We start from the raw sequence: 54,465 nt of genomic DNA, 5'->3' as shown, positions 1-54,465 counted from the left end.
GTATCCAGCTTCGTCGTGTGAGTCTGGTTCGGCGTCGTCGCACTCAACCGCATGCCTGTCGTCAATCACCCCGAGAGCCCGATGAGCCGCCCACCCCTGCTTGTTGTCGTCCTCGCGGCCGGTCAAGGCACGCGAATGAAGTCGGCGCTGCCGAAAGTGCTGCACAAGGTCGGCGGCCGCTCGATGCTGGGGCACGTGCTGGCGCTCGCTCAGGGGATCGGCGCGAATGCGCTTTCGGTCGTCGTGGGACCCGGCATGGAGGCCGTGCGGGCCGAGGCTCTCGCGCAGGCGCCGGGGGCGAAGATCCACCTGCAGGAACAGCAGCGCGGTACTGCGGATGCCGTGCTGGCAGCGCGTGACGCTCTAAAGGCGCACAACGGCGACGTGCTGGTACTTTATGCGGACACGCCCCTGCTGACAGCGGACGCGCTCGAGCGGTTGCGAGCTCGCCTCGATGACGGCGCGGGAATTTGCGTGCTCGGCTTCGAGGCCGGCGATCCGATGGGATATGGCAGGCTGCTCACCGAAGGCTCAGGCTTCCTCAGCGCCATTCGCGAAGAGAAGGACGCAAGCCCGGCAGAACGTGCCGTGCGCCTCTGCAATTCGGGTGTCATGGCGTTCCGGCTGCCCGATCTGCTCGGCGTGCTGTCACGCATCGGCAATGCCAACGCCAAGGGCGAGTACTACCTCACGGACGTCGTGGAGATCGCGCGTGCCGGCGGCACGCGTGCCGCCGTCGTCACCGGCGCTGAAGAGGACGTGCTGGGCGTCAACTCGCGCGATCAGCTTGCCGTCGCCGAGTCGATCTTCCAGAGGCGCGCGCGCCTCGCCGTGATGCGCGAGGGAACGACGTTGATTGCACCCGAAACGGTTTGGCTGTCGTTCGACACCAAGCTTGGGCGCGACGTCGTCATCGAACCGAATGTCTTCTTTGGTCCGGGCGTCACCGTCGAGGACGGCACCGAGATCAAGGCAAACTGTCACTTCGAGCGGGCCCGGATCGGGAAGAACGCGCGCGTCGGCCCGTTCGCACGCCTGCGTCCCGGCGCCGACCTCGGCGCCAATGTGCACGTCGGCAACTTCGTCGAGGTGAAGAATTCGACGCTGGGTGTCGGCGCCAAGGCCAATCATCTGTCGTACATCGGCGACGGCACCGTGGGGGCGGGCGCCAACATCGGCGCCGGGACCATCTTCTGCAACTACGACGGCTTCCTCAAGCATCGCACCGAGATCGGCGACGGCGCGTTCGTGGGCTCGAACACCTCGCTCGTGGCGCCGGTCAAGATCGGGGAGGGGGCATATATCGGCTCGGGCAGCGTGATCACGAAGAACGTCGCGCCGGGCGCCCTGGCCCTGGGACGGTCGGCCCAAGAGGAGCGGCCGGGATGGGCGGCCAAGTTCCGCACTATGATGGCCAAGCGGAAGGCAAAGCCCGGTTAGGCATTATGCAAGCAATCCGGCGGCGAGTAACCGTTGTCGCAGAAACAATCTGTGATTTGAGCGACATATTAAGCAAACGCTAGCAGTATGATAGCGCGCTAGCTTGAAGGATTCGCATCGTATGTGCGGCATCGTCGGAATTATCGGACAGAAAGCGGTGGCCACCGATTTGGTCGACGCGCTGCGCCGGCTCGAATATCGCGGCTATGACTCGGCCGGCATCGCCACGGTCGAAAACGGACATCTCGAGCGCCGCCGCGCTGAGGGCAAGCTGCGCAACCTGGAAGGGCGGCTGCTGCAGGAGCCGCTCAGGGGACACACCGGTATCGGTCATACGCGCTGGGCGACGCACGGCCGTCCGACCGAGCGCAACGCGCATCCGCACATGAACAGCCAGGTCTCGGTCGTGCACAACGGCATCATCGAGAACTTCCGCGAGCTCAAGGCCGAGCTCGGCGCCAAGGGCTACGTCTTCGAAAGCGACACCGATACCGAAGCGATCGTGCACGTCGTCACCGATGAGCTCGCCAAGGGCCTTACGCCCGAGAAGGCCGTAAGCCAGGCGCTGGGCCGTCTGCACGGCGCGTTTGCGCTCGCCATCATCTTTGCCGGTCACGACGATCTCATGATCGCTGCGCGGCAGGGCTCGCCCCTCGCCATCGGGCACGGTACGGGCGAGATGTACCTGGGCTCGGATGCCATCGCGCTGGCACCGTTCACCGATGCGATCACCTACCTCGACGAGGGCGACTGGGCAGTGCTCCGCCGTGACGGCGTCGAGATTTTCGACCGCAGCGGTAAGCACGTCGAGCGACCGCAGATCAAGTCGGTGGCCTCGTCGCTGCTGGTCGACAAGGGCAATCATCGCCACTTCATGGCGAAGGAGATCCACGAGCAGCCCGAGGTCATCAGCCACACGCTCGCCAACTATATCGACATGGCTGAGGCGACGGTCACCGTGCCCGATCTCGGTATCGATCCCGAGGCGCTGCAGCGCGTGACGATGTCGGCCTGCGGCACCGCCTACTACGCCGGCCTCGTCGGCAAGTACTGGATCGAGCGCTACGCGCGGCTTCCAGTCGAGATCGACGTCGCCTCGGAGATGCGCTACCGCGAGCCGCCGCTGTCACAAGGCGGCTTGTCGTTGTTCGTGTCGCAGTCGGGCGAGACCGCCGACACGTTGGCAGTGCTGCGCCATGCCAAGGCGGAGCAGCAGCGGATCGCCGCGGTGGTCAACGTGCGCACCTCCTCGATCGCGCGCGAGTCCGACGTGGTGCTGCCGACGTTGGCGGGACCGGAAATCGGCGTCGCTTCGACCAAGGCTTTTACCTGCCAGCTCTCCGTCCTCGCCTGCCTCGCACTTGGTCTGGCGCGGGCGCGCGGCGAGTTGACCCGCGAGGAAGAGCACGACCTCGTGCAGGCCCTGATCGAGGTGCCGCGCCACATCTCGACCATTCTGCGCAACGAGGAGCAGTTCGAGGCAATCGCCTCCATGCTTTCGAAGGCGCGTGACGTGCTCTACCTCGGGCGCGGCACGAGCTACCCGTTGGCGCTGGAAGGTGCCCTGAAGCTCAAAGAGATCTCCTACATCCACGCCGAAGGCTATGCTGCCGGCGAGCTGAAGCATGGACCAATCGCGCTCATCGACGAGAACGTGCCGGTGATCGTCGTCGCACCGCGGGACGAACTGTTCGAGAAGACCGTCTCCAATATGCAGGAGGTGGCTACCCGCGGCGGCCAGATCATCCTCATCTCGGATGCGGCCCCCGAGGCGGTGGGCTGCAAGGTCGCCGCCCACATCGCCATGCCGACTGCGTGCGAGTTCACCAATCCGCTGCTTTATGCCGTGCCGGTGCAACTCCTCGCCTACCATACGGCGGTAATCATGGGCACCGACGTTGACCAGCCGCGCAACCTCGCCAAGTCGGTCACCGTCGAATAAGGGGACAAGGGGCGCTCGAGCCGGCCCCGGATTTGCCTCTATAGTGCGGTTGGCTTACCGTCCCGCCGGGATTTGGTGGTGGCTCAACGGGTTCGGATCGGACGATGGGGGACTTTCTGCGCAATCTGACGCTGTTGCTGGCAGTGGCTGCATTTGCCGCGCCGGCCGTGGCGTTCGACGGTCCCACCCAGAAAACCGGCGCGAAGAAATCGACGGCTGCCGAAAAGCAGCAGAAGGAGAAGGAAGCCTCGCCTGAGGCTGCCGCCGACGAAAAGGGCAAAACCGCCGCGCTTGTTCAGCAGACGTTCGATGGCGGCATCAAAGCTTATGGATCGGGCAAGTTCGAAGAGGCGCAGCGCGCTTTCGATGCGGCCGTCCGCGGCGGCCTGCCGAGTGCCCAGATGCCTCGGCTGCTCTACTATCGCGGCCTCACCTTCCGCAAACAAGGCAAGCCCGGCTACGCCGTCTCCGATCTGACGAGCGCGCTGTGGCTCAAGGGCGGCCTATCGGAGGCGGAGCGCGCCGACGCGATCAAGACGCGCGCGCTCGCCTACAACGAGTCGGGAGTCAGCGACGTGCCGCCGGTGCCGCAATCAGCGTACGCCGAAGCGCCGAAAATTCAGAGCAGCAGCCCCGCGCCCACGCAGACAGCGATGGCCGGTGGCGGTAGCTCGGCAGCGCCAGCTTCAGACGCACCCGCCGCACCGACACCGTCCTCGTCCTCGAGCGGCGGCATTGGAGGGTTCTTCTCGAACTTGTTCGGCGGCGGCTCGTCGAGCGAGGAAAAGCCGGCCGAGCCCCCGACGAGCACCGCATCGATCGGCGGCGACAACGCTCCGCCCCCTGATCCCGCCGCGAGCGGCTGGGGCGCCGCGACCGAGGTCGTCGCCCATGGGTCTGCGCCGAATGGGGCCGTGCCGAAACGCGCGCCCGAGATCGCCGCTCCGTTCGTCACCCAGGTCGCCTCCGTCGATCAGCAGCCGTCCGCCCCCGCGCCGCCGGCGGACCGCGTGTCGGCGCCGTCCGGCAAGTTCCGCCTGCAGGTTGCCGCCGTGCGCTCGCGTTCGGAGGCCGAGGCGCTGGCCGGCCTGCTCGTCGGCCGGCATGGTGGCGAACTCGGTGGCCGCCACCCGGAGGTCGACGAGTCTGTCATCGGCAGCATGGGCACATTCTACCGTGTGCGGCTCGGGCCTTACGCGAGTGCCCAGGAGCCTGAGCAACTGTGTGCGGCGCTGCGCTCGGACGGCTTCGACTGCCTGGTCCTGGGGCAATAGCACCACAGCGCGACCGTCTGCCGAAGCTTTAGCGGGTAGCGATCTATCCTGCGCCCTTACGCCGGCGATCAAACCGTGGGAAAGTCCGGCAAGCTCGACCGGCGGACAGTGCCGCGCGAGGCGACCTCGTTGGCCAGGATCCGAGCGGATTATCGATGAGCCCAGCCGATCCCCGCAGCAAAGGCCCTCAGGAAGCGTCGGCTGAGCTGCGCGCCGGCTTGCGCAGACTGGTGCGCGAGGATCCCTCCACCGCCGGGTGGCACATCGGCGCGCGGTTGCGCAACTACTTCCTCACCGGCTTGGTCATCGTCGGCCCCGTGACCATCACGCTCTATTTCGCCTGGTGGTTCATCAACGTCACCGACGCGTGGATCAAGCCGTTCGTGCCCGCGGCCTACCTTCCCGACACCTACCTGCCGTTTCCCATTCCGGGCTTCGGGCTCGTCGTCGGTATCATTGCCCTGACGCTCATCGGGGCACTCGCCGCCAACCTGTTGGGCCGCACGCTCATCTCGTTTGGTGAGCAGATGCTCGGGGGCATGCCGATCGTCCGCAACGTCTACAGCGCGCTGAAGCAGATCTTCGAATCCGTCGTCAGCGCCACCGGGCCCAACCAGGCGTTCCAGAAGGTCGGATTGATCGAGTTTCCCTCTAAGGGCCTTTGGTCGATCGTGTTCGTCACCGGGGAGACGACGGGCGAGGTCGGCGCCATGATGCCCGGTGGCGAGGAAGACCTGCTGACCGTGTTCATGCCGACGGGGATCGTGCCGCCGACCGGCTTCGTCTGCTTCCTGCCGCGCCGCAATGTCGTGTTCCTCGATATGAACATCGAGGACGCGGCGAAGGTGATCATCTCGGCCGGCATGGTGACGCCGGAGAGTCAGGCCAAGCTGCGCGACCTCGCCGAGCAGGCGCGCCGCAAGCCGAAGATCACCACGGGCCCCGCCGCGTAGATCAAGCGGCGCGGAACAGGCGCACGGCCTCGTCGCATTCGAAGATGTAGAGCAGCGTGCGCAGCGCCTGGCCGCGCGGGCTCGCCAGCATCGGATCGGCGGCGAGCAGCAGCCGTGCATCGTCGCGCGCCGCCGTCAGCAGCGCCTCGAAGCCCGGCACCTCGGCGACCCGAAATCCCGGCGCACCGCTCTGGCGGGCCCCCAAGACCTCGCCGCCGCCGCGCAATTCCAGGTCCTTCTCGGCGATGAGGAACCCGTCCTCGGTCTCTTCCATCATTTCGAGGCGCGCCTTCGCCGTCTCGCCGAGCGGCGCCTTGTAGAGCAGCATGCAATAGCTCTCGCGCGTTCCGCGGCCGACGCGGCCGCGGAGCTGATGCAGCTGAGCGAGCCCGAAGCGCTCGGCGTGCTCGATGACCATGATGTTGGCGTTGGGGACGTTGACGCCGACCTCGATCACCGTCGTCGCGACGAGGATCTTGAGCTGCCCGGAGGAGAACGCCTCCATGGCTGCGTCCTTCGCCTTGTCCTGCATGCCGCCGTGCAGGAGGCCGACGTTCTCCTTGCCGAATAGCTGTACGAGATGGGCGTGGCGCTCCTCGGCGGCGGCGAGCTCCGACACCTCCGAGCTCTCGATCAGCGGGCAGACCCAATAGACCTGGGCGCCGTCGGCGAGCTGCGTGCGCAGGCGCTCGACCAGCTTCTCCATCTTGCCGGTCGGGATCTTCTTGGTGACGATCGGTTTGCGGCCCGGCGGCTTTTCGGTGAGCCGCGAGACGTCGAGGTCGCCGTAGTGCGTCATCACCAGCGTGCGCGGGATGGGCGTGGCGGTCATGACCAGCACGTCGGTGCCGCTGCCGTTGCCCTTCGACTGCAGTTGCAGGCGCTGGTGCACGCCGAAGCGGTGCTGCTCGTCGATGACGGCAAAGGCGAGATCGCGGAAGACGACGTCGGCCTGGAACAAAGCGTGCGTGCCGATGATGATGTCGATATCGCCGCTGGCGAGCCGGTCGAGAATGTCCTTGCGGCCGCGGCCCTTCTCGCGCCCGGTGAGCAGTCCGACGCGCAGCCCGGCCTTGTCGGCAAGCGGACCGATCGTTTCCAGATGCTGGCGGGCGAGCACTTCGGTGGGCGCCATCAGCGCCGCCTGCCCGCCGGCTTCCACGGCAATGGCCATCGCGAGGAGGGCAACGACGGTCTTGCCGGAGCCGACGTCGCCCTGCAGCAGCCGGAGCATGCGGCGTGGCGCACCCATATCGGCTTCGATCTCGCGCATCGCTTCGCGCTGGGCGTTGGTGAGCGCGAACGGGAGGGCGTCGGCGAGCTTGGCGCGCAGGCTGCCGTCACCCTTCACGATGCGCCCGGGTCGCGACTTGAAGTTCTGTCGAACCAGCGCCAGCGCGATCTGGCCGGCGAGGAGCTCGTCGTAGGCAAGCCGCTGCCACGGTGCGCCTCCTGCCGATACGTCGGCGCCATCCGTCGGCTTATGAAGACGCTGCAGCGCGTCGCTGAAGTCCGGCCAGGCGCGCGCCTTGATCCAGGTGGCCTCCTGCCACTCCGGCACGGGACGCAGGCGCTCGAGAGCCTGCCGCGTCGCCTTCTGCACGATCTTGCCCGACAGGCCAGCGGTGAGCGGGTAAACCGGCTCCAGCATCGGCAGGTCGCCGCGCGCCTCGGGCGGTACGATGTAGTCCGGGTGCGACATCTGCAGTTTGTCGGAATAGCGCTCGACGCGTCCCGAGACGTAGCGCTCCTCGCCGACGGGCAATTGCCGCTCGATGAACTTGCGCTCGGCGTGGAAGAACACGAGGTCGAGCTTGCCCGTGTCGTCCTCCACCTGGACCTTGTAGGGCGCCCGATTGTTACCCCGCGGCGGCGGCTTGTGCTTCAGGACGCGCACCTTGAGGGTGGCGATGCTGCCCGGCACGGCCTCGGCGATGGCGGGTTCGGCCCGGCGGTCGACAACGCCGGTCGGCAGATGCCACAGCAGGTCGAGCACGCGCGGTTCGGTGATCCCGGCAGGCAGGTTGACGCATTTCCGCATCAGCAGGATGAGCCGCGGACCTATCCCGGTCAAAGACTGCAGCGATGCGAAGAGGGGCGTCAGCTCGATGGGCCGCATGGGCGTTAGTGTCCCGAGTCCGGAGTTCGCCGGTGGGGGCCGCTGGGCTGTGTAGCGAACTCCGGACTCATAAGGGACACTACAAGCGACTGCTTGCCAGTGTGATTCAGATCGAGAAGTTCGCTCTCGACCATCTCGCAAATGATGGCGAACTTCTCGATCATCGCACTGGCTGGCCTCGACAGATCAGCGGGGAGGGCGCGGGAAAAGTGTCGCGCCAGACTGAGGACGTGGGCTCCTTCCGCCCTTTGCGCGATGCGGAACGAGCGCTATATCAACGTCCCGAACCCTACAAGCGTGGCGGTCGGTCTGCGCCGCGTCAAGCCTCGCGCGCGGGTTATCCAAGAAAGCGGTACATGATGCAGGACGACCTGGAGACGCGGCGCCGACGCGCAGCCTATCGCGCAGCGCACCGCGGCACCAAGGAGATGGACATTGTCCTCGGCCGCTATGCCGAGGCCCGCCTTGCATCTATGTCGCCGACGGAGCTTGCGGTTTTCGAGCGCTTGCTGGCGCTTCCTGATCCGTTGCTCAACCAGTGGTTCACCCAGGGCTCGGTTGTCGACGCGGGCGAATTTGCGGGGCTTATCGACGGACTGCGCGCGCATCATGGGCTGTCACAGTTGGCGGCCGGCGAGGGATTTGAGACGAAATGACGGCGCCTAAGGGCAACGAGGATCACACGGCGCGCATCATCGCGGGCGTCCCCGAAGGGCTCGACGCGCTGGTGCTCGCGCAGCTCGTCAACGAGGCCGGCTCCGATAAGGCGCCAGGCACAGTGCTGCATGTGGCGCGCGACGATCGCCGGCTGGAGGCGCTCGAGCAGGCGCTGTCGTTCTTCGCGCCCAACGTGCGCGTCGTCACCTTTCCGGCCTGGGACACGGTGCCCTACGACCGCATTGGTCCGCATTCTGACATCGTCGCCAGGCGCATGGCGACGCTCGCCAAGCTGTCGCTAGGCACGCGCAAGCATCCGACTGTGGTGCTGACCACCGTCAACGCCATCGTGCAGTGCGTGCCGTCGCGCGCCTTCATCAAACGCACGACCAAGGCGCTGGCGCCGGGGCAGCGCATCGACATGGCGCGCCTGACGCAGCGGCTGGCGCTGATGGGCTACACGCGTTCCGGCACGGTGATGGAGCCGGGCGAGTACGCGGTGCGCGGCGGTATCCTCGATCTCTATCCGCCGGGGCGCTCGAGCCCGGTGCGGCTCGATTTCTTCGGCGACACGCTGGAGACGGTGAAGGCCTTCGACGTCCAGACGCAGCGCACGACCAAGCCGGTGCAGAAGCTCGCCCTCATGCCGGTGAGCGAGGTGGCGTTCGGCGAGGAGGCGGAGAAGCTCTTCCGCGCCCGCTACGTCGAGTTGTTCGGTGGCAACACGGTCGACGACCCGCTCTACGCGGCGGTGAGCGCCGGGCATCGCTATCCAGGGCAGGAGCACTGGCTGCCGCTGTTCCACGATCATATGGAGACGCTGTTCGACTATCTGCCCGGCGTGCCGGTGAGCTTCGACCATCGGGCCGATGAATCGGCGAAGAGCCGCTTCGAGCAGATTGCCGAGCACTACGAGGCGCGCCGCGAAGCGTTGGAGGAGCTGAAGTTCGGCGGACCGCCCTACAAGCCCGTGCCGCCCGACCGCATGTACCTCGACCAAAAGGCGCTGGCGGCGGAGGTCGAAAAGCATCGCTCCTACAAGCTGACGCCATTCGAGGAAGCCGAGGCACCGAACGTCCGCTCCTGGCGCGGACGCGGCGGCCGTACATTCGCTGCCGAGCGCCAGCAGGGCGACGTCAACGTGTTCGACGCGGTCGTCGGCCACATCCGCCGCATCCAGGGCGAGGCGCGGCGCGTCATCGTCGCGGCGTGGACCCCGGGCGCGCGCGAGCGACTGGCGACGCTGCTTTCGGACCACGGTCTCAAGGACGTGCAGCGCGTCGAGTCCTACGCCGAGGCGCTGGCGCTGCCGGGCACGGCGACGGGCCTGGGTGTGCTTGGCCTGGAGCAGGGCTTCGAGACGCCCGAGCTGGCCGTCATCGGCGAGCAGGACATTCTCGGCGATCGCCTGGTTCGGCCGCGCCGCAAGCAGCGCTCCGCGGTCGACGTGCTCACCGAGGCGACGAGCCTGTCAGTCGGCGATCTCGTCGTGCATGCCGACCACGGCATCGGCCGCTTTGCCGGGTTGAAGACCATCACGGTGCTCAACGCCCCGCATGACTGCCTCGAGCTGCACTACGCCGGCGGCGACAAGCTGTTCCTGCCCGTCGAGAACATCGAGCTTCTGTCGCGCTACGGCGCCGACGAGAGCGACGCGCAACTCGACAAGCTCGGCGGCGCCGCCTGGCAATCGCGCAAGGCGAAGCTCAAGAAGCGGCTACGCGAGATCGCATCGGAGCTGATCAAGATCGCCGCCCTGCGCCTGTTGAAGGAAGCGCCTGCCATTGCCGCGCCGGATGGCGCCTTCGACGAATTCGTCGCCCGGTTCCCGTACGAGGAGACCGAGGATCAGGAGACGAGCATCGAAGCCGTTCTGGGCGATCTCTCCGCCGGGCGTCCGATGGATCGTCTGGTGTGCGGCGACGTCGGCTTCGGCAAGACCGAGGTGGCGCTGCGCGCGGCGTTCGTCGGGGCGATGAACGGGCTGCAGGTTGCGGTCGTGGTGCCAACGACCCTGCTCGCCCGCCAGCACTTCAAGACGTTCACCGATCGCTTCCAAGGTCTTCCCGTCCACATTGCGCAGGCTTCGCGCCTCGTCGGCGCCAAGGGCCTCACGGACGTGAAGGAAGGGCTCAAAAGCGGCTCGGTCGATATCGTCATCGGCACGCACGCGCTGCTGAGCAAGTCGATCGAATTCAAGCGGCTCGGGCTACTGATCATCGACGAGGAGCAGCACTTCGGCGTCGGCCACAAGGAGCGGCTGAAAAAGCTGAAGGAGGACGTGCACGTCCTTACTCTGTCGGCGACGCCCATTCCGCGCACGTTGCAGCTGGCGCTCACCGGCGTGCGCGAGCTGTCGCTCATCACGACGCCGCCCGTCGACCGGCTCGCCGTGCGCACCTACATCTCGCCGTTCGATCCGATGATCGTCCGCGACGCGCTGCGGCGCGAGCGCTATCGGGGCGGGCAGAGCTTCTACGTGGCCCCGCGCATCTCCGACCTCGACGACATCGCCGAGTTCCTGCGCGAAGCCGTGCCGGAGCTGACGTTCGCCCGCGCCACCGGTCAGCTGTCGCCCGGCGAGCTGGAGGACGTGATGACGGCCTTCTACGACGGCAAGTACGATGTGCTGCTGTCGACGGCCATCGTCGAATCCGGCCTCGACCTGCCGAATGCCAACACGCTGATCGTGCACCGCGCCGACATGTTCGGCCTGGCGCAGCTCTATCAGCTCCGCGGCCGCGTCGGCCGATCGAAGGCGCGCGCCTACGCCTATATCACCATACCTATCGGCAAGGCGCTCACCGAGGCCGCCGACAAGCGGCTCAAGGTCCTGCAGTCGCTCGACACGCTCGGCGCCGGCTTCTCGCTCGCCTCGCACGATCTCGACATCCGCGGCGCCGGCAACCTGCTCGGCGAGGAGCAGTCGGGCCACATCCGCGAGGTTGGCTTCGAGCTCTACCAGTCCATGCTGGAGGAGGCGGTCGCGTCAATGAAGGGCGGCGACCTGGAGGACACGACCGAGCAGTGGAGCCCGACGATCTCGCTCGGTACCTCGGTGCTCATTCCGGAGAGCTACGTCGCCGACCTGCAACTCCGCCTCGGCCTCTATCGCCGCCTGTCGACGCTCGAGACGCGCGAGGAGATCGACGGGTTTGCCGCCGAGCTCGTCGACCGCTTCGGTCAGCTGCCGGAGGAGGTCGAGCATCTGCTCGATGTCATGGAGATCAAGGCGCTGTGCCGGCAGGCGGGGGTGTCGCAGGTGGATGCCGGCCCGCGCGGTGCGGTCGTCGGCTTCTATCGGAACTCGTTCGCCAACCCGGAAGGATTGGTGCAGTTCGTGCAGGCTTCGCGCGGCATCATCAAGGTGCAGCCCGACCAGAAGCTCGTGTTCCGCGCCGAGTGGGATTTGCCCGCCGACCGCCTCAAGGGCGTGCGCGGGTTCATCGGCCAGCTTGCCGGAGTTGCGAGTAAGGCGAAGAAGGCGGCGTGAGAGAATCGTCGGCGCTGTCGGGCCCAGTCTAGTCCCTGTACGGCGTACACCATGCCTTATAGGCTTCCCGAGTGATTCTGGTTCTTGCGTGATCCATCGGGGAGGATACGCATGAGAATTCGCGGCGCGACAGCCATCGCAACGGCGCTCGTCCTGTTTACATCATCAGCGCGCGCGGATGGCACGCTGCCGTTCAGCGGCACCTACATCGGCCTCAATGCCGGCGCCGCGTGGGGCTCGTCGGGCTACTCGACAAATCCAGGCTGTGTGCCCGATAACGCCAATGGGGTGTTCTGCGAGCAACCACCCGATCCCTCCGCAGCGAACGGCACTGCTGTCGCCGCGAGCGGTACCGGGGACCTGTCATCTTCGGGGTTCACCGGCGGCGTTCAAGGCGGCTACAACTGGCAAAACGGCAATGTCGTCTACGGCGGTGAAGGAGATTTCGGCGCGTTCGATCTGAGCGCGTCGGCAAGCCCAACGGGTCTCTTTCCCTCTGTGTTCGCTGGCACGAGCTATGTGCTGGGCGAGAGCATGTCGACGAGCTGGCTGGCTACCCTGCGCGGACGCCTCGGCTACACGGTGCTGCCGGACCTCTTGCTGTATGCCACCGGCGGTCTGGCTCTCACCGACTTCACTTTTTCCAGCAGCTATAGCGACAACGCCAACAACGGAATTGTCTTCGGCGGCACGGGCTTCGGGGAGGGCAGCGAGGTCAAGGTCGGCTGGGTAGTGGGCGGTGGCGGCGAGTGGCTACTCGACGGACGCTGGTCGATCAAGGCCGAGTACCTCTATCTCGACTTCGGCTCGATGAACGTCGCCGTGCCGACGAGCAACTCGCCGGCCTTCACGCAGACCATGTTCGTCGAGGCCGATCTGTCGGCCCAGGTCGCGCGTGTCGGTATCAACTACAGACCCTGAAGGTCACGTCGCCTTGCGCTTGAAGAAGGCGCGCGAGGGCGTGGGGCGGCGTCCCGCACGCTCTTCCGGCGTCGACGGCTCGATCAGTTTGATCGCCTGCCAGAAGATGATCGGGAAGATGACGACGAGAAACAGGCCGATGCCCATCAGGTCTTTCATCTCGGCGCTGAAGCCGCGGTAGAGAACGAGAAAGCCGGAGCCGATGCCGCCGGCGGTCAGCAGTGTGATCATGATCGCCTGCAGGTGGTGCGAGACGACGTACCAGAGACCGACGACGGCCAGCAGCGCGGTGACGGCGATGGCGGTCATGACGCCGGGGTGTGCGCCCAGATACTGAATGAGCTCGTCAAGCATGCCTTGCCTCCGCGTTCGCACGATGCCCTGAAGGTGCGCAAAATCCCGGTCGCTGCACCTTGATGCCATTAGCACTCAATTTTACGGCATGAGCAGCGCGACGGCGGAAAAAGCCCCGCCGCGGCTCAGAAGCCACAGGCTAGTGTCCCGATTCCGAAGTTCGCCAGAGATCGCTGCTTGGACACTAGAGTCATGGATTTTCTAGTGTGATTCAGATCGAGAAATTCGCCCGATACCCCGCCGCTGATGGTAGCGAATTTCTCGATCATCACGCTAGGCTGTGGACAAACCATCCGGCAAGCGCAGGGCCGAGCGCATTAATTTGCCATTGGCGGTGCGCGGCAGGGCGTCAACGAACATGATCGAACGCGGGCACTTGTAGGCGGCGAGCCGCTCGGCGGCAAAGCGCTCGATCTCGCCGGCGTCGCGCGCTGCGCCCGCATGCGCGACGATAAAGGCGGCGATGACGCTGACATCGGCGCGCACTTTGACCTCGGCGCAGGCCACTTCGGCGACCGAAGGGTGCTCGCTCAGCGCGGCCTCGACCTCCAGAGGCGACACGCGGTAGCCGAGGGCTTTCATGAGGTCGTTGGCGCGTCCGCGATGGAACACGTAGCCGTCCGCGTCGACGGCCGCGAGGTCGCCGCCGACGAACCACTCGCCGCGATAGACGGCCGCTTCCTCGTCCGGCCGCTGCCAATAGCCGAGCATGAGGCCGGGGTCGGAGCGATGCACTGCGAGCAATCCTTCCTCGCCGGAGGGAAGGGGCTGGTCGCCGCCCTCTACCGGAAGAACGGCGATGCGGCGGCCAGGCTGGGCCTTGCCCACGGCGCCGGTGCGGCGCGGGACGGCAGGGCCGGATGAGACGTAGGTCGATATCTCGCTCATGCCGAGCGCTTCATAGAGAGGGCGACCGGTGCACGCCTCCCACTCCTCGAACAATCCCGGGGGCGGGCTCTCGCCGGCCATCAGACCGTGCCGCAGCACGCCGAAATCGTCGCGCGAGGGCGCGGCGTACTTGAGCATCTGGCGATAGATTCCGGGCACGCCGGCGAACAGCGTAGCGCCGGTCCGCGCGATGAGGCGCGGCCACAGCGCCGGGTCCTTTTCACCCGTGTAGATGATCGCCGTGGCGCCGTTCGCCCAGGGATCGGTCAGCCCCGTGCCGAGCGTGAAGGTCCAGTTGAACGCGCCCGCATGCAGCATGCGGTCATCCGGCGTGAGACCGTACCAGCCTTGATACATCGGCCGGCGCCCGAAGGCGGAACGCTGCGCGTGCAGCACGCCTTTCGGCCTAGCGGTCGTGCCGGACGTATAGATGAGGAAGGCCGGATCGTCGGCGGCCGTGTCGGCATACCCAGCCCGCGGTGCCTCGCGCAGCATGCGGGCGATGTCGTCGGTATCGAAGACGCGCACGCCCGAGGGGACGCTGCTCAAGCCGAACTCGCCGCCGAGCGCGATCGCTTCCGCACCGCTGTCCAGCAACAGGAACTGCGCTTCCACTTCGGTAAGTTGCGCCGAGGTGGGCAGCGGCACGAAGCCGCCGGCGATGGCGCCGAAGAACAGAAGGGCGTAGGCGCTGGTGTTGTCGAGGCGGATAAGGATGCGCGCACCCGGTTGCAAGCCGCTCGCCCGCAAGCCTCCGGCAATCCGCAGGATCGCATCCTCGACATCGGCAAACGACCACATCTCCGCGGGCGTGCCATCGGCATCGGCAGTGACCAGCAGCGCAGGATGCTGCGGGCGCAATGCCGCCGCGCGGCCGATGGCGTAGGCCGCCATGTTGAAGCGACGAGGGAGCTGGTCGATGGCGCCTGTCATTGGCCGGCCATCCACCAGCTGTCGACGTTGTAGCCGAAGAGTGGCGTCGTCTCGGGGTGCTGCAGCCGCGTCCAGTAGGCCACCCACTGCTTGGGTATGAAGAACAGCGGGATGACGTAGTCGCCCGAGAGGAGCACGCGATCGAGCGCGCGGACGGCGGAGACGAAATCGTCCTCCGTTTTTGCCGCCAGCATCGCCTGGATCATGGCGTCGGCCGCCGGATTCTCGACGCCGGCGAAGTTATAGGTGCCCTGGACTTTTGCTGATTGCGTCGACCAGCGGAAGAGCTGCTCGTTGCCAGGCGACAGCGACGACGTCCAAGCGTTCTGGATCATGTCGTAGTCGTAGCTGGTGAGCCGCTGCTGATATTGCGCGCCATCGACGACGCGCAGCTTCACCTTGATGCCGAGCCGCTCGACGTCGCGCGCGAAGGACAAAAGCAGTCCCTCCTGCGAGGTCGACGAAGCCAGGATCTCGAATTCCAATTGCCGGCCGTTCTCTGCGTTGACCAGCTTGCCGCCGCGCAGCTCGTAGCCCGCCTCCTGCAGCAGGCGGAACGCCTTCTCCTGGTTGTCGCGACCGCGCCCCGATCCGTCCGTCGAGGGGAAACGATAGGTTCCCTCCATGAACTGTGGCTTCACCGCGTCGGGAAACGGCGCGAGGATCTGGCGCTCGCGCGCGTCCGCCGGACGTCCCGTGGAGGCGAGGATCGAGCGCTCGAAGTAGCTCTGCGTGCGGCTGTAGAGGCCGGCATAGAGCGTGCGGTTGATCCATTCGAAATCGAACAGATAGATGAGGGCTTCGCGCACGCGTGCATCCTTGAACACCGCGCGCCGCGTATTAAACACCAGCCCAGTCATGCCGGCGGGCAAGCCGATCGTGAACTCGCGCTTGACGGCGCGCCCGTCGCGGATGGCCGGGAAGTCGTAACCGTTCGCCCAGCGCCGCGGATCCTCCTCCGGCCAAAGGTCGATTTGACCCGCCTTGAAGGCGTCGAACATCACCGAGCCTTCGCGGAAGTAGTCGAAGCGTATCTCGTCGAAGTTGAAGCGGCCGCGGTTCACCGGGAGGTCGCGGCCCCAATAGTTAGGATCGCGCACGAAGGTGATCGAGCGGCCGGCGTCGATCTTCCCGACCTTGTAGGGTCCCGAGCCGATTGGCGCCTCGAGCGTCGTGTTCTCGTAGGTGGCGGGATTGATGGCGTGCTTGGGCAACACCGGCAGCAGGCCGAGGATGAGCGGGATCTCACGGTCGCCCGCTGCATCGAAGGCAAAGCGCACCACGCGGTCCGAGAGGCGCTCGGTCTTCGCGACCTTGGCGAAGTAGGTGCGGTGGTTCGGTCGCCCTTTTTCCTTCAGCAGCTGGAGAGAGAAGATCACGTCGTCGGCGGTGATCGGCGTGCCGTCGGAGAAGCGCGCGTTGGGATTGAGATGAAATGTGATCGACGAGCGGTCCGCGGGAACGTCCACCCTTTCGGCCACCAAGCCATACAGCGTGAACGGCTCATCGAGACCGCGCGCCATCAGGCTTTCGATAGTGAAGTCGCGAATGCCGTTGGCGGCGACGCCTTTGATGATGAGCGGGTTGAGGTTGTCGAAGGATCCGAAGGCGCCGAGGATGAGCCGTCCCCCCTTCGGCGCATCGGGATTTACGTAGGAGAAGTGAGTGAAATCCGGCGGCTGCTTCGGTTCACCATAGAGGGCGATGCCGTGCACGGGCTCGGCCCGTGCCGGTACGAGAGTACCCAGCAACGCAACAGTAACGGCGACGATGAACCTGGAAATCATTCAGGATTCCGGGCAGCGGCAGCTTGCGGGGAATATGAGCAGTTGCAGCCTATTACCACAGCGTGATCGCTCTACCAGAACATCCCGCAATTGCGCCCTCCCGGCACCCGCCGTTGCGGCTTTGCCACGATGTGCGAAATGGATTACTTGATCGCGCCCGCCGGAATTCCACGGCCACGGGATTGCCGTAATCCGGGCCTTACTGCCGCAGCGATGAGCGCCGAGGGGCGTCATGGGGCGCGCAATTCGTGCTCGCCCAGCGAGGGGTGAGCTGGGCGGACCAGCTCTCTAAGAAAGGTTTGTATTCCATGACAAATAACGTTGCGCACCTCCTGGACAAGGGGCGGAGCGCCCGTGGGGTCGCGGCCGTGTGCGCCGCTCTCGGGTTGGCCGCCATGATCGCTGGTACGCCAGCACTCGCGCAGGATCCGGCAGCTAAGGCGCCTGCCGCTGCTCCCGCTGCCAAGGCTCCCGCGGCCGGCGCTCCGGCTGCCAAAGGCGCCCCTGCAGCGGCCGCTGGCAATAAGAGCGCGTGGGTGAAGCTTTGCGAGAAGGCGCCGTTCAATACCAAGGACAAGGACGGCAAAGAGGTCAAGAACGAGAAGAACATTTGCCTCACCCATCATGAGCGCCTCGACGGCAACACCGGCATGGTGATGGTCTCGGCGGCGATCCGTGAGATCGAAGGCATCGACAAGAAGAGCATGATGGTGATGGTGCCGCTGGGTATGGCGCTGCCCCCCGGCCTGCGCGCCGCTGTGTACACGAAGGAACAGTGGGCCGCCGCCGCCAAGAACGAGAAGATCGACGAGAAGGCGCTGAAGCCGCTCGCGCTGAAGTACTCGCTCTGCCACGCCGCCGGTTGCACGGCCGAGGTTGAAGCGACGGCCGAGCTCATCGAATCGATGAAGACCGGTGGTGGCATCATGGTCATCGCCATGAATGCCGGCGCTCAGCCGATTGGTTTCCCGGTTCCGCTCGACGGTTTCACCGAGGCCTTCGGTGGCAAGCCGGTCGACAATAAAGAATACGCCAAGGCGCGCGGTCAGCTGATGGCCCAGATCCGCGAGCGTCAGCAGGCGGCTCTCGAGAAGTACAAAGCTGAGCAGATGAAGAACCTGCCTCCGCCGCCCGCGGATGCAGCTGCTCCGGCCGCTGCTCCGGCGGCGAAGAAGTAAGCTCCGCCATCGAGCACGATCGATTAGAAAGCCGCCCGGCCGACAAGCCGGGCGGCTTTCTTATGAGCGTCGCGCTGTCAGTGGGATTGCAGGAAGAGCGCCCTATAGCCGCCGTTCTCATCCTCGGTGAACAGCTCGGAGAGCTGGGGATGGCGCAACGGCTGTCCGGTCTCGTCAGGCAGCAAGTTCTGCTCGGAGACGTAGGCGATGTACTCGGTCTCTGCGTTCTCGGCCAGCAGGTGGTAGAACGGCTGCTGCTTGTGCGGCCGGATGTCCTCGGGAATCGACTCCCACCATTCCTCGGTGTTGTCGAACACCGGATCGATGTCGAAGACGACACCGCGAAACGGGTAGAAGCGGTGGCGCACGACCTGCCCCACCGAATACTTCGCTTGCCTTACCGTGCCCATTTTTCGCGCGTCCGTCCCACCCCGCGCCCTATTCCACGGGAGCCGGCCATAACTGTCAATCGAAGCCGCGCAAGTCGGTTCACGACGTGCGATCCGGACCACCCAGCGACCTAAAGACCGTAGGCGGCAGCCTTCTGCGGATCCTTGGTGGCAACCAGGCGGGCGAGGTCGACAATGACCTTGGCCTGCTTCCAGGTGGCGTCGTCCTGCATCTTGCCGTCGATCATCACCGCGCCGGTGCCGTCCGGCATGGCGTCGAGGATGCGCTTGGCGAAGGCGACTTCCTTCTCGTCGGGCGAGAAGACGCGCTTGGCGATGTCGATCTGCGACGGATGCAGCGACCAGGCGCCGAGGCACCCCTGCAGGAACGCATTGCGGAACTGCGCCTCGCAGGCGGCGGCGTCGGAAAAGTCGCCGAACGGCCCGTAGAAGGGCTTCAGGCCGTAGGCGAGGCACGCGTCGACCATCTTGCCGACGGTGTAGTGCCAGAGGTCCTGCTGAAAAAATGGGCGGCTCGCGGCGCCATTGCCATCGGCCAGCACGCCGTAGTCGGGATGGCCGCCGCCGACGCGCGTCGTCTTCATGCCACGCGAGGCAGCGAGGTCGGCCGGGCCGAGGCTCATGCCGTGCATGCGCGGCGACGCCGCGGCGATGGCTTCCACGTTGTTGACGCCTTCGGCCGTCTCGAGGATGGCGTGGATCAGAATGGGCTTCTTGATGGCGTGCTTGGCCTCGAGCTGGGCGAGGAGCTGGTCGAGATAGTGAATATCCCACGGCCCCTCGACCTTCGGCAGCATGATGACGTCGAGCTTGTTGCCCGCCGCGGCGACGATCTCGCGCACGTCGTCGAGCATCCACGGGCTGTTCAGGCAGTTGATGCGCGTCCAAAGGCCGGTCGTGCCGAAGTCGGTCTCGCGCGCCATGACGATGAACCCGGCGCGGGCCGCTTCCTTCTGGTCCGCCGGTATAGCGTCCTCGAGATTGCCGAGCACGACGTCGACTTGTCCGGCGATGTCCTTGATCTTGGCGCGTATTTTCTCGTTGTGCGGCGGTATGAAGTGGATCATGCGCTCAAGCCGTACCGGCAGCGCGCGATAGGGTTCGGGAGCGCCGATGGCGAGCGGGGAATAGAACTTTGCAGGCGTGCGGCTGCTGGCCATCGCGTCGGGCTCCATGTTGCGGCGCGGCGCACTCTATTGGGCCGCCGTCACCTGTCAACGCGGAGCGGAGTAGCAGCCTCCCGCCGCAATCGTCGCGAAACGCGTCCGGCGAGGGCTAGGTTTTCGCCGGCTCGAGGGCGGCAACAATGGCCTTGAGATTGGAGACAAAGAGCTTGGCGCGCGTGGCCGGCAGCGCCTCCACAAGGGCCTGCTCGATACGGCCGACAATGGGTTCGGATGCTTCCAGAACCTTCTGCCCAGCTTCGGTGAGCGTAATGGCGTAAGCGCGCGCATCGTGCCGCGTGCGCCGCCGCTTCAGGAGCCCTTTGCGGATTAGTAGCTGCACGACCTGGGAGACGGTCGAGCGGTCGATCCCCGTGGCGTTGATGATGTCCTGCTGGCTCAATCCCTCGCGTTCCGCCGCCGCGACGAGCACCGTGTACTGAGTGGTGGTTACGTCGAGGCCGTTCATGTGCGTCTGGAACAGCTCGCCGGCGCACTGATGGACCCGGTGGAGCAGGTGCAGAGTGGAGAAGTTCACGGTTAACATACCTTTCCGGGCGATATGACGGATATGCACGCTTAGATTGCAACCGGCACCGTCCTGAAGTTCGGTAGACGGACTAAAGTGCCCCAGATTCCATGCGCGTGCTTGACCGAGCCGGCACAATCGGTTGACCGTGCGGGCAGCCCCGCCGAGGCAACGCATGTCCATTGCTTTCTCTACGGAGCATCTACACCAGCATGACCGCGTGCCCTACTGGGTCGACGTGGCCACGGAGGCGTTCTTCAAGCACCAGTTCAGTGCAAAGAACGGAGACTTTGCCGGGTCTCTCACCGGGGATTGGCTGGACAACCTCTATCTATCCCGTTGCGAGTGCACGCCTTGCGAAGTCACGCGCACGCGCCGCGAGGCTGCCCGCGACGACATCGACGACCTGATCCTGGGGGTCAGAGTAGATGGGCGCTCGACGATATCCCAGGATGGCCGCGACCATTCGATCGGCAAGGGAACGCTATATCTGCAGGACGTGAGCAAGCCCCTCGATATTGAGTTCCTCAGTCAGTCGACGACGATCTTCGTCAGCATCCCTCGCAAGGTTCTGCAGGCGCGCGTCGGCCAGGCGGTGACGAGCGGCGTCGTATTGCCGGACCATCCCATCGCCGGTCTGGCGGCCGAATTCATCGCGATGCTGAGCGAGAGGGCCAGCTTGTTGGACGATCGGCTGAAGCCCCGCTTAGCCGAGCAGGCGCTTGACCTCATCGCCCTGACGCTGACGGTCGGCGATGCCAGCCCGACCCTGTCTTCGCCGCGTTCAACGACGCTCATCCGCCTCAAATCGATGATCGATGCGCGCATCAACGACCCGGTCCTGCGGCCGGCGGACGTGGCGGCCGCTGCCGGCATCAGCGTGCGCTACGCCAACGCGCTTCTGGCCGAGGAGAATACCTCCGTCGAGCGCTACATCCTGCACCGGCGTCTCGAGCATTGCCGCCGTGCACTCGAAGATCCGCTGCAGGCGCATCGGATGATCGGCGACATCGCCTTTAGTTGGGGTTTTTCCGATCTGTCGCACTTCAGCCGCCGGTTTCGTGCTCGGTTCGGCATGACGCCCGGCGAGTTGCGACGCAACAGCCAGCCGCAGAACGCCCCGTGACGGCGCGGCGCAACGGCGCGGCTCCCGCTTCTTACGGTTCGGTAATGAGACGGAAAACTCCTCGCAATACCGGAAGCGTATGTTTCGAGCGCAACTGAAAGATTCGCTATGCGCATTCTTGTCGTCGAGGACGATACCGAGACGTCCTCCTACATAACCCAAGGATTCCACGAGGAAGGCCACCTCGTCGAGACCCTGTCCGACGGCCGAGACGGCCTCTCGCAAGCCATGAGCGAGGCTTACGACATTCTCATTGTCGACCGCATGTTGCCCGGCCTCGATGGCCTCTCGCTCGTGCGCGCGTTGCGGGCAGTCGGCAGCAAGGTCCCCGTGCTCTTTCTGACCTCACTCGGCGGCGTCGACGACAGGGTCGACGGACTGAACGTCGGTGGCGACGACTATCTCGTGAAGCCATTTGCATTCACCGAGCTTTTGGCGCGGGTCAATGCACTCGCCCGTCGCCCCCACATGAAGGAGGCCGACACCGTTCTGCGCGTGGGCGATCTGGAGATGGATCTCATCGCGCGGACCGTGAAACGCGGCGGCGGCAACATCGAGCTGCAACCCCGCGAGTTCCGTTTGTTGGAAGTGCTCATGCGCAACAAGGGACGCGTGCTGACCCGCACCATGCTGCTGGAGCGCGTGTGGAGCTTTCACTTCGAACCGCGCACCAGCATCGTCGAGACGCACATCTCGCGCTTGCGGACCAAGATCGACCGGCCCTTCGGCAAAGATCTGATCCACACCATCCGCGGCTCGGGCTACACCATGCATGATCAGCCATGATCTTCTGAAGCGGACGCCGGTGCGTCTTGCCGGCGCGTTCGCACTGCTGTTTGCCCTGACCGTCATTGCTCTGGTCGGCGTGCTCTATTTCACGCTCGTCTCCGAGATGAACCTCGCGATCCGCCAGCACGTCGAGGAGATCACCGACGCCTTGCAGGCGATCGACCGGCAGCAGGGTTTCGACAACCTCGCGAGCGTGGTGGCGGAGGAAGCCGCTTCGGTCCGCGACTTCGACAGCATCTTCATGCTGCGCGCCGACGACGGCTCGTTTCGCGCGGGTAACGTGCAAAATGTTCAGCCGTTCACGGGCTGGGGGGAACTCGATCGCGCGTGGCTGCCCGAGGTCGCCGACAAAGGCGACCCCGACGATCGCTTCTATGCCAAGTGGAGCCCCGTGTCGGGCGGCCACATCCTTGTCGGCGGCAGCGATCGGCAGATTCGGCAGGCGCGACGGCTTCTTGGCCACGGGCTAGGTTGGGCGCTCCTCTCGACAATCCTGCTCGCCGCCGGCTCCGCCGTTTTCCTGGCCCGGCGCGCGCAGCAGAAGATCGACATGTTCGCGACCACGCTGTCGAAGGTCAGTCGGGGCCAAATCGGCGAGCGCGTTCCCGTCACCGCCTCGCACGACGACCTCGACCACGTAGCGACGCAGATCAACGCTACGTTGGCGCACCTTCAGAAGCTGATCGAGAACGTCAACCAGGCGTCGTCCGACATAGCCCACGACCTCAAGAAGCCGATCGGCCGGCTCCGCCGACGGCTCGAGCAGGCGCTACGCAGCGCTGACGATGTCGGGAGCTTCCGGGTGCAGGTGGGAGACGCACTGGGAGAGCTGGACTCTATCGTCGAGACATTCGAGGCGTTGTTGCGCATCACGCAGATCGAGGCGGGTGCGAGGCGGTCGCGCTTCCGCGACGTGGAACTCGGCGGATTGCTTGCCGATATCGCCGACATCTATGAGCCGGTCGTCGAGGAGTCGGGGGGAAACCTCGTCAGCACGTTGAATGGGATTCGCGCGCCGATCACGGGCGATCGCGAGCTGTTGACGCAGCTCTTCGCCAACCTCATCGAAAACGCGATCCGCCATGCGCCTGAAGGAACGCGCATCGACATCGGGCTCACAGCGGTGGCGGATCGCTACGTGGCCAACGTTACGGACCAGGGGCCGGGCATTCCCGCGGACGAACGCGGGAACGTGTTTCGCAGGCTCTACCGACTGGAGCGCGAGCGTACGACGTCAGGAAGCGGGCTGGGCTTGAGTCTCGTCGCGGCGATCGCCGATTTGCACGGAGCCGGTGTCGAGCTTTCGGACAATTCCCCGGGGCTGCGGGTCGAGGTGTCATTCCCGCGCGCGCAATAAGAAAGGTGCAGCGTTTGAGGCGCTGCACCAAGGGACAGTAAGGAGGAGCTAACGTCAACTAACGGCAGTGGCGATGGTGATGGCTCCACCAGCAACGCCGGTGGTTCCTGTGCCACCAGCGCGCCTGGGTAACGACCGAGGCGTGGGCGGCCGGATGAACCGCGGTCCGGATGCCACCCGGGACTGCGGCTTGGCTCGACGTGGCGAGGCAGATTGCAAATACGCTGACAACCAGCGACAGCGGAACGAAACGCTGCATGGAGGTGACCCCTAGTTCATCGGCACCGAAAGTGCGCGAGTTGGACCGGAATGAAGACGGAGCGGCAGGCGCGGATGGCCTGCCGCGCCCGAACGAGACTTACTTCTTCACGCACTTGCTCGAGGCGTCGTCCCACTTCATCGTGGTGATCTTCTCACACGCAGCCTTGGTCTTCGGCGCGTCCTTGGCCATGGCGATGCCGGGGGCGACGGCGCCGAAGGCAATGGCGGCGAGAATGGCAGTCGACAACAGCTTCTTGGACATTTCACACTCCATCTTTTTTCCGGGTGGCTCACGATCACCCGGGCGCAAAACTGCGCCTGCATGTTTGCCGCCGTCTGACCCGGCGCATACGCTTTTGTAAGGTGATGGAGGGCGACTTAGGCGTTGTTCTGCTTGCGAAAATCGCTCGGTGAACAGCCGTATGCAGCCTTAAAGCGTCGCGTAAAATGCGACTGGTCGGAGAAGCCCCAGGCGTAGGCGATCTCGCCGACACTGCGGTGCGCCTGGCTCGCATCGGCGAGCGCCATGCGGCAACGCTCAAGACGTCGCGACACGATCAGGCGCTGCAAAGACATGCCCTCGTTGGCGAGAAGCGAATTTGCATAGCGCACGCTGATGCCCGCCGCTGCGGCCGCCGTCTCGGGATCGAGCGAGGGATCATGGAGCCGCGTCTCGATCACGGTACGCAGCTGCAGCAGAGCCACGGCGCGTGCCGAGGACAGCGACGGCCTTTCGTCAGTGCCCTGTTGCGCCGCCAGGGAGAGGGCAATCAGGTCGAGGAGCTGCTCACCAATGCGCTCCCGTTCGATCGCCTGCAGGCTGCCGATGCGAGGAGGAAGCAGGCGCACATAGTCGGAGAGGATGCCGCCCACTCCGCTGCCGTGCCGCACCGCCCGCGCAGTGAGCTGCGAGGTCGGCGCTAGCCGCGCCTTGAGCGCACGATGCGGGATCTTGATAAAGAGCCGCCGCCAATGCGGCGAGTAGTGGCTCGTGTATGGCCGCTGCGCGTCGAGAAGGGCGAAGTCTCCGGGCTGGAGCTCCGCCTCGCGGCCGTCCTGCATCAGGGTGGCGCTGCCCTCGAGCTGGAGGCCAAGCAAGAAGACGCCGTCCTCGTCGTTGGCGATGTTGCGCGCGGAAACGGCAGCATAGTTCAAGCCGCGGCTTTCAACTTCGATGACGCTCAGATCGCCCAGTGTGCCTCGGTGAATCGACGCATCGAACACGGGCGTATTTTCTACGCGGCACTCATGCTTGACGAACACCTTGCAGGCAACGTCGTACCAGTACGCGAGACGGTCGCGTGGGTGGGTTTCCGACATGGCAAGAATCTTGTCCACGTGCGCGCCGGACCTCCCCCTCTATGGAATCGACGGCAACTGGTAGAGCAGTGGTTTACATGGTCGCTGTCATCATCAAGGTGAATTCTACGCGCGGCTAGCTCCAACGCCGATTGCTCCACATCCATTGTTCCGGCGCCTCGCGTATCCACGCCTCGAACTGTTTCTGCATGTGGACCATGGTCCACCGGATGTCCTCGGCCTGATTCGTGGTGCGCGGCACGCGCAACTCTTTGAGCTCGATCTCGAAGCGGCTTTGCGTGCCGATGCGTTTGCAGCGCGACAACCAGATGCGGGCACCGACGCGCCGCGCGATCATGGCGCCGATCGCCTGCGTCTTGGCGTCGTGACCGAAGAACGGGACCGGCATGCCCGTGCGGTCGTAGAGGTCGCATACGAGGCCGAGGCGCCCGCCGCGACGCACGAAGTCCATGATCGCGCGTGCCGTTCGCTGATCGTCGCCGTGTTCGCCGACATTGCCGCGGCCGAACAGGCCGTCGGGATAGAGGTCCTTGCGTTGGGCACGCACGTAGGCATCGACGTACGGATTGGTCACGGAACGGTAGACGGCGGCCGGATTGGCGCCGGCCCAGGTGAACGGCAGGATGGCCAGCTCCCAATTGCCCATGTGCAGGCTGACGCCGACCGCGGGCCCGAGCTTGTCCCTGTAGCGGGAAAAGATGTTCTGGCTGACGATGTCGATCCGCTCCGGCTCGGCCAGGAAGCGATCGATGCGCATCGTCTCGACCATGACGCGGCCGAGGTTTTCCCAATGGCCGAGGGCGATCGCTTCGCGCTCGGCTTCGCTCTTCTCGGGAAAGGCGAGCGCGAGATTGGCGAGCGCGCGCTTGTGGCGCTTGGGGTTGATGAGCGGCGCGAGACGGCGCCAGCACCAGGCGGAGGCGCTAGTCGCCAAGCTCAGCGGCAGAGCGCGGAAGAACCCGGCGACGAGCCGCAGAACGGCATACTCGGCGCGCCACTGCAGGTCCTGGAGACGGTCGCTTTTTGTCATCGGCCGGCCGGAATCCCGCGTGCTGCAACGAATATGGCGGTCTTGCCGGGGGGCATCGTCGCCGTCAAGCGTCGGCTTTCTGAACGCCCGGTTGCATCAGGCGCGGGGCGAGGAACGACGGAGCCAGACCTTCGCGGATGGCGAGGCGACGCACCGGGCCGATGGACTTGAGAAGATGGAGGCCGAGGCCGCGCAGGGCCTGCACCGGGGGAGCTTCCGACAGGAGGGTGCGGTTCAGGATGTCGACCCCCCAGATGCGCGAGGCGATGTCGGTGCGGCGCATCCGCCCATAAGCGTCGAGGACATCGGGCGCGCCGATATCGCCGCCGGCGGCGCGTGCGTCGGCCACGCAGTCGGCAAGGCAGGCAGCGTCGCGTAGCCCGAGGTTGAGCCCTTGCGCGCCGATCGGCGGGATGACATGGACGGCTTCACCGACGAGGGCGATCCGATTGCGTCCGGCAACCTCGGCCGACAATCCCGACAGCGGAAAGACGGCGCGCGGGCCGATGTCGCCGACGCTGCCGAGTAGCCCTTGCAGTCGTTCTTCCAGGGCGGCGCGGAAATCCGGCTCGGGGAGCGCCGCCAGTGCCTCAGCGGTGGATGGACGCTCGACCCACACGAGGCTCGACGCGTTGTCTGGCGACGGCACGACGGTGAATGGCCCGGCGGGGCGGTGGAACTCGGTTGATATCCCCCCGTGGGGCCGCTGGTGGGAGAACGTGCAGGCGACCGCACTCTGCTCGTAGCCCCACGTGCGCGCGGATATTCCGGCTGCTTGCCGGCAAATCGACTGGCGGCCGTCAGCGCCGACCACGAGCCGCGCCGAAAGGACAGAACCGCTAGCAAGGTGCAGGGCGACGCCATCGGCCGCTGGTACAACCTGAGTGACGGCCACATCGATGAGGGACAGCGTGGGGACCGCCATTGCCTGCATGCGCATCGCGTCGACCAGCGCGGCGTTGGGGATGTTAAAGCCCAAGCGGTCTAGGCCCGCCTCGCTGGCAGTGAAGGTGACCTCGGGCGCGCGCAGCAGTGCGCCCATGTCGTCGACGATACGGATACCATAGACGGGCTCGCCTGCGGTCCGGCAGACGGCTGCCAACCCCAAATTCTCCAGGAGCGTGACGGAGCCGCCGAACAGGGCCGCGGTGCGCGTGTCGCGGCGGGGCGGCGGGGCGCCGATGGCGGCGACGCGCAATCCTTGCTGCGCCAGCGAAAGGGCAGCCGCCAGGCCGGCCGGCCCGGCGCCGACCACGGCAACGTCGTATGCTGAGGCATCCGTCATGACTTCAGGCCCACCGACCACCTGCCGGGCGCCATCATCGAGCGGCGAGGCGGCCGTGTCCATCGGCCCTGGCGCCGCGGAAATTTGTGGCGAATCGGCGATTTACCCTGGGCAAAACGGGGGTAAATCGCGATCAGAGTGGATGGCTCTCTTGTTGGTGCGCAAGTGCCACATGGCGCCAAGAACACACTTGGCGAGACAAACGTTTACTAGGGCTTAACCGTGCCTAAAACATCCTTGTCATGGTAGCTGCGAGGCAGCATTTTCGCTTCAGGGCGAACACACCAGGAAGACCTTGCGGGGTTGTTGAGATGAAGACCGGGTTCGTTGTAGCGCTGGCGTTGGTTGCGGCACTCGTTGCCGGCCACGGCGCGTTCGCGTTCCAGGAGCAGAAGGGCAGCACCCCAGCGCCCGCCGAAGCCGCGCCGGCACCCGCCGAGGCGGCGCCTGGCGATGCCAAGGCCGGGCTCACCGACGACAGCGTGCCCAAGCCGGAAGCCGGCACCGAGATCCGCATCCCGGGCCTCGGCAAGCTCGGCGTGCTGCCGAAGATGGATTTCGGCCTCGAGCTGCTTTACGGCGCGGCCGAGAACCAAGCCCAGCCGGTGCCAACTCCCAACCCGGACGACGATCTGACAGTCCGCGGTTCGGTCAAGCACCGCTTCTAATCCTCATCACGCGGAGGGGGACTTCATGCTTCCCCTTCGACTTTCCGACATCGCCGCGGCCAGCGTGCACCTGTTCACGGCGCTTGGCGCGGTGTGCGGCCTCTTCGCTGCGCTTGCCGCCTTCGACGGCGCCTGGGAGCGCATGTTCATCTGGCTCGGCGTGGCGCTCGTCATCGACGGCATCGATGGCACTTTCGCGCGCATGGCGCACGTCGAGGAGCGCCTTCCGCGATTCTCCGGCGAGCGGCTCGACCTCGTCGTCGACTACGTGACTTACGTCTTCGTGCCGGCGCTGGCGCTGCTGCGTGCCGGCTTTCTGACGGGCACATGGGGCCTCGTCATCGCGGCGCTGATCTTGCTGTCGTCGCTCTACCACTTCTCCGACCTCGCCAGCAAAGGCGAGGACTACAGCTTCATCGGCTTTCCGGCGATTTGGAACGTGGTGGCGTTCTACGTCTTCGTGCTGTCGCCACCGGCGTGGCTGACCTACACGATCCTGCTCGCCCTCGTGGTCCTAACCTTCGTTCCCATGCCCTGGGTGCACCCGATGCGGGTGAAGCGGCTACGGACGCTGACGCTGGCCGTCACCGCGGCATGGGCGATCGCTGCCATCGCCGCCGTGTGGTCGGGCTTCCCGGCGCCGGTCTGGACCCAGGTCGTGCTCGTCGCCGCCGCGCTCTATCTTTGCGGCCTGACGGTCGAACGTGTCTTGCAAGGGCGCTGGGACGACTAGGACCTAGATCCGCTCTCCGCCAGGAAGGCGTCCCAGCCGGGCTTCTCGCCGAAGCGGCTCACGAGAAAATCGATAAAGACGCGCGTCTTCGCCGCCAGATAGCGATTGGGCGCGTAGAGCGTGAAGATGCCGAGTTCGGTGGGCGGCGTCGCTGTCAACACGGGCTGCAGCCGGCCCGCTGCGATGTCTGGTCCGACCAGGAACGTCGGCAGATCGGCGATGCCGTTCCCGGCCAGCGCCGCGGCGCGCAGGACCTCGCCGTTATTGGAGCAGAGCGCGGCAGAGATCTGCACGTTGACGACCTCGCCGTCCTTCACGAGCTGCCAGCGATGCGCTGCCGCCATGTGCCCGTAGGCGAGACAGCGGTGATTGACGAGATCGGCGGGGGTCTCGGGCGCGCCGTGCTGCGCCAGGTAAGCCGGCGCAGCGACGAGCGCGCGCCGCGCCGGTGCGAGCCGCCGGGCGATGAGGCTGGAGTCCGCGAGGGTGCCGATGCGGATGGTGACATCGACGCCTTCCTCGAGCGGGTCGATGAAGCGATCGTTCAAAACCAATTCGAGGCGCAATTCGGGGTAGCGCGCCATGAACTCGGCGATGGCGTCCCCCAGGTAGAGAATGCCGAACGACATCGGCGCGTTGACCTTGAGGACGCCGCGCGGCTCTTCGTGCAGACGGGAAATCTGCAGCTCCGTTTCCTCGACGTCGGCGAGGATAGAGGCGACGCGCTCGTAGTACGCGAGGCCGGCCTCGGTCGGGGTCACACGCCGGGTCGTGCGGTCGAGCAACCGCGCGCCCAAGATCCGCTCCAGCTCCATCACGGCCTTGCTGACGGCGGAGCGGGTGAGGCCAAGGCGGCGGGCGGCTTCGGCATAGCTGCCGGCAGCCACCACCTTGGCAAAGGCATTCATCGCCTCGAGTTTGTCCATTGTCGCCAATATGGAACCAGATAGGTTCATAATCGATGGATTGAGCTTAGTCGGTCAACGGCGAATATATCCGGCAACGACGCCGGCACATCCGCCGGCGCCCTCAAAAAGGGAGATGCAACATGTTGACCCTCCGCAGAGCCGAGGAGCGCGGCCGCGCCAATTTCGGTTGGCTCGACAGCCGCCACAGCTTCTCGTTCGGCCACTACTTCGATCCCAAGCACATGGGCTTCGGCCCGCTGCGGGTCATCAACGACGACCGCGTCGCCGGCGGCGGCGGATTTCCCGCGCATCCGCACGCCGACATGGAGATCGTCTCGTACGTTCTAGAGGGTGCGCTCGAGCACAAGGACAGCATCGGCACCGGCTCGGTGATCCGGCCTGGCGACGTGCAGCGTATGTCCGCCGGCTCCGGCATCCGCCACTCGGAGTTCAATGCGTCGAAGAGCGATCCCGTCCACTTCCTGCAGATCTGGATCGTTCCGGAAAAGAAGGGTCTGGAGCCGAGCTACGAGCAGAAGACGTTCACGACAGCCGACAAGCGCGGCAAGCTGCGCCTCGTCGGTTCGCGTGACGGACGCGACGGATCGGTGACCATTCACCAGGACGTCGACTTCTACGCGACCGTGCTCGGCGATACGGACAAGGTCGCGCACGAGCTGAAGGCGGGCCGCGCCGCCTGGGTGCAGGTGGCGAGCGGAACGGCAACGCTCAACGGCGAGCAGCTCTATCCCGGTGACGGCGTCGGCGTGACCGAGGCCGGCAAGCTGGAGCTCGCCGGAACCAGCGAAGCCGAGGTACTCGTCTTCGACATGGCTGCCTAACGCAAAGGTGCTGCCGGTTGCCTTAAGGCGGCTGGCAGCGCTTGCGCTACGATCGCCCAAACCAGCAAGAGGCCATCATGACCAAAGTTCTCGTTCTCTACTATTCGAGCTACGGCCACATCGAGAAGATGGCCGGCGCCGTTGCCGAGGGCGTCCGCGAGGCGGGCGCCGAGGCTGTTATCAAGCGCGTGCCGGAGCTGGTGCCGGAGGAGGTGGCGAAGAAGTCGGGGTTCAAGCTCGATCAGCCCGCGCCGATCGCCACCGTCGACGAGCTGGCCGACTACGACGCCATCATCATCGGCACGCCGACGCGGTTCGGCAACATGACGGCGCAGATGAAGAACTTTCTCGACCAGACCGGTGGCCTGTGGGCGCAAGGCAAGCTGATCGGCAAGGTCGGTTCAGTGTTCACATCGAGCGCGACGCAGCACGGCGGCCAGGAGAGCACGATCCTCGCAACGCAGATCGTGCTCTTGCATCAGGGGCTCGTGATCGTCGGTCTGCCGTACTCGTTCCAGGGGCAGATGAGCTTGCAGGAGGTGACCGGCGGATCGCCCTACGGCGCGTCGACCATCGCCGGCGGCGACGGCTCACGCCAGCCGAGCGACAACGAGCTCGCCGGCGCGCGCTTTCAGGGCCGGCACGTGGCGCAGATTGCCGCCAAGCTGGCGCGATGATCGGTCGGTTTCGGCGCCGATGTAGCAGCTCATAAGCAATGCACTTCTTCTTGGTTTGCGGCCTCTCACGCCCTGACTAGCTTGCCGCCAGCAAGCAAGACGGGGAAAGAATGTCCGCCATCCGCATCTGGTATCCATTTACCTTCACGAGCCGCACCGAGCAGGTCTATCGCGTATCGTTCCGCCTCGCCGAGGAGGCGACGTGGGATCATCGCTATCACGATCTCCGGGGCGCCGAGCTGAGTGCGGTGGAGCTCGGTCTGCATGTGTCTGACATCTCGCGCATTCAGGCGTCCTGCGATGCCGCGGTCGGCTCGGTCTACGTAAGCATCCCCCAACGCGCGTCGAGCGCATCAGCCGGCGATCACGCGCCCGCTCCCTAGCCACGCCACGTCTCAACTCAGTTACCCGAAACGCAACACCCCCGCGCAGCGTCCAAGGACTGCGCGGGGGTGGTCTCCGCTTCAGCGGAGGAGTGGGCGCCGACCGGCCCTGTGCCTGCAGCCATCAGGCGAGGCGCGAAGGACGCCCAATCACGTCAGACGTACTCCAGTTCCGGATGACCGACGCGCGCGCGGACGCGTGCATGGTCGCGCGGTCGCTTGGCACCGAGGTCGAGGGCGGCCCGATGCGCCGCCTGCGCCGTTGCGAACTTCTTGCCGTCGAGGGCGCGGAACGCGTTGAGTGCCGAATGGAACTGGAAGGCGGATTCGCCCGCTTCGCGGACGACGATACCGACGGCGTCGCTGCCGATCTCGATGATGTAGGCTTGTGAAGACATGAGCTCACTTGCGCCGATGCGTACCGGCGCTCCCTTATGCTGCTTTGATGACGGTTTGATGCGGGCGGCTAGTGCCGCTCAGGCGCGCTTCAACAGCACATGCAACAGGAGGAGCTCATCGGTCTGCACGATTGCGGGGCGAGTGCGATGGTCGAATTGACGACGCTTGCCATGGTTGTTCTCCTTGGAGCCGAGGCCGTGCGTACAAACACGGCATCTTAGCGTTTGGTTTCGCGGCGCAATCCTGCTCTGCAAATCACCGCGGCCGGCGCATGCCGACGCGTCCATAGATGGTGGGTGGTCCGTCCAAGGTCAAATAAGAAGACCTGCATTTCTTATGAACTGGCATGCCTAGGGAGCAGCGACGGCAAGGACGGTGGGCGTTGCGCCGTCCGGCTCCGTTCCTAGAGGCCAATTTTGCGCTGCCGAAAAGTTCTCCATCGCATCGGGCATGATCCGCGGCTGCGTGTTCGGGTTTGGCTGGGTTGTTACGCCAGCGTGCAGCGCAGCAAGCCGCCGATCCGCGGCATAGCTGGAAACCGAATATCGACATCAGCATTTCTTCGTTGCGACAAATGGACCCCGACGCCTAGCTTCGGGGTTAGGCAGATCACGCGCGGAAAGGCACGGACTTACGGGGAAACGAGCGACAACTCGAGTAACAACTAGAGCGAGGTACCAGCATGGCTACCACTCTCCTTGTTCCTGGTCTCGACGGAGGCGGCGAAGGTCACTGGCTGAGTTGGTTCGAAGCGACGATCCCTGACACGCGCCGCATGGCGCCCCCCGATTGCAAGAACCTCGATCTGTCGGAATGGTCGGCGCTGGTGCGCTGGCACCTGCAGCGCAGCGAAGATCCCGTGTGGATCGTTGCCCACGGCTTCGGCTGTCTTGCCGCCGTGCGCGCCGCAGTAGACTGCGCCGATCGTGTGGAAGGCGCGTTGCTCGTCGCGCCGTTCGATCCCGACAACATGCGGCTAGCATGGATGCTGCCCGAGGAGCCGCTCGGCTTCCCGGCGGCGATCGTCGCGAGCACCAACGACCCGCACATGCGGTTGAGCAAAGCGGCGTTTTGGGCGGGATATTGGAGCTGCGAGTTCGTCAACGCCGGCCGCGCCGGCGGCATCGATCCGGCAGCCGGCTTCGGTCCGTGGCCGGACGGCCGGGCGATATTCCACGAGCTGCAACGCTCACCCGCCGCGATCGTGCGTCAGCTCGCCGGACGGGAAGCGCCGCACTTGTCGCGCGCGATCTAAAGCGGATCGTCGGCTAGGCGCATCAGCGCTTGATGCGGAACTGAATCGGCAGCGACAGGCTGATGGTGATGTCAGCGATATCGGAAGGCGGTTGAGGAAAGGGGCTGGCGCGGGTCAGCACCTCGATCGCCTCCTTGTCGAGCAGGTCGGAGCCGGAGCTCTTGTCGAGGTGGGTGTCGATCACCTTGCCCGAGCGGTCGAGCTTGAACGACACATGCGCGACGCCCTCCTCGCCGCTCTTGCGCGCCTCGTGCGGGTACTTCTTGTGCTTGTTGAGGTGCAGCACAAGCGACTTGTGCCAGGTGAGGGTCGTCTCGGACGGCTTCGACGAGATGCCTTGCTTAGGCGCCGCGGGCTTCTCGGCCGGCGGCGCCTCGACGGGCGGTGGCGCGGTGGTCTCGCTCGGCGCGGCAGAAGTCTGCGGCGTTGCCTGCTGCTCCGGCCGCGGATCCTCTTCCGCCTCCTTGACGTCGACCTCCTCGATCGGCACCTGCTTCTCGACGACGACCTCCGGATCGGGGGCGAGCGGCGCCTCCTCGACCTTCGGCATCTCGATGTCGGTCTTCTCCTTGACCTCCTCCATCGGCGCCACGGACGGGGCCGCCTCGTCGGCGCGCAGCCCGATCGCCACGTTGAGCTTCTCCGCCGGGGGCGCTACGGCGATGGGCGCCATTTCGACCATGAACGCGCCGGCGTCCTCCTCCGTGGCGTCGTCCTCGGGCCAATTGACCATCGCCAGGGCACCGGCGACGGCGTGTATCGAGATCATGAGGAAGCCGGCGACAAGCCAGCGGCGCATGCGCGTGCCGGAACCTTCGAGAAACTCGAGGTGCGCGATCATGGGGTCGTCGAAGGCGCAGGTGCGTTGGAGGGAGTGGCAGGAGCTGCCGGTGCCGCTGGGGCGGTCGCGCCAGGTGCGCCGGGCATGATTGGCGGACCCTCGAGGCCGACGAAGGCCACCTTGAGATATCCGGCGGCGCGCAGCGTATCCATCAGCCGCATCAGCTCGCCGTAGGGCACGGTCTTGTCGGCGCGCAGGAACAGGCGCTTGTTGCGATCGCTGCTGGTCTGCGCATCGAGCGAGGAGCCGAGATTGCTCCACAGCACCGTGTCGTTGCCGACGGCGAGCGACAGGTCGGCCTTGAGCGTCACGAAGAGCGGCTTGTCGGGCTTGCCGACGGGCTTGGCCGACGAAACGGGCAACTCGACCGGGACGTCGACCGTCGACAGCGGCGCCACGACCATGAAGATGATCAGGAGCACGAGCATCACGTCGATGAAGGGCGTGACGTTGATCTCGTGGGTTTCCGAGATGTCGTCTTCCGCAAGTTTGCCCGCCATAGACGTTACTCCGCGGCTCTCAGCTCAGGTCGCACGCCGCGGTCGAAGTCCCGCGACAGGAGGCACAACACGGCGACGGACGCGTCGCCGACGAGCGCTTTGTAGCCGCCGATGGCGCGGGCGAAGTGATTGTAGATCATCACCGCGGGAATGGCGGCGACGAGACCGAAGGCGGTGGCGAGCAAAGCTTCGGCGATGCCGGGGGCGACGATGGCGAGGTTCGTCGTTTGCGCTTCCGAGATGCCGATGAAGCTGTTCATGATGCCCCACACGGTGCCGAACAGGCCGACGAACGGCGCCGTCGAGCCGATGGTGGCGAGGACGCCGGTGCCGCGGTTGATGTCGCGGCCGGCGGCGAGTTCGATGCGGTCGAGGCGCGCCGACACGCGCTCCTTGATCGCGTATTTGTCGGCGACGTCCCACGAGGCGCGGGTCTCGGCGACAGCCGCCCGCAGCATCGCGGGCACGGCGCCGCGCTTCGCGTCGACCAGATTGACCGCCTCGCCGATCGAGTTGGCGTCGGTAAGCTTGCGCAGCGCCGCGCGCACGCGGCGGCGCGCGGCGCCCAGCTCGATGCTCTTCGCCAGCCAGACGGTCCACGTGATCACCGAAGCAAAGATCAGTCCGATCATGACCGACTTCACGACGAGGTCGGCCTGCATGAACATGCTCCACGGCGACAAGTCGCGCGGCAGCTTGTGGGCTTCGACGTTGGCAATGGGAGTAGGGGGCGTCGCCGCCGGTGCCGGGGTGACCCCGGGATCATCAACGTGATGTGCGCCATCGGTCGCGCCGGGGGGCGTCGTGGCTGCAGGCGCCGCGTCGGCGTTCGGCGCCGCGGGGGACTGTGTTGCACCCGGTGCGGACGGAGTGGTCGCCGCAGGCGTGCTTGGAGCAGCTGCCGACGGGGATGACGAGTTCGGGCTCTCGCTCGTTACAGGCGGCGACGTTGCGGGTGCCGGCTGAGCGGTGTCCTGCGCGGACGCCGCGGCGATACCGGCGATAGTCAATGCGACGGCGGCACAGGCAATTTTAGAAGAGTTCAAAAGTTGCGAGGGACGATGAGCCATGACGCCGCGCTGTTATCCAGATGCAAAAACCCCGAGGGGCTTCATAGGTGATACCTTACTTTGCATGTCAAGTTTGAACTCAATTATGCGACAACGCTGACTAAGGATACAGGCCGGCGCGTTGCCTCGGTCCACCAGCTCCCGACACAGCAGAAGTAGGCGGCACAACTTGGGCACGCGGCTATTGTGCGTGGTCGGATCGTGACAGGGGCCCTTTGGGCTTAGGCGTGGCAGTGCTATCTAAGGCACATGAGCGACGAACCGATGCCGAAGGACGAGGCGGGCTGGCGCAAGCAATTGACGCCGGAGCAGTACCGCATCTTGCGCGAAAAAGGCACCGAGCCGCCGTTCACCGGCGAGCATCTCCACACCGAGGCGGACGGCACATTCACCTGCGCCGCGTGCGGCAACCCTCTCTTCGCCTCGGATACGAAGTTCGACTCCGGCACAGGCTGGCCTTCATTCGACGAGGCGCTGCCCGGCGCCGTCGAGTATCACACAGACAACTCGCACGGCATGGCGCGAACGGAGATCACCTGCGCGCGCTGCGGTTCGCACTTGGGCCACGTCTTCGACGACGGACCGACGGCGAGCGGCAAGCGCTATTGCATCAACTCGGTGTGTCTCAATCTCGATGAGAAGAGTTGACCGCCGGCGTTTTCAAATGCCGGCGTACCACTCGTAGCCGAGATCTTCCCAGAAGCCGCCGCGGCCCCCGCGGATCATCGCGAAGTTCGAGACCGCCTCGATGCGCTCGACGTATTTGGCGTGCTTGTAGCCGAGCTGGCGCTCGACGCGCAGCCGGATGGGCGCGCCGTGCGGCTCGGTGAGCGCCGCTCCATTCATGTCGTAAGCCAGGATCGTCTGCGGATGGAACGCGTCGATGAGGTCGATGCTCTCGTAGTAGTTGCCGGTGCGGCCGAGCTTGTCGGCGCAGTGGAAGACGAGGTAGCGCGCCTCGGGCTTGAGGCCGACGCTTTGCAGAAGCGGACCGAGCTGTGCCCCGGTCCATTTGCCGATGGCGCTCCAGCCCTCGACGCAGTCATGGCGGGTGATCTGCGTGCGCGCCGGTAGCGTGCGAAGCTCTGCGAGGCTCAGCGCCGTCGGCCGCTCGACGAGGCCGTCGATTTTCAGCCGCCAGTCGGTGAAGCCGCCGAGCAGCGCCTGCCGATAAAGGGGATCGGCGACGCGCGTCGAGCCGTTGGCCTTGAAGTGCTTCGACAGGTCGGCCTCGGTGTACTCGCGCGCGAGTGAGCGCTGCGACAGCACCAAGCGCTGCACGCGCTCGGTTGCGCCTTCGGCCTTGTAGAGCACGTCGCGGAAGTCCGGGCTTTGCGAAAGCTGGTCGCAGCCGCCGAGCAACACCGCGCCGCCGACGGCACCACCGCGAATGAGGAAGCTTCTTCGGCTCAGGCGTTCACTTGCCATGGGTCGCCTCCTCGGTCTCGATCACGTAGCGCCCGGTGATCATCGATCGGATGTTGTTCCAGGTTCCCGTGGCGACCACCATGACGAGATGGACGACGACGAAGAGCGTAATGCCGGTGGCGCAGAGGAAGTGGATGGTGCGCGCCGACTGACGGCCGCCGAACACGTCGAGCATGAACGGGAAGGCCGCGTTCATGGCGGGCGACATCGTGAGGCCGGTGAGCACAACGAGTGGCAACAGCCCGAAGATCACCGCCAGGTAGGCGAGCTTCTGCAACACGTTGTAGCTCTTCGCCTCCTCGCCCTTGGGGAAGTGGAAACGAACGTGCTCCCAGATCGACTGCCCGATGTGGCGGAGCTGTGAGCGGGTCGGTGCGAGATCGCGGCGCACGTGGCCGCTCCATGCGGCATAGATGAGGTAGGCGAGGCCGTTGAGCACGAACAGCCAGGCGAAGAAGAAATGCCAGCGGCGCCCCGTGGCGAGGTCGCGATAGGAGGGCAGCGTGATCCAGCTGGGAAAGCCGCGGTCCTCGTATTCGCCGCTCGCATCCCGTGAGAGGCCGAGCACGCCGGTCGTGTCGAACTGCGCGCTGCCGATGGTGGTGATACCGCGATAACTGCCGTCGGGCTGTTCGACGGCACGCATGCTCAGCACGGCGCGGTCGGGCTCCGACTTCTCGCCGAAATAGAGCGTCGGATGGGCGTTGAAGATCTGCAGGCCGCTCACCAGAAGCACGAGCAGGCAAAAGGCATTCACCCAGTGGGTGATGCGCACCATCACCGAATGGCGATAGACGATCTCGGGCTGCGGAACGATGGCAGAGCTGACCATTGGGTTAGACCTCTCTCGCTAGCCTAGCGCGCCGGCCGGCGCACGGGCGCTATCGGTTCAATAGCGAGTGGATATCTCCGTAAACCAAGCAGGAACGGTGTCGAGGACCGCCGCTTCCAGGCGTTTGTCGAAGCCGCTGACGATCGCGAGACCCACGGCGATCAACAAGATGCCGAGCACCACCTTGCCGCCTTTGCCGGCCTCGGCGAGGCGGCCGCGCCAGCGCAGCAGCGTCTCGCGCGATAGCATGCCGAGCAGCAGCAGCGGGAGAGCCGCGCCGACACCGAAGGCAAGCATGATCAGCGCGACCTGGCCGAGATCCTTGCCCTGCGCGGCAAGGAGCGATGCGGCGCCGAGGGTCGGGCCGACGCATGGGCTCCACACGGCGCCGAGCAGCAGCCCGAGGGCGAACTGACCCTGCAACCCGCCGGTGCTGAATCCGCCGAAGCTGTTTTCCGCCCAGCCGCTGATCGGCGCCGCCGCGGTGGCGAACTGCACTTGCAACTGCGGAACGAGCAGGATGACGCCGATGCCGATCAGCAGGAGCGCGGCGAAGATGCGGAAGGCGCCGGCGTCGATACCTATCGAGAAGCCGACGGTCGCCACGAACAGCCCGACGGCGACGAAGGAGGAGGCCAGTCCAGCAGCCAGCGCCACCGGGCCGAGACGGTGCTCCGACACGGCGGTCGCCAAGATGATGGGAAGCAACGGAAGGACGCACGGCGACAGCGTCGACAGCGCCCCGGCGAAAAATGCAAACGTGGCGCTGCCGAGGAGCATGGGAGTCGCTGCCTAGTTGAGCGTCGTGCCGATGAGCTTCTCGATCGACGCGGCGTTGGTGTCGCCCACAGAGCGGCCCGTCTCCTTCTCGCCCTTGAAGCCGATGAGCGTGCTCTGCTTCTGCACGTTGAACGTATCCAGCGCGTCGCGCTGATTGTCGTAGTCCACCTTGAACACGACGAGGCTGTCGTACTTCGGGTTTGTCTTCAGGCCTCCGAGGACTGCCTGCTGCGCGCGGCAAACGGGGCACCAGGAGGCATAGGCGTCGACGAGGATCGGCTTGCCGGCGTTTTGCGCGGCCTTGAAGGCGTCCATGTCGAACGGTTTCTCTTCGAACGCCCAGGCGGCGCCGGCGGAGAGGGCCAAGGCGGCGACGGCAAACGCGACACGCTTAAGGATTCGTACGGGGGGCATGATCTACTCCTTGGAGCGAGCCCTGTCAGTTAGAGAGGATACGCCGGCGCGCGAGAGAAAGTTACAGTGTTCGGCTAGGCCGCCGGCGCCGCGCTCAGTGCAGGCAGTTGCAGCGAGATGCGACATCCACGCTCGGGCGTCTCGATGGTCAGCGTCGGACGAGCGTCGAAGCACACGTGCATCCGGCGACCGGCGAACTGCTGGTCGGCTATGACGACTAATTCCGGAGCTGATAATGCCTCCCCCATCCGCGGGGGAGGCGATCCGTCCCGCCTCAGCGCCAGAGGCCCAGGTCGTCCCACTTCGCCTCAGGGATCTCGGCGCCGAGCTCGTAGGTGAAGGACAGCGCCTTCATCTGGTCGGGCGTCACGTCGCATTTGAACTTCACCGAGTACCAGTGCGACTTGGCGCGGACGGCACCGCCCTTGGCGGCAACCTGTGTGCCGTTGAAGGCGGCGCGGGTCGTTATGCTGGTCTTCAGGCGGTCGGCCTTCGGCAGCTTGCCCTCGCGTCGAATGATGTCGATCCCCTTCATGACGCACACCTGGTGGGCCCGCTCCTCGGGATCGAGCTTCGCCAATTGCTGGTCGATGCTGCCGGCAGCGACGGCGACCGGCCCCAGCAGCAGCGCGGCGAGCGCGCCGCAAACGCGTATCATTCCTATCCCCCATCCGGGCCTACCAGGCCCAACTCACAGCTTCCCCGGGAAAGCTGGTGGGATGAGAACGGGGCCGTGTTGTGACGGGGTGATATTTTTCTCCCGTCGGCGGCAACCATTGCGGCACTCCAGCGTTTCGGCCGAATCTGGGTCGGGATAGGCGCCTCCCGTCCTGTAGCCGCAGATGCGTCCATATGGGCTCGGATCACCCGGGCGTTGGGGAGCTTACCGCTCTGCGGCACCCGGCCAGCGAAAGAGGACAGTGAGCAAGCAATCGGCATACGCGGGGGGGCGATGATGGCCGATGAGCTAATCCCGGCCGAAGTCCGCGCATTTATACAGACCTACATCCAATCCATCGCCGACCTCGAGGCTTTGCTGTTCCTGGCGCGCAACGTTGACGCGAAGTGGACGGCGGCAAGCGTCGCCAAGCAGCTCTATATCGAGGAAGCGCAGGCTGCCGAAGTGCTGGAGCGCCTGTGCGGCGAGGGCCTGGCGCAGTGTCAGGCCGGCAACTTCTGGTTCAACAACGAGCCCCTAGGTCAACGCGCCATCGTCGAGCGGCTCGCCGACATCTATTCCCAACACCTCATTCCCGTAACCAACCTCGTTCATTCGCGGCCGGCGGGCGCCCGTGCGTTCGCAGCGGCTTTCAAATTCAGAAAGGATCGATGACACATGGGTCCTGCCATCTATCTTCTGTGCTCGGCAGCAGCGGCCACCTGCGCCTATCTGCTGCTGCAAGCCTACCGCCGGGGCGGCTCCAGGCTCCTCCTGTGGAGCGGGCTCTGCTTCGTGGGGCTGACCATCAACAATCTCATCCTGGTGGCGGACAAGGTCATCGTGCCCCACATCGACCTGTCGCTGTACCGGACGTCGGCCGCGCTCGTTGCCATGACGGTGCTGCTGTACGGCCTCATCTGGGACGCCGAGCGATGAAAGCGGATCTGTACCCCATGCTCATGGGTGCCGTGGCGATGGCATCGTTCGTCGCCACGCTGTTCTTCCTGCGCTTCTGGACGCAGACACGCGACCCGCTTTTCCTATTCTTTTCGGCGGCGTTCGCACTCGACACGCTCTCGCGCGTGGCGCTGGCGATGAGCCACCCGTCGGACGAACTCGAGCCCTTCTACTATGTGGCGCGGCTGGTGATGTTCGGGCTCATCATCGCGGCAATCATCCAAAAGAACCGCCCGCGCCGCACGGGCCGTCAGGGCAACTAAGGGCCCAAAACAGCGCATCCCCGGACGAATGCCGGGGATGCCTGCAGTCATACGCTCAACATGAAGCTGATCAGCGATTGAGGGCGACGACCAGCGCTTTGGGGTTGCCGCCGTTGTCGCTGATGAAGCTCTGGAACAGATTGTCGAGGAACGACGTCATCCAGAAGCCGATGACCTGCGCGTCGCGGACCTTGTAAGTGTTGCCGCGCTTCACGATGAGCCAGCGCACGTCGTAGCCGTCGCCGCTGGCGAGGGTGATGCGGCTGTCCACATACGTGCCGCGCGCGTCTTCCTTCGACTGCGCGGTGACGATGAAGCGCGCCACCGGGTATTTCGGCGCCTCCTTCGAGGCGTAGCGGGCGATGAAATTGATCATGCCGTTGTAGTAGATCGGGCGGTCCGTCTTCGGCAGGCTGCGCGCGTACTCACCCAGCGCACTGATGCCGATCGAGGGCACATCGGCGTTCGAGTTGAGGACCATGGCGAACTGACCGACCGATCCCGAGCGGGAGGCGGCGAGCAACTCGTTGCCGACGCGCTTCATGAAGCCGGCCGGGCTTTCCTTGCGGACAACCGGAGCCGCCTCCGTCGCGGCGGCGGGGGGCGCGGCAGGGAGCGTAGCCGTGGCTGTTGGCGGCGCTGGTGGCGCGGCCTGGGCCATGGCGGCCATCGGCATCGCAACGACTGCCGCACAGGCCAGCGCGCGCACAAGGCCACGCCGCGGCGCAATCGAGGTCACGGGAAACTGCATACTCTCGGGCTCCCTCCTGAGGGCGTGCCTGCACATTCTAGGTACGTGCCCCGGTCCTTGTATTAGCCATGTGAGGCAGCTTTCAGTCAAAGACTGGGCAAGGATCGGGTCGATTTTTTGAGCGGCGGTGGCGCTAAGCATGGGCGGCATCCGGTAGAGGTGCGGTCTGCATCCGCGGCCATAGTCCCTTGAAGCGGTAGAGTTCGGCGGGCGGAATCTGCTTGTGGCCGAGCAGGGAGGCGACGCGCTCGACCTCGCTCTGCGATGTCCGCGGCGCCACACTCAAGAGAATCGATTTCTCCCATACGGGATGGACGAGGATGAGCTCGTGGCGGGCGCCGGAAAGCGAGGCGCGCACGTGGTGCGCGACACCGTTGTACGAAGCGAGCGGAGCCGACCACGTCCAGTTGTGGAAATAGCCGCCCTCGGTGACCGTGACCGTGCCGTTGCCGATGTTGACGGTGCGCGTGGATGCCAAGCGATCGACCAGCCGTTTTGCGGGCAGCCCAATCAGAAAAATGAGGAAGGCGACGGCGAAGAGAATCTCGAGCGTCTGCACCGGGTGCTGCCCGACAAGCGTCCGGACCGCCGGCGACAGCAGTGCCTGGACCATGGCAACGGCGGCACAGGCGGCGCCGATGATTACTGGCACGACGAGGCTCAGCATCACCGCGGCGGTGCGCTGGGAGCAGGTTTGGCTGAGGTGAATGGGCATGTCGGCAGGCATCGCGGGCTCGACCCGGTCGTAAATGGCAACGCGCATATGGTTCGGCGATCCAAAGAGCAGGTGGGAGGAGAAGGTAAACGCGCTTGCTTACTGCGCGGTTAATCGGTGTGCCGAAATGGACCGGCTGGTGTGGCGAGAATGCGCCGCTTGACACATAAACATATCTTTATATGATCCGGCAACTTCGGAGATGCCCGTGTCAGGATCGTTTGCCAGCGACGAGATCGTGACGGCCCTCAAGGCGGCCGCCGAGCCGACGCGGCTGCGCATCCTCCTGCTGCTGGCGGCGGGCGAGCTCAGCGTCAAGGACCTGACGCTCATCCTCAGCCAGAGCCAGCCACGGATCAGCCGCCACTTGAAGCTCCTCGCCGAGGCGGGGCTGGTTGAGCGCTTCCGCGAGGGGAGCTGGGCCTATTTCCACGTGTCCGACCGCGCGGTCGGCGGACGTCTCGCCCTCGACATCCTGGGACTGGTCGACGGCGCCGACCGGGTCATCGCCCGCGACCGGGAACGGGCCGATGCCCTGAAGCGGGAGCGCGAGGCTGCCGCGCAAACGTACTTCCAATCGCACGCGGCCGACTGGGATCGCATCCGTGCCTTGCATGTCGCCGAGCACGACGTGGAGCAGGCGATCGTCGAGGCGCTCGGCCGTAGCCCGTTCAAGCTGCTGGTGGACCTCGGCACCGGGACGGGTCGCATTCTCGAGCTGCTGGCCGACCGCTACGAGCGCGGGATCGGCTTCGATCTCAGCAACGCGATGCTCGCCTATGCCCGCAGTAACCTGTCGAAGGTAAAGCTCGGCCGGGCGCAAGTGCGCCATGGCGACATCTACGCCCTGACCTTGCCTGACGAAGTCGCCGACGCGGTCGTCATGCACCAGGTGCTGCACTTCCTTTCCGATCCGGCGCAGGCCATTCGCGAGGCCGCTCGCGTCCTGGCACCGGGTGGCCGGTTGCTTATCGCCGACTTCGCGCCGCACGATCTGGAGTTCCTACGCGAGGAGTACGCGCACGACCGCCTGGGCTTCACGCCGGCACAGGTGGACAATTGGATGCGCGACGCCGGCCTCGAGCCGCGACTGCAACGCGACATGGCTCCGACGGCGGCGGCCGGTCCGCAGGCGCTCACGGTGTCGCTGTGGTTGGGCGAGCGCCCCGCCGCGACGGCCGATCAATCAAAACCCGCGCGAACCCGCGCACTGCAGGAGGCTCGGTGATGGCAGTAGGATCGGAACGCAAGAGCCGGCTCCTTGGCGCCGACGAGATCGACGTGTCCTTCGAGTTCTTCCCGCCCAAGACGGAGAAGATGGAGGAGGCCCTGTGGTCGTGCATCGAACGGCTGGCGCCCCTAAATCCTGAATTCGTATCGGTGACCTACGGGGCCGGCGGATCGACGCGCGAGCGCACCCACAACACGGTCGTGCGCCTCGTCAACGAAACCAAGTTGAAGCCGGCGGCGCATCTCACCTGCGTAGCCGCCTCGAAGGCGGAGATCGACGCGGTCGCCCAGGACTACTGGAATGAGGGCATCCGCCACATCGTGGCGCTGCGCGGCGATCCGGTCGGGGGGCCCGGGACGAGTTACCACCCGCAAGCGGACGGCTACATCAATGCCGCCGATCTGGTCGGCGGGTTGAAGCGCATCGCGCCGTTCGAGGTGTCAGTCGCCGGCTACCCGGAGAAGCATCCCGAAAGCCCGACATTCGCCGCCGACATGGACAACCTCAAAGCCAAGGTCGATGCCGGCGCCGACAGGATCATCACCCAGTTCAGCTTCGACAACACCCACTACCTGCGCTTCCTGGAGCGCGCCCGCGCCGCCGGCATCTGGGTACCGATCACGCCCGGCATCGTGCCGATCCACAACTTCAAGCAGGTTGCCGGCTTTGCCGCCCGCACCGGCGCCAGCATGCCCTCGTGGCTGGCACGGAGGTTCGACGGCCTTGAAGACGACCCGGCGACGAGCCACCTCGTGGCCGCCGCTGTCGCTACCGAGCAGGCGATGGACCTCGTCGATGAAGGCGTGAAGAAGTTCCATTTCTACACCCTCAATCGCGCCGACCTCGTATACGCCATCTGCCATCTTCTGGGCTTGCGGCCGCACCCGCAGACCCAGCCGGTGAGTGCGGCGGTGAAGCCGGCCAAGGCGCGAGCGACAGGGTAAGGAGTACGAAGATGAAGAAGCATCCCTCCCACGCCGCACTGAAGAGCGCCGCCGACGAGCGCATCCTCATCATCGACGGCGCCATGGGCACCATGATCCAGCGCTACAAGCTGGACGAGGACGGCTATCGCGGCGTGCGCTTCAAGGACTGGCATCGCGACGTCAAGGGCAACAACGACCTGCTCGTGCTGACGCAGCCGCAGATCATCGGCAAGATCCACGAGGAGTATCTGGAGGCCGGCGCCGACATCCTCGAAACCAACACCTTCAACGCTCAGCGCATCTCGATGGCCGACTACGGCATGGAGGACCTCTCCTACGAGATCAACGTCGCGGCGGCGAAGATCGCGCGCGCGGCGGCTGACAAGTGGACGAAGCAGACACCCGACAAGCCGCGCTTCGTCGCCGGCGCCGTCGGTCCGACCAACCGCACCGCGTCGATCTCCCCCGACGTCAACAATCCAGGTTTCCGTAACGTCGATTTCGACGAGCTGCGCGAAGCCTACAAGGAGCAGGTGCGCGGGTTGATGGACGGCGGCGCCGACATCATCCTCATCGAGACCATCTTCGACACGCTCAACGCCAAGGCGGCGGGCGTCGCGACGCTGGAGGTCTTTGAGGAGAAGGGCGTCGAATTGCCGATCATGATCTCCGGCACCATCACCGATCTGTCGGGCCGGACGCTGTCGGGACAGACGCCGGAAGCGTTCTGGTACTCGATGCGCCACCTGCGGCCGTTCTCCATCGGGCTCAATTGCGCCCTCGGTGCCGAGCTGATGCGCCCCTATCTCGCCGAGCTTGCAGCGCATGCGGATGCGCGCGTCTCCGCTTACCCGAATGCCGGTCTGCCCAACGCCATGGGCGAGTACGACGAGACCCCGCACGACATGGCCTGCGCCATGGCGCCCTGGGCCAAGGACGGCATCGTCAACATTGTCGGCGGCTGCTGTGGTTCGACGCCGGACCACATCCGCGAAGTAGCCGAGCACGTCAAAGCGTATAAGCCGCGCAAGCTGCCGAACATCGAGCCGAAGATGCGCCTCTCCGGCCTCGAACCATTCGTGCACGGGTAAGCAACATGGCATGCAAGCGCAACAAGTACCCTCTCCCCGTCGGGGAGAGGGTAAGGGTGAGGGGGCTCTGTTGAGCGTGAACCGATGCGTCAGCGTCTCACCGGTCTTGCTCGCACCCTTCGCCGCCGCGAGACAATTGCGGAGGAGCGGCTATGGGCAGAGCTGCGCGGTCGGCGGCTCGCGGGATGGAAGTTCAAACGCCAAGTGCCACGCGGCCGATACATCCTCGATTTCTACTGCGCCGATGCGGCATTGGTCATCGAGGTGGATGGCTTCCAGCACCTGGAGGATAAGCAAGTCGGCGACGCGGAGAGAACCGCGTTTCTGGAGTCGGAGGGCCTGCGTGTGCTGAGGCTGACCAACGCCGACGTGACGGACAATCTGGAGGGGTCGCTGGAAGCGATCTTCCTTGAGCTGGGGCAACGACCCGCCCCCTCACCCGGCGCTGCGCGCCGGCCTCTCCCCAAGGGGAGAGGCTATGGTGCGGCGGGCGAAAAGGGTGGCGAATAGAAATGACAACGGGAAATGCGGCGCAAGCCTTCATCAACGTCGGCGAGCGGACCAACGTCACCGGGTCCGCCAAGTTCAGAAAGCTGATCGAAGCCAACGACTACCCCGCCGCGCTCGCCGTGGCGCGCAGCCAGGTCGAGAACGGCGCGCAAATCCTCGACATCAACATGGACGAGGGCCTGCTCGACTCCGAGAAGGCGATGCAGACGTTTCTCAACCTCATCGCCTCCGAACCCGACATCTCGCGCGTGCCGGTGATGATCGATAGCTCGAAGTGGAGCGTCATCGAGGCAGGCCTCAAGTGCGTGCAGGGCAAGCCGATCGTCAACTCGATCTCGCTCAAGGAAGGCGAGGAGCAGTTCCTCGACCACGCCAAGAAGGTGTTGCGCTACGGCGCCGCCGTCGTCGTCATGGCGTTCGACGAGCAAGGCCAGGCCGACACCGCCGACCGCAAAGTCGCCATCTGCGAGCGCGCCTACAAGATCCTCACCGAAGAGGTCGGCTTTCCGCCGGAAGACATCATCTTCGATCCCAATATCTTTGCCGTCGCCACGGGCATCGAGGAGCACAACGGCTACGGGCTGGCCTTCATCGAGGCGGCGCGGCGCATCAAGGAGAAGATGCCGCTGGTGCACATCTCGGGCGGTGTGTCGAACCTGTCGTTCGCCTTCCGCGGCAACGAGCCGGTGCGCGAGGCGATGCACTCGGTGTTCCTCTACCATGCCATCCAGGCCGGCATGGACATGGGCATCGTCAACGCCGGGCAGCTGGCGCTCTACGACGACATCCCCGCGGAGCTGCGCGAATTGTGCGAGGACGTCGTTCTCAATAAGCGGCCTGACGCCACCGACCGGTTGCTCGAAGCGGCGGCGAAGTTCAAGGGTGACGGCAGCGGCGCCAAGGCAAAAGAGAAGGATCTTTCCTGGCGCGAAGCACCCGTGCAGGAGCGGCTGACGCATTCGCTGGTGCACGGCATCACCGACTTCATCGAGCAGGACACCGAAGAGGCCCGCCAGCAGGCGGCGAAGCCGCTGCACGTGATCGAAGGTCCACTGATGGCGGGCATGAACGTCGTCGGCGACCTGTTCGGCGCCGGCAAGATGTTCCTGCCGCAGGTGGTGAAGTCGGCCCGCGTCATGAAGCAGGCCGTCGCCTACCTGCAACCCTACCTCGAGGAAGAGAAGAAGCTTTCTGGTCTCGAAGCGATGCCGGCCGCCGGCAAAGTCGTCATGGCGACCGTCAAAGGCGACGTGCACGACATCGGCAAGAACATCGTCGGCGTCGTCCTCCAGTGCAACAACTACGAGGTGATCGACCTCGGCGTCATGGTGCCGGCGGCGAAGATCCTCGAGACGGCCAAGCGCGTGAAGGCCGACATCATCGGTCTGTCGGGCCTCATTACCCCGTCGCTCGATGAAATGTGCTTCGTCGCCGCCGAGATGGAGCGCGAGGGCTTCGTCTGCCCGCTGCTCATCGGCGGCGCGACCACCTCGCGCGTGCACACGGCAGTGAAGATCAGCCCCAACTACGAGAAGGGCCAGGCGATCTACGTGCTCGACGCCAGCCGTGCCGTCGGCGTCGTCTCCAAGCTGCTCTCCGACACGGAGCGTCCCAACTACGTGGGCGAAATCCGCGCCGAGTACGTCAAGGTGCGCGAGGCGCACGTGCGCAACGAGGCTTCGAAGAAGCGCATCCCGCTGACAGCGGCGCGCGCCAACAAGTTCAAGATCGACTGGTCGAGCTACACGCCGCCGAAGCCCACTTTTCTCGGCGCGAAGGCATTCACCGACTACCCGCTCGCCGAGCTGGTGCCGTATATCGACTGGACACCCTTCTTCCAGACGTGGGAGCTGGTCGGCCGCTACCCGGCAATCCTCAAGGACAACAAGGTCGGCGCGGAAGCGCAGAAGCTGTTCAACGACGCGCAAGACATGCTGAAGCGCATCGTGGCTGAGAAGTGGGTGCGTGCCTCCGCCGTCATCGGCTTCTGGCCGGCGAATGCGGTGGGTGACGACATCGCGCTCTACACCGATGAAACGCGCAAGCAGCAACTCGCGACGCTCTTCACGCTGCGGCAGCAGATCGCCCGTGATCCTTCGCGCGATCGCGCGCACACCGCGCTCGCCGACTTCGTCGCGCCGAAGGAGACAGGGCTAGCCGACTACGTCGGTGGCTTTGCCGTCACCTCGGGCCTGGGCGAGGAGGAAGCGATCCAGAAGCACATCAAGGTGACGGACGACTACAGCCGCATCCTCTGCAAGGCGCTGTGCGATCGACTCGCGGAGGCCTTTGCGGAGCGCTTGCACGCGCGTGTGCGGCGGGAGTTCTGGGGCTATGCGTCGGACGAGACGCTCTCCAACGACGATCTCATCCTCGAGAAGTATCGGGGCATCCGACCGGCGCCGGGTTATCCGGCTCAGCCCGATCACACCGAGAAGGCGACGCTCTGGAAGCTGATGGACGTGCACAAGTCAGCCGGCATCGAGCTGACCGAGAGCTATGCCATGTGGCCGGGCGCGGCCGTCTCCGGCTTCTATTTCGCGCATCCCGAGAGCCACTATTTCGGAGTGGGCAAGGTCGAGCGTGACCAGGCCGCGGACTATGCCGCGCGCAAGGGCTGGACGCTTGAGGAGGCGGAGCGCTGGCTCGCCCCCGTGCTCAACTACGATCCGCGCACGCTGCGCGAAGCCGCCGCCTGATACCGGAAAAGCAAAAGGCGCAGAGAGCGGTCTCTCTGCGCCTGGTTTCCTTGGGCGTCTCGAATTGAGCGAGTTGAAGACGCGTGGCCTTGCAGCGGGCAAGCCGTCTATACGACGCCAATCACGATAGCTGCGATGAGGCCGAAAGACAGTAGCGCGGCAAGGACGTTCAGCCGGACCATCAGTTCCATTGTCGCCTCCAATATGCGGTCGCCTTATGCTGGCGGCTCGTCATGTTGCACGCTTGTTTGCCGCGTGCCGGAGCCAGAACGGTATGTGTCTGCCCAACCGGTTGCCAAGCGAAATATTTTTCGCAAATGCGGGAACCGGAAGCGCGTGCAGCGACGGCGGGTCCGCGTCACCCTAGCGGTCGGGACACACGGGGTGTGTCCGCCGCGCCCGGATGAGGGTGATCTCGGCTAAAGACGCGGGGCGCGATCAGCCGAAATGCATCACTAAGTCGGGGTTGCGCGCCGGCGGGCGCATCTGCTGCACTGCGAGACAACATTGTTGGCGTTCGCGGAGAATTGCAGATGAGTGGCTACAACGCACTGCTTCTCACGCGCGCCGAGGGTGGAGTCGCGGCCTCGTGGCAGCCAATGAACGAGGCTGCGCTAGGCGACGGCGACGTGACTGTCCGGGTCACGCACTCGACGATCAACTACAAGGACGGCCTGGCGCTGACGGGTCGCCTTCCGGGCATGCGTCTACCGCTGGTGCCGGGCATCGATTTCGCCGGATCGGTCTTGGCCTCGTCGAACGCGGAGCTCGCCGCCGGCGATGGCGTTATCCTCAACGGCTGGGGTTGCGGCGAGCGGCACCCGGGCGGGTACGCCGAGCGCGCGCGTGTGCCCGGTGATTGGTTGGTCAAGCGGCCACCCGTGTTCACGAGCGCCGAGGCGATGGCCATCGGTACGGCGGGTTACACGGCCATGCTTGCGGTTCTGGCGCTCGAGGATCACGGCGTCACTCCCGACAAGGGACCGGTGCTCGTCACCGGCGCGGCGGGCGGAGTCGGCAGCGTCGCGATCGCGCTGCTAGCGAAGCTCGGCTTTCGGGTCATTGCCTCCACCGGTCGCAGCGGTGAGGCGGACTATCTGCATGGGCTCGGGGCGACGGAGGTCATCGACCGGGCCGAGCTGTCGTCGGCGCGCGGCGCGCTGGGCAAGGAGCGCTGGGCCGGGGCGATCGACGTTGCCGGATCGCACACGCTCGCCAACGTTCTCGCCATGACTCAATACGGCGGCTGCGTCGCCGCGACTGGCCTCGCGCAAGGTCTCGACCTGCCGATGTCGGTCGCGCCGTTCATCCTGCGCGGCATCACACTTGCCGGGATCGACAGCGTCATGGCGCCGAAATCGAAGCGCGTGCGGGCATGGGCGAGGCTCGCAACCGACCTCGACCGCGGCAAGCTCGCGGCGATGACGGAAACGCGGCCGCTTCTGGACGTGACCGCCCTGGCGCCGGAAATTCTCGCGGGCAAGGTGCGCGGGCGCGTCGTGCTCGAGGTCGAGTAGTTAGCGGCCCTTGAAGCGCGGTTTGCGCTTCTCTTTGAAGGCCAGGCGTCCTTCCGCGTAATCCTCGCTCGCGAAGCAGGCTTCGACCGCCGCGTCGAGCGCCGCGATGTCTGGCGTCTGCGGGTTGCGCGTCAGCTCATCGATGGTGCGTTTGGCGGCACGCACGGTGAGCGGCGCGTTGGCGGCAATGTCGCCAGCGAGAGACCGCGTCGTCTGCTCCAGCGCCTCAGCCGTCACCACAGTATTGACGAGGCCCATGGCGAGCGCCTCTGCAACTTTGAAGCGCCGTCCCGTGAACAGCATCTCCTTTGCCCGGGCCGGCGGGACGGCGGCGAGCAGGGGCCGCACCCACCGCGCATTGTAGCCGAGCCCGAGCTTGGCGGCGGGGATGGCGAATTCGGCCGCCTCGTCGGCGATGCGGATGTCGGTGCACAGGGCGATGGCGAGCCCGCCCCCGAGGCAGAAGCCGTGGATCATCGAGATCGTCGGCTTGGTGCAGCCGCTCAGCGCGTGAAAGGCCGCGTCGTTCAAGGCGTCGTAGGCTGCCGCAGCGTCGCCGGCGCGGGCGCTATCGAATTCCGAGATATCGGCACCGGCTGAGAAGGCACGGGAGCCGGCGCCACGCAACACGATCACGCGGATATCCGGGTCTGCCTCGGCTGCCGCCAGCACCTCCGGCACGGCCTTCCACATGCCGGCGGTGAAGGCGTTCATGCGGGTGGGATTGCTGGCGATGACGAAGCCGATGTCGCCGTCGCGCTCCAGGCGCAGCTCCGGTGTGTCTGACGGCATACCCTGCATGGAAATTCCTTCTCTGCGCTCGCGGCTTATAGAGCAGCGAACGCCATTCGGCCGCAATCGGGCAGGTCGTCTCAAGCGAAATGACGTGCGACCCCTGGGACAGCCGCTTGAAAAAAGTTATGGAGGTGGAGGGCGTTGACGCCGCCACGGCATATTTGTACGCCCATCTGAGCCGGAATGCGGACCGGCTGAGCGGTACGCGCCTGACGCGCGGGGAGTTCGACAATGGCAACCAAGACGCGGACGGCGGCCGACGGCAAAGTCCAGGCCTACGATCCCATTTGGTCGGAGATCCGCCGCGAGGCGGCAAGCGCGATGACCGCCGAGCCGGCGCTCGGCAGCTTCATCTATGCAACCTTGCTCAGCCACGATCGGCTGGAGGACGCCATCTGCCATCGGCTCGCCCAGCGCCTCGCGCACTCCGAGGTCGACGGCGTGCTCATCAATCAGACGTTTCAAGGCGTGCTCGAAAAGCGCCCTGAGCTCGGCGGCATCTTCCGCGCCGATCTCGCCGCCGTGTTCGATCGCGACCCGGCGTGCAACCGCTATATCGACCCGCTGCTCTACTTCAAAGGCTTCCACGCCCTCGTGACGCATCGCTTCGCCAACGCGCTGTGGCACGACGGCCGGCGCGACTTCGCGCTGTTCCTGCAGAGCCAGTCGTCGCGCACCTTCAACGTCGACATCCACCCAGCCGCCAAGTTCGGCCAGGGGATCATGCTCGACCACGCGACCGGCATCGTCGTCGGCGAGACGGCGGTTGTCGGCAACAACTGCTCGTTCCTGCATGGCGTGACGCTCGGCGGCAGCGGCAAGGAAACGGGCGACCGGCATCCGAAGATCGGCGAGAGCGTGCTCATCGGCGCGGGCGCCAAGGTGCTCGGCAACATCACCGTCGGCGACGGCTCGCGCGTGGCTGCCGGCAGCGTCGTGCTGGCGGCCGTGCCGGCGCACGTGACCGTGGCGGGCGTCCCGGCGAAGATCGTCGGCTCCGCCGGCTGCGCCGAGCCCGCGCTCGAAATGGAACAGACCTGGGTCGACGATTTCGGCGGCCTGTGAAAAAAGCCTGATAGCCAACAACCGCGGCGGCCACCGGCTGCTGCCCAAGGAGATGCTCGTGGACCCCAAGGAAGTTGCTCGCCTGCAGGCGTATCTGCGCAAGACGTTCGGCACGCCCTCGCTGGAGGTGCGCGCCCGCCCGAAGAAGAAGGACAGCGCCGAAGTCTTCGTCAACGGCGAGTTCATCGCGGTCCTGTTCCGCGAGGAGGACGAGGGCGAGACATCCTACCAGTTCCAGATGGCGATCCTCGACGTCGACCTCGAGCCGGTGTGATCGCGCATGCCGCTCTATGAGCTGGACGGCGTCGCCGTCGAGACGCCGGGCGAGGGCCGCTACTGGGTCGCGCCGACCGCGGTGCTCATCGGCCAGGTGATCCTCGAGGACGAGGCGAGCGTGTGGTTCGGCAGCGTGCTGCGCGGCGACAACGAGCCCATTCGCGTCGGTGCGCGCTCGAACGTGCAGGAAGGGTGCGTGATGCACACCGACCCGGGCTTTCCGCTCACCGTCGGCGAGGACTGCACCATCGGCCACATGGTGATGCTGCATGGCTGCACGATCGGCCGGGGCAGCCTGATCGGCATCGGCTCGATCATCCTCAACGGCGCGAACATCGGCGAGGAATGCCTAATCGGCGCCAATACACTGATCGCCGAGGGCAAGGAGATCCCGCCGCGCTCGATGGTGCTCGGTTCGCCGGGGAAGATCGTTCGCCAGCTTTCCGATGAGGACGTCAAGCGCTTCGGCGGGGCAGCCGGCCGCTACGTGAAAAACTGGAAGCGCTTCGCCGCGGGAATGAAGCCGCAGGCGTGAGCCGCCTGCGGGGTAGATGCCTTACTCGGCGCTCTGGTTCTCGAGACCCGACAGGGCGGTCGCGAGCGGGCCCTGGCGAGTGTCGAGGGCGACCCAAACCTTCGGGTTCAGATACGACTGGCGCATCACGAACTGGTAGGGCGTCTTGTTCCACATGCGCACGTCCTCGATCTTGTTGTCGAGGATGAAGTCGCCCTGCACGGTGCGGGCGGTGAGGACGGCGTGGCCCTCGCCTTTCTCGTCGCGCACGACGGTCATCAGCAGTGCGCTGACCGGCCAGCCCTTGGAAATTAGGTTGTGGCGCTTCTGCAGGGCGTAATCCTCGCAATCGCCGCGGGTGCGCGGCAGCGTCCAGTACTCGTTGACGCCGTAGACTTCGAGGTCGGTCGCCGGAGCGACGTCCTTGTTCACGGTGCGATTGATGTCGTCGAGCTCCTTGAGGCGCTCGGCGCTAGCGTCGAAACGGCTCTCCTGGCCGTGATCGCTCATGCATTCGGACTGATTGGCCTCGCAGAAGCGCACGAACCCATGCGGCGGCTGCGCGGGACCAAAGATGCGCATGAAGCTCGAGCCCTGCGCGGATGAGCGTTCGGCCTTATCGGGCTTCTCAATGTTGGACACGCCCTGGGCGCACACTGGCGTCGAAGCAAGCATGCCGGCGATAACGATAAGTGCGCTGTAGTGGACCCGCTGCATGGCCGAAAACCCCGTTACTCTTCCTCTCAAGCTACCCGACAGAACTCGAATTACGCTGAAACAACGTCCCCGGATTTGAAGCGAAAAACTCGCCGTTCCTTCATCTTCGTGGCGCAGGTCTTAAGGCCGCGCCGAACTCGCCGGCAGCGCGCAAACCCTCGTTAAAGAATTCCACCGCGATACCGCGCTCGTGGTGGCGCACGACTGTCGCGCGCCGCTTGTCGACCATCACCTCGGCGCCGAGCGGCGGTCGCGCCGGAGTGACGATTGCCGCGCCCGACATCGAGAGGTCGTGCAGCGGGCAGACCATGGTGCTCCCGTCCGGCAGAACGAGCAGGGCGGCTTCGTCCGCGGTGACGCGCGGATACTCGCGCTCCTCGCTCTCGGGAATTTCGGATTGCGCCGCCAGCCGCGGTATCTGCAAGGCAAGCTTGTCCCGCTTGCGCTGCGTGCCGCTGATCATCATGGCGAAGCTGCCGGGGAACAGACGAATGACCGTCCCCTCGATGCCACCTAGATGCATAAGGTAGACGATTAGTTTCTCGCCGACATGCAACGGGACAGGCGTCGTCATGGCGGCGCTTTCAACCGAGATGTCGATGAGGCGAGAGGGGTGATCGAGCTTGTCGGCGCGCATGAAGCGGCCAGGGAGGCTCAGAGCGTAACGCGGGTAGCGGCGCTTGTTCTGCCCCTCATATGCGGCATCGGCCAGTTCGGTGGGCCGATATGCATCCGTACTCGTTGACATAGCCGTCCCTGCGATTAGGCCGCCAACGGGCGGTCCCGCTATCCGCGAGCCAGGCCAAAACGCGTACGCTGAAGGCTCTGTTCCGCTTCT

The 54,465-nt window shown here is 65.5% G+C and carries 56 protein-coding genes and 1 pseudogene; 31 read left to right on the top strand and 26 right to left on the bottom strand.

Annotated elements, in window-relative coordinates:
• Nucleotides 1-81: 81 nt before the first annotated feature.
• From glmU to GIW81_RS02670, 4 genes are all read left to right on the top strand, one after another.
• A complete protein-coding gene (gene glmU / locus GIW81_RS02685) occupies nucleotides 82-1,440 on the top strand; it encodes a bifunctional UDP-N-acetylglucosamine diphosphorylase/glucosamine-1-phosphate N-acetyltransferase GlmU (protein WP_154737795.1) in 1,359 nt (452 codons plus the stop codon).
• A 121-nt stretch (nucleotides 1,441-1,561) separates the two neighbouring features.
• Nucleotides 1,562-3,382 carry a glutamine--fructose-6-phosphate transaminase (isomerizing) gene (gene glmS, locus GIW81_RS02680; protein WP_154737794.1) on the top strand — a complete coding sequence of 607 codons (1,821 nt, stop codon included), beginning with the start codon at nucleotides 1,562-1,564 and terminating at the stop codon, nucleotides 3,380-3,382.
• A 104-nt stretch (nucleotides 3,383-3,486) separates the two neighbouring features.
• The gene (locus GIW81_RS02675; RefSeq protein WP_154737793.1) at nucleotides 3,487-4,656 is read left to right on the top strand and encodes an SPOR domain-containing protein; all 1,170 of its coding nucleotides are present in this window, start codon (nucleotides 3,487-3,489) and stop codon (nucleotides 4,654-4,656) included.
• Between the two features lie 155 nt (nucleotides 4,657-4,811).
• Nucleotides 4,812-5,609: a DUF502 domain-containing protein gene (locus tag GIW81_RS02670; protein WP_154737792.1), complete on the top strand. Its 798-nt coding sequence runs from the start codon at nucleotides 4,812-4,814 to the stop codon at nucleotides 5,607-5,609.
• 1 nt (nucleotide 5,610) lies between these two features.
• On the opposite strand, the gene recG is transcribed toward GIW81_RS02670, so the two are convergent.
• Nucleotides 5,611-7,728: an ATP-dependent DNA helicase RecG gene (recG, locus tag GIW81_RS02665; protein ID WP_154737791.1), complete on the bottom strand. Its 2,118-nt coding sequence runs from the start codon at nucleotides 7,726-7,728 to the stop codon at nucleotides 5,611-5,613.
• A gap of 101 nt (nucleotides 7,729-7,829) precedes the next feature.
• Between recG and GIW81_RS19325 the strand changes: the two genes are divergently transcribed.
• The 3 genes from GIW81_RS19325 (at nucleotide 7,830) to GIW81_RS02650 (ending at nucleotide 12,799) form a co-directional block, all read left to right on the top strand.
• Entirely contained in the window at nucleotides 7,830-8,384 is a 555-nt protein-coding gene (locus GIW81_RS19325) for an FAD assembly factor SdhE (RefSeq protein WP_324614871.1), read from the top strand.
• Nucleotides 8,381-11,878 (top strand): transcription-repair coupling factor, encoded by a 3,498-nt coding sequence (mfd, locus tag GIW81_RS02655; RefSeq protein ID WP_154737790.1) that lies wholly within the window; start codon nucleotides 8,381-8,383, stop codon nucleotides 11,876-11,878. Before GIW81_RS19325 ends, mfd begins: the two co-directional genes overlap by 4 nt.
• A 111-nt stretch (nucleotides 11,879-11,989) precedes the next feature.
• Nucleotides 11,990-12,799, top strand: a complete 810-nt coding sequence (locus GIW81_RS02650; protein ID WP_154737789.1) for an outer membrane protein — start codon at nucleotides 11,990-11,992, stop codon at nucleotides 12,797-12,799.
• Between the two features lie 3 nt (nucleotides 12,800-12,802).
• Here the strand turns inward: GIW81_RS02650 and GIW81_RS02645 are convergent, their stop codons facing one another.
• The 3 genes from GIW81_RS02645 to GIW81_RS02635 form a co-directional block, all read right to left on the bottom strand.
• Complete coding sequence (locus GIW81_RS02645; RefSeq protein ID WP_154737788.1) at nucleotides 12,803-13,153, bottom strand: hypothetical protein; 351 nt, start codon at nucleotides 13,151-13,153, stop codon at nucleotides 12,803-12,805.
• 273 nt (nucleotides 13,154-13,426) lie between these two features.
• Nucleotides 13,427-14,974, bottom strand: a complete 1,548-nt coding sequence (locus GIW81_RS02640) for a class I adenylate-forming enzyme family protein (protein ID WP_154737787.1) — start codon at nucleotides 14,972-14,974, stop codon at nucleotides 13,427-13,429.
• Nucleotides 14,971-16,761, bottom strand: coding sequence for an extracellular solute-binding protein (locus GIW81_RS02635; RefSeq protein WP_154737786.1), 1,791 nt, complete (start codon nucleotides 16,759-16,761; stop codon nucleotides 14,971-14,973). Before GIW81_RS02635 ends, GIW81_RS02640 begins: the two co-directional genes overlap by 4 nt.
• A gap of 308 nt (nucleotides 16,762-17,069) precedes the next feature.
• Between GIW81_RS02635 and GIW81_RS02630 the strand changes: the two genes are divergently transcribed.
• Entirely contained in the window at nucleotides 17,070-17,939 is an 870-nt protein-coding gene (locus GIW81_RS02630; RefSeq protein WP_154737785.1) for an invasion associated locus B family protein, read from the top strand.
• A gap of 77 nt (nucleotides 17,940-18,016) precedes the next feature.
• On the opposite strand, the gene hspQ is transcribed toward GIW81_RS02630, so the two are convergent.
• The 3 genes from hspQ to GIW81_RS02615 all read right to left on the bottom strand — a co-directional run bounded on the left by hspQ (nucleotide 18,017) and on the right by GIW81_RS02615 (nucleotide 20,050).
• Nucleotides 18,017-18,349: a heat shock protein HspQ gene (gene hspQ / locus GIW81_RS02625; protein WP_154737784.1), complete on the bottom strand. Its 333-nt coding sequence runs from the start codon at nucleotides 18,347-18,349 to the stop codon at nucleotides 18,017-18,019.
• 110 nt (nucleotides 18,350-18,459) lie between these two features.
• Nucleotides 18,460-19,509, bottom strand: a complete 1,050-nt coding sequence (locus GIW81_RS02620) for an HpcH/HpaI aldolase/citrate lyase family protein (protein WP_154737783.1) — start codon at nucleotides 19,507-19,509, stop codon at nucleotides 18,460-18,462.
• Nucleotides 19,510-19,624: 115 nt separating this feature from the next.
• Nucleotides 19,625-20,050, bottom strand: coding sequence for a MarR family winged helix-turn-helix transcriptional regulator (locus GIW81_RS02615; RefSeq protein WP_195930323.1), 426 nt, complete (start codon nucleotides 20,048-20,050; stop codon nucleotides 19,625-19,627).
• Nucleotides 20,051-20,216: 166 nt separating this feature from the next.
• On the opposite strand from GIW81_RS02615, the gene GIW81_RS02610 reads away from it, so the two are divergent.
• The 3 genes from GIW81_RS02610 to GIW81_RS02600 all read left to right on the top strand — a co-directional run bounded on the left by GIW81_RS02610 (nucleotide 20,217) and on the right by GIW81_RS02600 (nucleotide 23,313).
• Nucleotides 20,217-21,167 carry a helix-turn-helix domain-containing protein gene (locus GIW81_RS02610; protein WP_154737781.1) on the top strand — a complete coding sequence of 317 codons (951 nt, stop codon included), beginning with the start codon at nucleotides 20,217-20,219 and terminating at the stop codon, nucleotides 21,165-21,167.
• 108 nt (nucleotides 21,168-21,275) lie between these two features.
• Nucleotides 21,276-21,953 carry a winged helix-turn-helix domain-containing protein gene (locus tag GIW81_RS02605; RefSeq protein WP_154737780.1) on the top strand — a complete coding sequence of 226 codons (678 nt, stop codon included), beginning with the start codon at nucleotides 21,276-21,278 and terminating at the stop codon, nucleotides 21,951-21,953.
• A complete protein-coding gene (locus GIW81_RS02600; RefSeq protein ID WP_154737779.1) occupies nucleotides 21,940-23,313 on the top strand; it encodes a sensor histidine kinase in 1,374 nt (457 codons plus the stop codon). The genes GIW81_RS02605 and GIW81_RS02600 overlap by 14 nt, the downstream gene beginning before the upstream one ends.
• Nucleotides 23,314-23,671: 358 nt before the next feature.
• Here GIW81_RS02600 and GIW81_RS18765 read toward each other — a convergent pair whose 3' ends face one another.
• The 4 genes from GIW81_RS18765 to GIW81_RS02585 form a co-directional block, all read right to left on the bottom strand.
• Nucleotides 23,672-23,836 (bottom strand): hypothetical protein, encoded by a 165-nt coding sequence (locus GIW81_RS18765; protein WP_195930321.1) that lies wholly within the window; start codon nucleotides 23,834-23,836, stop codon nucleotides 23,672-23,674.
• A 116-nt stretch (nucleotides 23,837-23,952) separates the two neighbouring features.
• Entirely contained in the window at nucleotides 23,953-24,912 is a 960-nt protein-coding gene (locus tag GIW81_RS02595) for an AraC-like ligand-binding domain-containing protein (protein ID WP_154737778.1), read from the bottom strand.
• Between the two features lie 97 nt (nucleotides 24,913-25,009).
• A complete protein-coding gene (locus GIW81_RS02590; protein WP_154737777.1) occupies nucleotides 25,010-25,924 on the bottom strand; it encodes a lysophospholipid acyltransferase family protein in 915 nt (304 codons plus the stop codon).
• A 64-nt stretch (nucleotides 25,925-25,988) separates the two neighbouring features.
• Nucleotides 25,989-27,272, bottom strand: coding sequence for a UbiH/UbiF family hydroxylase (locus tag GIW81_RS02585; protein ID WP_195930319.1), 1,284 nt, complete (start codon nucleotides 27,270-27,272; stop codon nucleotides 25,989-25,991).
• A 248-nt stretch (nucleotides 27,273-27,520) separates the two neighbouring features.
• On the opposite strand from GIW81_RS02585, the gene GIW81_RS02580 reads away from it, so the two are divergent.
• Nucleotides 27,521-27,877 carry a hypothetical protein gene (locus GIW81_RS02580; RefSeq protein ID WP_154737776.1) on the top strand — a complete coding sequence of 119 codons (357 nt, stop codon included), beginning with the start codon at nucleotides 27,521-27,523 and terminating at the stop codon, nucleotides 27,875-27,877.
• Nucleotides 27,878-27,902: 25 nt separating this feature from the next.
• The gene (locus GIW81_RS02575) at nucleotides 27,903-28,610 is read left to right on the top strand and encodes a CDP-alcohol phosphatidyltransferase family protein (protein WP_154737775.1); all 708 of its coding nucleotides are present in this window, start codon (nucleotides 27,903-27,905) and stop codon (nucleotides 28,608-28,610) included.
• Here the strand turns inward: GIW81_RS02575 and GIW81_RS02570 are convergent.
• Nucleotides 28,607-29,536: a LysR family transcriptional regulator gene (locus GIW81_RS02570; protein WP_154737774.1), complete on the bottom strand. Its 930-nt coding sequence runs from the start codon at nucleotides 29,534-29,536 to the stop codon at nucleotides 28,607-28,609. The genes GIW81_RS02575 and GIW81_RS02570 overlap by 4 nt on opposite strands.
• Nucleotides 29,537-29,658: 122 nt before the next feature.
• Here GIW81_RS02570 and GIW81_RS02565 point away from each other — a divergent pair, with 122 nt between their 5' ends.
• The 3 genes from GIW81_RS02565 to GIW81_RS02555 all read left to right on the top strand — a co-directional run bounded on the left by GIW81_RS02565 (nucleotide 29,659) and on the right by GIW81_RS02555 (nucleotide 31,420).
• Nucleotides 29,659-30,360 carry a pirin family protein gene (locus GIW81_RS02565; protein ID WP_154737773.1) on the top strand — a complete coding sequence of 234 codons (702 nt, stop codon included), beginning with the start codon at nucleotides 29,659-29,661 and terminating at the stop codon, nucleotides 30,358-30,360.
• 77 nt (nucleotides 30,361-30,437) lie between these two features.
• Complete coding sequence (gene wrbA / locus GIW81_RS02560) at nucleotides 30,438-31,037, top strand: NAD(P)H:quinone oxidoreductase (protein WP_154737772.1); 600 nt, start codon at nucleotides 30,438-30,440, stop codon at nucleotides 31,035-31,037.
• 110 nt (nucleotides 31,038-31,147) lie between these two features.
• Entirely contained in the window at nucleotides 31,148-31,420 is a 273-nt protein-coding gene (locus GIW81_RS02555; protein WP_154737771.1) for a hypothetical protein, read from the top strand.
• 155 nt (nucleotides 31,421-31,575) lie between these two features.
• Here GIW81_RS02555 and GIW81_RS02550 read toward each other — a convergent pair whose 3' ends face one another.
• A complete protein-coding gene (locus GIW81_RS02550) occupies nucleotides 31,576-31,818 on the bottom strand; it encodes a hypothetical protein (protein ID WP_154737770.1) in 243 nt (80 codons plus the stop codon).
• 683 nt (nucleotides 31,819-32,501) lie between these two features.
• On the opposite strand from GIW81_RS02550, the gene GIW81_RS02545 reads away from it, so the two are divergent.
• Complete coding sequence (locus GIW81_RS02545) at nucleotides 32,502-33,074, top strand: RBBP9/YdeN family alpha/beta hydrolase (RefSeq protein WP_154737769.1); 573 nt, start codon at nucleotides 32,502-32,504, stop codon at nucleotides 33,072-33,074.
• Between the two features lie 22 nt (nucleotides 33,075-33,096).
• Here GIW81_RS02545 and GIW81_RS02540 read toward each other — a convergent pair whose 3' ends face one another.
• Genes GIW81_RS02540 through exbB form a run of 3 tightly spaced genes read right to left on the bottom strand, consistent with a single transcriptional unit; the run spans nucleotide 33,097 to nucleotide 35,083 of the window.
• A complete protein-coding gene (locus tag GIW81_RS02540) occupies nucleotides 33,097-33,915 on the bottom strand; it encodes an energy transducer TonB (RefSeq protein WP_154737768.1) in 819 nt (272 codons plus the stop codon).
• Nucleotides 33,912-34,415, bottom strand: coding sequence for a TonB system transport protein ExbD (exbD, locus tag GIW81_RS02535; RefSeq protein WP_154737767.1), 504 nt, complete (start codon nucleotides 34,413-34,415; stop codon nucleotides 33,912-33,914). The genes GIW81_RS02540 and exbD overlap by 4 nt, the downstream gene beginning before the upstream one ends.
• Nucleotides 34,416-34,420: 5 nt before the next feature.
• On the bottom strand, nucleotides 34,421-35,083 hold the full coding sequence (gene exbB / locus GIW81_RS18950; RefSeq protein ID WP_407658187.1) for a tonB-system energizer ExbB: 663 nt from the start codon (nucleotides 35,081-35,083) through the stop codon (nucleotides 34,421-34,423).
• 136 nt (nucleotides 35,084-35,219) lie between these two features.
• Between exbB and GIW81_RS18945 the strand changes: the two genes are divergently transcribed.
• Together GIW81_RS18945 and msrB are read left to right on the top strand one after the other, a co-directional pair.
• Entirely contained in the window at nucleotides 35,220-35,381 is a 162-nt protein-coding gene (locus GIW81_RS18945) for a hypothetical protein (protein ID WP_229309061.1), read from the top strand.
• Nucleotides 35,382-35,734: 353 nt separating this feature from the next.
• Nucleotides 35,735-36,133, top strand: coding sequence for a peptide-methionine (R)-S-oxide reductase MsrB (gene msrB, locus GIW81_RS02525; protein ID WP_154737765.1), 399 nt, complete (start codon nucleotides 35,735-35,737; stop codon nucleotides 36,131-36,133).
• Nucleotides 36,134-36,145: 12 nt separating this feature from the next.
• On the opposite strand, the gene GIW81_RS02520 is transcribed toward msrB, so the two are convergent.
• From GIW81_RS02520 to GIW81_RS02500, 5 genes are all read right to left on the bottom strand, one after another.
• The gene (locus GIW81_RS02520) at nucleotides 36,146-36,913 is read right to left on the bottom strand and encodes a molybdopterin-dependent oxidoreductase (RefSeq protein WP_154737764.1); all 768 of its coding nucleotides are present in this window, start codon (nucleotides 36,911-36,913) and stop codon (nucleotides 36,146-36,148) included.
• A complete protein-coding gene (locus tag GIW81_RS02515) occupies nucleotides 36,903-37,745 on the bottom strand; it encodes a cytochrome b/b6 domain-containing protein (protein WP_154737763.1) in 843 nt (280 codons plus the stop codon). The genes GIW81_RS02520 and GIW81_RS02515 overlap by 11 nt, the downstream gene beginning before the upstream one ends.
• Before the next feature lie 57 nt (nucleotides 37,746-37,802).
• On the bottom strand, nucleotides 37,803-38,525 hold the full coding sequence (locus GIW81_RS02510; RefSeq protein WP_154737762.1) for a cytochrome c biogenesis CcdA family protein: 723 nt from the start codon (nucleotides 38,523-38,525) through the stop codon (nucleotides 37,803-37,805).
• A gap of 12 nt (nucleotides 38,526-38,537) precedes the next feature.
• Nucleotides 38,538-38,939 carry a thioredoxin family protein gene (locus tag GIW81_RS02505; RefSeq protein WP_154737761.1) on the bottom strand — a complete coding sequence of 134 codons (402 nt, stop codon included), beginning with the start codon at nucleotides 38,937-38,939 and terminating at the stop codon, nucleotides 38,538-38,540.
• Nucleotides 38,940-39,213: 274 nt separating this feature from the next.
• Nucleotides 39,214-39,597, bottom strand: coding sequence for a DUF930 domain-containing protein (locus tag GIW81_RS02500; RefSeq protein WP_154737760.1), 384 nt, complete (start codon nucleotides 39,595-39,597; stop codon nucleotides 39,214-39,216).
• 297 nt (nucleotides 39,598-39,894) lie between these two features.
• On the opposite strand from GIW81_RS02500, the gene GIW81_RS02495 reads away from it, so the two are divergent.
• From GIW81_RS02495 to GIW81_RS02485, 3 genes are read left to right on the top strand one after another with little or no spacing between them, the layout of a single operon-like run.
• Complete coding sequence (locus GIW81_RS02495) at nucleotides 39,895-40,272, top strand: hypothetical protein (protein ID WP_154737759.1); 378 nt, start codon at nucleotides 39,895-39,897, stop codon at nucleotides 40,270-40,272.
• 3 nt (nucleotides 40,273-40,275) lie between these two features.
• Complete coding sequence (locus GIW81_RS02490) at nucleotides 40,276-40,536, top strand: DUF5985 family protein (RefSeq protein ID WP_154737758.1); 261 nt, start codon at nucleotides 40,276-40,278, stop codon at nucleotides 40,534-40,536.
• On the top strand, nucleotides 40,533-40,820 hold the full coding sequence (locus tag GIW81_RS02485; protein ID WP_154737757.1) for a DUF5985 family protein: 288 nt from the start codon (nucleotides 40,533-40,535) through the stop codon (nucleotides 40,818-40,820). The genes GIW81_RS02490 and GIW81_RS02485 overlap by 4 nt, the downstream gene beginning before the upstream one ends.
• Before the next feature lie 70 nt (nucleotides 40,821-40,890).
• Here the strand turns inward: GIW81_RS02485 and GIW81_RS02480 are convergent, their stop codons facing one another.
• Nucleotides 40,891-41,571, bottom strand: a complete 681-nt coding sequence (locus tag GIW81_RS02480) for an ABC transporter substrate-binding protein (RefSeq protein ID WP_229309060.1) — start codon at nucleotides 41,569-41,571, stop codon at nucleotides 40,891-40,893.
• A gap of 133 nt (nucleotides 41,572-41,704) precedes the next feature.
• Nucleotides 41,705-42,334, bottom strand: coding sequence for a hypothetical protein (locus GIW81_RS02475; protein WP_154737756.1), 630 nt, complete (start codon nucleotides 42,332-42,334; stop codon nucleotides 41,705-41,707).
• Nucleotides 42,335-42,488: 154 nt separating this feature from the next.
• Here GIW81_RS02475 and GIW81_RS02470 point away from each other — a divergent pair, with 154 nt between their 5' ends.
• From GIW81_RS02470 to acuI, 6 genes and pseudogenes are all read left to right on the top strand, one after another.
• Complete coding sequence (locus tag GIW81_RS02470) at nucleotides 42,489-43,514, top strand: ArsR/SmtB family transcription factor (protein WP_154737755.1); 1,026 nt, start codon at nucleotides 42,489-42,491, stop codon at nucleotides 43,512-43,514.
• Complete coding sequence (gene metF, locus GIW81_RS02465) at nucleotides 43,514-44,461, top strand: methylenetetrahydrofolate reductase [NAD(P)H] (protein ID WP_154737754.1); 948 nt, start codon at nucleotides 43,514-43,516, stop codon at nucleotides 44,459-44,461. Before GIW81_RS02470 ends, metF begins: the two co-directional genes overlap by 1 nt.
• 11 nt (nucleotides 44,462-44,472) lie before the next feature.
• A pseudogene (locus GIW81_RS02460) lies at nucleotides 44,473-45,522 on the top strand (homocysteine S-methyltransferase family protein); the annotation flags it as partial.
• A gap of 96 nt (nucleotides 45,523-45,618) precedes the next feature.
• The gene (locus GIW81_RS02455; protein WP_154737752.1) at nucleotides 45,619-46,044 is read left to right on the top strand and encodes an endonuclease domain-containing protein; all 426 of its coding nucleotides are present in this window, start codon (nucleotides 45,619-45,621) and stop codon (nucleotides 46,042-46,044) included.
• Nucleotides 46,041-48,743 carry a methionine synthase gene (gene metH, locus GIW81_RS02450; protein WP_324614998.1) on the top strand — a complete coding sequence of 901 codons (2,703 nt, stop codon included), beginning with the start codon at nucleotides 46,041-46,043 and terminating at the stop codon, nucleotides 48,741-48,743. Before GIW81_RS02455 ends, metH begins: the two co-directional genes overlap by 4 nt.
• Before the next feature lie 533 nt (nucleotides 48,744-49,276).
• Nucleotides 49,277-50,260, top strand: a complete 984-nt coding sequence (gene acuI / locus GIW81_RS02445; RefSeq protein WP_154737750.1) for an acrylyl-CoA reductase (NADPH) — start codon at nucleotides 49,277-49,279, stop codon at nucleotides 50,258-50,260.
• On the opposite strand, the gene GIW81_RS02440 is transcribed toward acuI, so the two are convergent.
• A complete protein-coding gene (locus GIW81_RS02440; RefSeq protein WP_154737749.1) occupies nucleotides 50,261-51,061 on the bottom strand; it encodes an enoyl-CoA hydratase in 801 nt (266 codons plus the stop codon). It lies immediately after the preceding gene.
• A gap of 225 nt (nucleotides 51,062-51,286) precedes the next feature.
• Between GIW81_RS02440 and cysE the strand changes: the two genes are divergently transcribed.
• Genes cysE through GIW81_RS02425 form a run of 3 tightly spaced genes read left to right on the top strand, consistent with a single transcriptional unit; the run spans nucleotide 51,287 to nucleotide 52,931 of the window.
• On the top strand, nucleotides 51,287-52,120 hold the full coding sequence (gene cysE / locus GIW81_RS02435; protein ID WP_154737748.1) for a serine O-acetyltransferase: 834 nt from the start codon (nucleotides 51,287-51,289) through the stop codon (nucleotides 52,118-52,120).
• A 52-nt stretch (nucleotides 52,121-52,172) separates the two neighbouring features.
• Nucleotides 52,173-52,394, top strand: a complete 222-nt coding sequence (locus tag GIW81_RS02430; protein ID WP_154737747.1) for a DUF3126 family protein — start codon at nucleotides 52,173-52,175, stop codon at nucleotides 52,392-52,394.
• Between the two features lie 6 nt (nucleotides 52,395-52,400).
• Nucleotides 52,401-52,931, top strand: a complete 531-nt coding sequence (locus tag GIW81_RS02425; protein WP_154737746.1) for a gamma carbonic anhydrase family protein — start codon at nucleotides 52,401-52,403, stop codon at nucleotides 52,929-52,931.
• Nucleotides 52,932-52,952: 21 nt separating this feature from the next.
• Here GIW81_RS02425 and GIW81_RS02420 read toward each other — a convergent pair whose 3' ends face one another.
• Nucleotides 52,953-53,627, bottom strand: a complete 675-nt coding sequence (locus tag GIW81_RS02420; protein ID WP_229309059.1) for a transglutaminase-like cysteine peptidase — start codon at nucleotides 53,625-53,627, stop codon at nucleotides 52,953-52,955.
• Nucleotides 53,628-53,727: 100 nt separating this feature from the next.
• A complete protein-coding gene (locus GIW81_RS02415) occupies nucleotides 53,728-54,375 on the bottom strand; it encodes a PilZ domain-containing protein (RefSeq protein ID WP_154737745.1) in 648 nt (215 codons plus the stop codon).
• Between the last annotated feature and the right edge of the window lie 90 nt (nucleotides 54,376-54,465).

The sequence above is a fragment of the Hyphomicrobium album genome (assembly GCF_009708035.1).
In the GTDB taxonomy this organism is placed as follows: domain Bacteria; phylum Pseudomonadota; class Alphaproteobacteria; order Rhizobiales; family Hyphomicrobiaceae; genus Hyphomicrobium_A; species Hyphomicrobium_A album.
The sequence above is the reverse complement of the archived record's forward strand: the minus strand, read 5'-3'. Positions and strand labels throughout refer to the sequence as shown.

Bases quoted from the DNA above. Each gene is read 5' to 3' on its own strand.
- GIW81_RS02455 (WP_154737752.1), top strand. From the start codon at position 45,619: ATGCGTCAGCGTCTCACCGGTCTTGCTCGCACCCTTCGCCGCCGCGAG.
- GIW81_RS02500 (WP_154737760.1), bottom strand. From the start codon at position 39,597: ATGATACGCGTTTGCGGCGCGCTCGCCGCGCTGCTGCTGGGGCCGGTC.
- GIW81_RS02425 (WP_154737746.1), top strand. From the start codon at position 52,401: ATGCCGCTCTATGAGCTGGACGGCGTCGCCGTCGAGACGCCGGGCGAG.
- wrbA (WP_154737772.1), top strand. From the start codon at position 30,438: ATGACCAAAGTTCTCGTTCTCTACTATTCGAGCTACGGCCACATCGAG.
- metF (WP_154737754.1), top strand. From the start codon at position 43,514: ATGGCAGTAGGATCGGAACGCAAGAGCCGGCTCCTTGGCGCCGACGAG.
- GIW81_RS18765 (WP_195930321.1), bottom strand. From the start codon at position 23,836: ATGTCCAAGAAGCTGTTGTCGACTGCCATTCTCGCCGCCATTGCCTTC.
- cysE (WP_154737748.1), top strand. From the start codon at position 51,287: ATGGCAACCAAGACGCGGACGGCGGCCGACGGCAAAGTCCAGGCCTAC.
- GIW81_RS02590 (WP_154737777.1), bottom strand. From the start codon at position 25,924: ATGACAAAAAGCGACCGTCTCCAGGACCTGCAGTGGCGCGCCGAGTAT.
- GIW81_RS02540 (WP_154737768.1), bottom strand. From the start codon at position 33,915: ATGATCGCGCACCTCGAGTTTCTCGAAGGTTCCGGCACGCGCATGCGC.
- GIW81_RS02490 (WP_154737758.1), top strand. From the start codon at position 40,276: ATGGGTCCTGCCATCTATCTTCTGTGCTCGGCAGCAGCGGCCACCTGC.
- GIW81_RS02570 (WP_154737774.1), bottom strand. From the start codon at position 29,536: ATGGACAAACTCGAGGCGATGAATGCCTTTGCCAAGGTGGTGGCTGCC.
- GIW81_RS02565 (WP_154737773.1), top strand. From the start codon at position 29,659: ATGTTGACCCTCCGCAGAGCCGAGGAGCGCGGCCGCGCCAATTTCGGT.
- GIW81_RS02550 (WP_154737770.1), bottom strand. From the start codon at position 31,818: ATGTCTTCACAAGCCTACATCATCGAGATCGGCAGCGACGCCGTCGGT.
- recG (WP_154737791.1), bottom strand. From the start codon at position 7,728: ATGCGGCCCATCGAGCTGACGCCCCTCTTCGCATCGCTGCAGTCTTTG.
- glmU (WP_154737795.1), top strand. From the start codon at position 82: ATGAGCCGCCCACCCCTGCTTGTTGTCGTCCTCGCGGCCGGTCAAGGC.
- GIW81_RS02670 (WP_154737792.1), top strand. From the start codon at position 4,812: ATGAGCCCAGCCGATCCCCGCAGCAAAGGCCCTCAGGAAGCGTCGGCT.
- GIW81_RS02630 (WP_154737785.1), top strand. From the start codon at position 17,070: ATGACAAATAACGTTGCGCACCTCCTGGACAAGGGGCGGAGCGCCCGT.
- GIW81_RS02470 (WP_154737755.1), top strand. From the start codon at position 42,489: ATGCCCGTGTCAGGATCGTTTGCCAGCGACGAGATCGTGACGGCCCTC.
- GIW81_RS02645 (WP_154737788.1), bottom strand. From the start codon at position 13,153: ATGCTTGACGAGCTCATTCAGTATCTGGGCGCACACCCCGGCGTCATG.
- GIW81_RS02610 (WP_154737781.1), top strand. From the start codon at position 20,217: ATGTCCATTGCTTTCTCTACGGAGCATCTACACCAGCATGACCGCGTG.
- GIW81_RS02440 (WP_154737749.1), bottom strand. From the start codon at position 51,061: ATGCAGGGTATGCCGTCAGACACACCGGAGCTGCGCCTGGAGCGCGAC.
- GIW81_RS02585 (WP_195930319.1), bottom strand. From the start codon at position 27,272: ATGGACACGGCCGCCTCGCCGCTCGATGATGGCGCCCGGCAGGTGGTC.
- GIW81_RS02650 (WP_154737789.1), top strand. From the start codon at position 11,990: ATGAGAATTCGCGGCGCGACAGCCATCGCAACGGCGCTCGTCCTGTTT.
- glmS (WP_154737794.1), top strand. From the start codon at position 1,562: ATGTGCGGCATCGTCGGAATTATCGGACAGAAAGCGGTGGCCACCGAT.
- acuI (WP_154737750.1), top strand. From the start codon at position 49,277: ATGAGTGGCTACAACGCACTGCTTCTCACGCGCGCCGAGGGTGGAGTC.
- GIW81_RS02495 (WP_154737759.1), top strand. From the start codon at position 39,895: ATGGCCGATGAGCTAATCCCGGCCGAAGTCCGCGCATTTATACAGACC.
- msrB (WP_154737765.1), top strand. From the start codon at position 35,735: ATGAGCGACGAACCGATGCCGAAGGACGAGGCGGGCTGGCGCAAGCAA.
- GIW81_RS02635 (WP_154737786.1), bottom strand. From the start codon at position 16,761: ATGATTTCCAGGTTCATCGTCGCCGTTACTGTTGCGTTGCTGGGTACT.
- GIW81_RS02605 (WP_154737780.1), top strand. From the start codon at position 21,276: ATGCGCATTCTTGTCGTCGAGGACGATACCGAGACGTCCTCCTACATA.
- mfd (WP_154737790.1), top strand. From the start codon at position 8,381: ATGACGGCGCCTAAGGGCAACGAGGATCACACGGCGCGCATCATCGCG.
- GIW81_RS02515 (WP_154737763.1), bottom strand. From the start codon at position 37,745: ATGGTCAGCTCTGCCATCGTTCCGCAGCCCGAGATCGTCTATCGCCAT.
- GIW81_RS02600 (WP_154737779.1), top strand. From the start codon at position 21,940: ATGATCAGCCATGATCTTCTGAAGCGGACGCCGGTGCGTCTTGCCGGC.
- GIW81_RS02555 (WP_154737771.1), top strand. From the start codon at position 31,148: ATGTCCGCCATCCGCATCTGGTATCCATTTACCTTCACGAGCCGCACC.
- GIW81_RS02545 (WP_154737769.1), top strand. From the start codon at position 32,502: ATGGCTACCACTCTCCTTGTTCCTGGTCTCGACGGAGGCGGCGAAGGT.
- GIW81_RS02430 (WP_154737747.1), top strand. From the start codon at position 52,173: ATGCTCGTGGACCCCAAGGAAGTTGCTCGCCTGCAGGCGTATCTGCGC.
- GIW81_RS02575 (WP_154737775.1), top strand. From the start codon at position 27,903: ATGCTTCCCCTTCGACTTTCCGACATCGCCGCGGCCAGCGTGCACCTG.
- GIW81_RS02675 (WP_154737793.1), top strand. From the start codon at position 3,487: ATGGGGGACTTTCTGCGCAATCTGACGCTGTTGCTGGCAGTGGCTGCA.
- GIW81_RS02520 (WP_154737764.1), bottom strand. From the start codon at position 36,913: ATGGCAAGTGAACGCCTGAGCCGAAGAAGCTTCCTCATTCGCGGTGGT.
- exbB (WP_407658187.1), bottom strand. From the start codon at position 35,083: ATGTTCATGCAGGCCGACCTCGTCGTGAAGTCGGTCATGATCGGACTG.
- GIW81_RS02415 (WP_154737745.1), bottom strand. From the start codon at position 54,375: ATGTCAACGAGTACGGATGCATATCGGCCCACCGAACTGGCCGATGCC.
- GIW81_RS02420 (WP_229309059.1), bottom strand. From the start codon at position 53,627: ATGCAGCGGGTCCACTACAGCGCACTTATCGTTATCGCCGGCATGCTT.
- GIW81_RS02480 (WP_229309060.1), bottom strand. From the start codon at position 41,571: ATGCAGTTTCCCGTGACCTCGATTGCGCCGCGGCGTGGCCTTGTGCGC.
- hspQ (WP_154737784.1), bottom strand. From the start codon at position 18,349: ATGGGCACGGTAAGGCAAGCGAAGTATTCGGTGGGGCAGGTCGTGCGC.
- GIW81_RS02475 (WP_154737756.1), bottom strand. From the start codon at position 42,334: ATGCGCGTTGCCATTTACGACCGGGTCGAGCCCGCGATGCCTGCCGAC.
- GIW81_RS02620 (WP_154737783.1), bottom strand. From the start codon at position 19,509: ATGGCCAGCAGCCGCACGCCTGCAAAGTTCTATTCCCCGCTCGCCATC.
- GIW81_RS02505 (WP_154737761.1), bottom strand. From the start codon at position 38,939: ATGCCCCCCGTACGAATCCTTAAGCGTGTCGCGTTTGCCGTCGCCGCC.
- exbD (WP_154737767.1), bottom strand. From the start codon at position 34,415: ATGGCGGGCAAACTTGCGGAAGACGACATCTCGGAAACCCACGAGATC.
- GIW81_RS02510 (WP_154737762.1), bottom strand. From the start codon at position 38,525: ATGCTCCTCGGCAGCGCCACGTTTGCATTTTTCGCCGGGGCGCTGTCG.
- GIW81_RS02580 (WP_154737776.1), top strand. From the start codon at position 27,521: ATGAAGACCGGGTTCGTTGTAGCGCTGGCGTTGGTTGCGGCACTCGTT.
- GIW81_RS02640 (WP_154737787.1), bottom strand. From the start codon at position 14,974: ATGACAGGCGCCATCGACCAGCTCCCTCGTCGCTTCAACATGGCGGCC.
- GIW81_RS02485 (WP_154737757.1), top strand. From the start codon at position 40,533: ATGAAAGCGGATCTGTACCCCATGCTCATGGGTGCCGTGGCGATGGCA.